Source organism: Pseudomonas oryzae (genome assembly GCF_900104805.1).
Classification (GTDB): Bacteria; Pseudomonadota; Gammaproteobacteria; order Pseudomonadales; family Pseudomonadaceae; genus Geopseudomonas; species Geopseudomonas oryzae.
On record NZ_LT629751.1, the window covers coordinates 733,532 to 789,609 of the forward strand.

50 protein-coding genes and 2 pseudogenes (2 of these 52 running past the window's edge) are annotated in these 56,078 nt (G+C 67.3%); 19 read left to right on the forward strand and 33 right to left on the reverse strand.

Annotation, left to right across the window (positions count from 1 at the left end; genetic code table 11):
- The 5 genes from BLT78_RS03400 to BLT78_RS03420 all read left to right on the forward strand — a co-directional run.
- Positions 1-94: the final stretch of an ABC transporter substrate-binding protein gene (locus tag BLT78_RS03400; protein WP_090347625.1), read on the forward strand. 1,160 nt of this gene lie to the left of the window's left edge; 94 of the gene's 1,254 nt are visible here — the last part of the coding sequence; the start codon falls outside the window, past its left edge; its stop codon occupies positions 92-94.
- A 199-nt stretch (positions 95-293) separates the two neighbouring features.
- Complete coding sequence (locus BLT78_RS03405; RefSeq protein WP_090347626.1) at positions 294-1,202, forward strand: carbohydrate ABC transporter permease; 909 nt, start codon at positions 294-296, stop codon at positions 1,200-1,202.
- A complete protein-coding gene (locus BLT78_RS03410) occupies positions 1,195-2,031 on the forward strand; it encodes a carbohydrate ABC transporter permease (protein ID WP_090347627.1) in 837 nt (278 codons plus the stop codon). Before BLT78_RS03405 ends, BLT78_RS03410 begins: the two co-directional genes overlap by 8 nt.
- A gap of 12 nt (positions 2,032-2,043) precedes the next feature.
- Positions 2,044-3,201: an ABC transporter ATP-binding protein gene (locus BLT78_RS03415; protein WP_090347628.1), complete on the forward strand. Its 1,158-nt coding sequence runs from the start codon at positions 2,044-2,046 to the stop codon at positions 3,199-3,201.
- Positions 3,202-3,285: 84 nt separating this feature from the next.
- Complete coding sequence (locus tag BLT78_RS03420; protein ID WP_090347629.1) at positions 3,286-4,509, forward strand: maltoporin; 1,224 nt, start codon at positions 3,286-3,288, stop codon at positions 4,507-4,509.
- Between the two features lie 191 nt (positions 4,510-4,700).
- Here BLT78_RS03420 and BLT78_RS03425 read toward each other — a convergent pair whose 3' ends face one another.
- On the reverse strand, positions 4,701-5,561 hold the full coding sequence (locus tag BLT78_RS03425) for a MurR/RpiR family transcriptional regulator (protein ID WP_172830817.1): 861 nt from the start codon (positions 5,559-5,561) through the stop codon (positions 4,701-4,703).
- Between the two features lie 181 nt (positions 5,562-5,742).
- Between BLT78_RS03425 and zwf the strand changes: the two genes are divergently transcribed.
- The 5 genes from zwf to BLT78_RS03450 all read left to right on the forward strand — a co-directional run bounded on the left by zwf (position 5,743) and on the right by BLT78_RS03450 (position 12,061).
- Entirely contained in the window at positions 5,743-7,212 is a 1,470-nt protein-coding gene (gene zwf, locus BLT78_RS03430) for a glucose-6-phosphate dehydrogenase (RefSeq protein ID WP_090347631.1), read from the forward strand.
- On the forward strand, positions 7,199-7,915 hold the full coding sequence (gene pgl / locus BLT78_RS03435) for a 6-phosphogluconolactonase (protein ID WP_090347632.1): 717 nt from the start codon (positions 7,199-7,201) through the stop codon (positions 7,913-7,915). The genes zwf and pgl overlap by 14 nt, the downstream gene beginning before the upstream one ends.
- A gap of 17 nt (positions 7,916-7,932) precedes the next feature.
- Positions 7,933-8,622, forward strand: coding sequence for a bifunctional 4-hydroxy-2-oxoglutarate aldolase/2-dehydro-3-deoxy-phosphogluconate aldolase (locus tag BLT78_RS03440; RefSeq protein ID WP_172830760.1), 690 nt, complete (start codon positions 7,933-7,935; stop codon positions 8,620-8,622).
- Positions 8,623-8,819: 197 nt separating this feature from the next.
- On the forward strand, positions 8,820-10,439 hold the full coding sequence (gene pyk, locus BLT78_RS03445; protein WP_090347633.1) for a pyruvate kinase: 1,620 nt from the start codon (positions 8,820-8,822) through the stop codon (positions 10,437-10,439).
- On the forward strand, positions 10,436-12,061 hold the full coding sequence (locus BLT78_RS03450; RefSeq protein WP_090347634.1) for an NADP-dependent glyceraldehyde-3-phosphate dehydrogenase: 1,626 nt from the start codon (positions 10,436-10,438) through the stop codon (positions 12,059-12,061). Before pyk ends, BLT78_RS03450 begins: the two co-directional genes overlap by 4 nt.
- Here the strand turns inward: BLT78_RS03450 and BLT78_RS03455 are convergent.
- The 29 genes and pseudogenes from BLT78_RS03455 to BLT78_RS03595 form a co-directional block, all read right to left on the reverse strand.
- Positions 12,049-13,029: a serine/threonine-protein kinase gene (locus BLT78_RS03455; RefSeq protein ID WP_090347635.1), complete on the reverse strand. Its 981-nt coding sequence runs from the start codon at positions 13,027-13,029 to the stop codon at positions 12,049-12,051. The genes BLT78_RS03450 and BLT78_RS03455 overlap by 13 nt on opposite strands.
- Positions 13,026-13,757, reverse strand: coding sequence for a PP2C family protein-serine/threonine phosphatase (locus BLT78_RS03460; protein WP_090347636.1), 732 nt, complete (start codon positions 13,755-13,757; stop codon positions 13,026-13,028). The genes BLT78_RS03455 and BLT78_RS03460 overlap by 4 nt, the downstream gene beginning before the upstream one ends.
- Positions 13,757-17,287: a type VI secretion system membrane subunit TssM gene (tssM, locus tag BLT78_RS03465; RefSeq protein WP_090347637.1), complete on the reverse strand. Its 3,531-nt coding sequence runs from the start codon at positions 17,285-17,287 to the stop codon at positions 13,757-13,759. The genes BLT78_RS03460 and tssM overlap by 1 nt, the downstream gene beginning before the upstream one ends.
- An 18-nt stretch (positions 17,288-17,305) precedes the next feature.
- A complete protein-coding gene (gene icmH, locus BLT78_RS03470) occupies positions 17,306-18,172 on the reverse strand; it encodes a type IVB secretion system protein IcmH/DotU (RefSeq protein WP_090347638.1) in 867 nt (288 codons plus the stop codon).
- Positions 18,173-18,177: 5 nt separating this feature from the next.
- Complete coding sequence (gene tssK / locus BLT78_RS03475) at positions 18,178-19,509, reverse strand: type VI secretion system baseplate subunit TssK (RefSeq protein ID WP_090347639.1); 1,332 nt, start codon at positions 19,507-19,509, stop codon at positions 18,178-18,180.
- Positions 19,510-19,512: 3 nt separating this feature from the next.
- Positions 19,513-19,998, reverse strand: coding sequence for a type VI secretion system lipoprotein TssJ (tssJ, locus tag BLT78_RS03480; RefSeq protein ID WP_090352112.1), 486 nt, complete (start codon positions 19,996-19,998; stop codon positions 19,513-19,515).
- Between the two features lie 8 nt (positions 19,999-20,006).
- A complete protein-coding gene (gene tagH / locus BLT78_RS03485; protein WP_090347640.1) occupies positions 20,007-21,206 on the reverse strand; it encodes a type VI secretion system-associated FHA domain protein TagH in 1,200 nt (399 codons plus the stop codon).
- 22 nt (positions 21,207-21,228) lie between these two features.
- Positions 21,229-21,363 carry a type VI secretion protein gene (locus BLT78_RS03490; RefSeq protein WP_090347641.1) on the reverse strand — a complete coding sequence of 45 codons (135 nt, stop codon included), beginning with the start codon at positions 21,361-21,363 and terminating at the stop codon, positions 21,229-21,231.
- Positions 21,364-21,407: 44 nt separating this feature from the next.
- Positions 21,408-22,370, reverse strand: a complete 963-nt coding sequence (locus tag BLT78_RS03495; protein ID WP_090347642.1) for a PoNe immunity protein domain-containing protein — start codon at positions 22,368-22,370, stop codon at positions 21,408-21,410.
- A gap of 1 nt (position 22,371) precedes the next feature.
- Positions 22,372-23,919 (reverse strand): hypothetical protein, encoded by a 1,548-nt coding sequence (locus BLT78_RS03500; RefSeq protein ID WP_090347643.1) that lies wholly within the window; start codon positions 23,917-23,919, stop codon positions 22,372-22,374.
- A 419-nt stretch (positions 23,920-24,338) separates the two neighbouring features.
- Positions 24,339-24,608 (reverse strand): annotated as a pseudogene (locus BLT78_RS03505) (FHA domain-containing protein); the annotation flags it as partial.
- A gap of 23 nt (positions 24,609-24,631) precedes the next feature.
- Complete coding sequence (locus BLT78_RS03510) at positions 24,632-24,766, reverse strand: type VI secretion protein (RefSeq protein WP_090347644.1); 135 nt, start codon at positions 24,764-24,766, stop codon at positions 24,632-24,634.
- A gap of 44 nt (positions 24,767-24,810) precedes the next feature.
- Positions 24,811-25,776: a PoNe immunity protein domain-containing protein gene (locus BLT78_RS03515; protein ID WP_331715141.1), complete on the reverse strand. Its 966-nt coding sequence runs from the start codon at positions 25,774-25,776 to the stop codon at positions 24,811-24,813.
- Positions 25,773-27,257, reverse strand: coding sequence for a hypothetical protein (locus tag BLT78_RS03520; protein ID WP_231975688.1), 1,485 nt, complete (start codon positions 27,255-27,257; stop codon positions 25,773-25,775). The genes BLT78_RS03515 and BLT78_RS03520 overlap by 4 nt, the downstream gene beginning before the upstream one ends.
- Positions 27,254-29,548, reverse strand: coding sequence for a type VI secretion system Vgr family protein (locus tag BLT78_RS03525; RefSeq protein ID WP_090347646.1), 2,295 nt, complete (start codon positions 29,546-29,548; stop codon positions 27,254-27,256). The genes BLT78_RS03520 and BLT78_RS03525 overlap by 4 nt, the downstream gene beginning before the upstream one ends.
- 17 nt (positions 29,549-29,565) lie before the next feature.
- Positions 29,566-31,086, reverse strand: a complete 1,521-nt coding sequence (locus tag BLT78_RS03530; protein WP_090352116.1) for a sigma-54 interaction domain-containing protein — start codon at positions 31,084-31,086, stop codon at positions 29,566-29,568.
- Between the two features lie 10 nt (positions 31,087-31,096).
- Complete coding sequence (gene tssH, locus BLT78_RS03535; RefSeq protein WP_090347647.1) at positions 31,097-33,682, reverse strand: type VI secretion system ATPase TssH; 2,586 nt, start codon at positions 33,680-33,682, stop codon at positions 31,097-31,099.
- Positions 33,679-34,701, reverse strand: coding sequence for a type VI secretion system baseplate subunit TssG (gene tssG / locus BLT78_RS03540; protein ID WP_090347648.1), 1,023 nt, complete (start codon positions 34,699-34,701; stop codon positions 33,679-33,681). Before tssG ends, tssH begins: the two co-directional genes overlap by 4 nt.
- On the reverse strand, positions 34,665-36,455 hold the full coding sequence (gene tssF / locus BLT78_RS03545) for a type VI secretion system baseplate subunit TssF (protein ID WP_090347649.1): 1,791 nt from the start codon (positions 36,453-36,455) through the stop codon (positions 34,665-34,667). The genes tssG and tssF overlap by 37 nt, the downstream gene beginning before the upstream one ends.
- A 171-nt stretch (positions 36,456-36,626) precedes the next feature.
- Positions 36,627-36,989, reverse strand: coding sequence for a hypothetical protein (locus tag BLT78_RS03550; RefSeq protein ID WP_090347650.1), 363 nt, complete (start codon positions 36,987-36,989; stop codon positions 36,627-36,629).
- A gap of 743 nt (positions 36,990-37,732) precedes the next feature.
- On the reverse strand, positions 37,733-38,644 hold the full coding sequence (locus BLT78_RS03560) for a hypothetical protein (protein WP_090347652.1): 912 nt from the start codon (positions 38,642-38,644) through the stop codon (positions 37,733-37,735).
- A gap of 203 nt (positions 38,645-38,847) precedes the next feature.
- Positions 38,848-39,155: pseudogene (locus BLT78_RS21915) on the reverse strand (PAAR domain-containing protein); the annotation flags it as partial.
- 11 nt (positions 39,156-39,166) lie between these two features.
- Complete coding sequence (gene tssE, locus BLT78_RS03570; protein WP_090347653.1) at positions 39,167-39,571, reverse strand: type VI secretion system baseplate subunit TssE; 405 nt, start codon at positions 39,569-39,571, stop codon at positions 39,167-39,169.
- Positions 39,572-39,577: 6 nt separating this feature from the next.
- The gene (tssC, locus tag BLT78_RS03575; RefSeq protein ID WP_090347654.1) at positions 39,578-41,053 is read right to left on the reverse strand and encodes a type VI secretion system contractile sheath large subunit; all 1,476 of its coding nucleotides are present in this window, start codon (positions 41,051-41,053) and stop codon (positions 39,578-39,580) included.
- 25 nt (positions 41,054-41,078) lie between these two features.
- Positions 41,079-41,585: a type VI secretion system contractile sheath small subunit gene (tssB, locus tag BLT78_RS03580; protein WP_090347655.1), complete on the reverse strand. Its 507-nt coding sequence runs from the start codon at positions 41,583-41,585 to the stop codon at positions 41,079-41,081.
- Positions 41,586-41,617: 32 nt separating this feature from the next.
- The gene (tssA, locus tag BLT78_RS03585) at positions 41,618-43,180 is read right to left on the reverse strand and encodes a type VI secretion system protein TssA (RefSeq protein ID WP_090347656.1); all 1,563 of its coding nucleotides are present in this window, start codon (positions 43,178-43,180) and stop codon (positions 41,618-41,620) included.
- Between the two features lie 81 nt (positions 43,181-43,261).
- Positions 43,262-43,693 carry a hypothetical protein gene (locus BLT78_RS21520; protein ID WP_172830761.1) on the reverse strand — a complete coding sequence of 144 codons (432 nt, stop codon included), beginning with the start codon at positions 43,691-43,693 and terminating at the stop codon, positions 43,262-43,264.
- A gap of 11 nt (positions 43,694-43,704) precedes the next feature.
- Positions 43,705-44,997 (reverse strand): translesion error-prone DNA polymerase V subunit UmuC, encoded by a 1,293-nt coding sequence (gene umuC / locus BLT78_RS03590; RefSeq protein WP_090347657.1) that lies wholly within the window; start codon positions 44,995-44,997, stop codon positions 43,705-43,707.
- Positions 44,998-44,999: 2 nt separating this feature from the next.
- Entirely contained in the window at positions 45,000-45,428 is a 429-nt protein-coding gene (locus BLT78_RS03595) for a LexA family protein (protein WP_090347658.1), read from the reverse strand.
- Positions 45,429-45,609: 181 nt separating this feature from the next.
- Between BLT78_RS03595 and mdcA the strand changes: the two genes are divergently transcribed.
- From mdcA to madM, 9 genes are read left to right on the forward strand one after another with little or no spacing between them, the layout of a single operon-like run.
- A complete protein-coding gene (gene mdcA, locus BLT78_RS03600) occupies positions 45,610-47,271 on the forward strand; it encodes a malonate decarboxylase subunit alpha (RefSeq protein WP_090347659.1) in 1,662 nt (553 codons plus the stop codon).
- The gene (locus tag BLT78_RS03605) at positions 47,271-48,146 is read left to right on the forward strand and encodes a triphosphoribosyl-dephospho-CoA synthase (RefSeq protein WP_090347660.1); all 876 of its coding nucleotides are present in this window, start codon (positions 47,271-47,273) and stop codon (positions 48,144-48,146) included. The genes mdcA and BLT78_RS03605 overlap by 1 nt, the downstream gene beginning before the upstream one ends.
- Positions 48,147-48,148: 2 nt before the next feature.
- Positions 48,149-48,448 carry a malonate decarboxylase subunit delta gene (locus tag BLT78_RS03610; RefSeq protein WP_090347661.1) on the forward strand — a complete coding sequence of 100 codons (300 nt, stop codon included), beginning with the start codon at positions 48,149-48,151 and terminating at the stop codon, positions 48,446-48,448.
- Positions 48,441-49,292, forward strand: a complete 852-nt coding sequence (locus BLT78_RS03615; RefSeq protein WP_090347662.1) for a biotin-independent malonate decarboxylase subunit beta — start codon at positions 48,441-48,443, stop codon at positions 49,290-49,292. The genes BLT78_RS03610 and BLT78_RS03615 overlap by 8 nt, the downstream gene beginning before the upstream one ends.
- Entirely contained in the window at positions 49,289-50,095 is an 807-nt protein-coding gene (mdcE, locus tag BLT78_RS03620) for a biotin-independent malonate decarboxylase subunit gamma (protein WP_090347663.1), read from the forward strand. The genes BLT78_RS03615 and mdcE overlap by 4 nt, the downstream gene beginning before the upstream one ends.
- Positions 50,096-50,111: 16 nt before the next feature.
- Positions 50,112-50,738, forward strand: coding sequence for a malonate decarboxylase holo-ACP synthase (locus BLT78_RS03625; RefSeq protein ID WP_090347664.1), 627 nt, complete (start codon positions 50,112-50,114; stop codon positions 50,736-50,738).
- The gene (gene mdcH / locus BLT78_RS03630; RefSeq protein ID WP_090347665.1) at positions 50,735-51,670 is read left to right on the forward strand and encodes a malonate decarboxylase subunit epsilon; all 936 of its coding nucleotides are present in this window, start codon (positions 50,735-50,737) and stop codon (positions 51,668-51,670) included. Before BLT78_RS03625 ends, mdcH begins: the two co-directional genes overlap by 4 nt.
- A gap of 56 nt (positions 51,671-51,726) precedes the next feature.
- The gene (gene madL / locus BLT78_RS03635; protein WP_090347666.1) at positions 51,727-52,167 is read left to right on the forward strand and encodes a malonate transporter subunit MadL; all 441 of its coding nucleotides are present in this window, start codon (positions 51,727-51,729) and stop codon (positions 52,165-52,167) included.
- A gap of 8 nt (positions 52,168-52,175) precedes the next feature.
- Positions 52,176-52,940, forward strand: coding sequence for a malonate transporter subunit MadM (gene madM, locus BLT78_RS03640; RefSeq protein WP_172830818.1), 765 nt, complete (start codon positions 52,176-52,178; stop codon positions 52,938-52,940).
- A 63-nt stretch (positions 52,941-53,003) separates the two neighbouring features.
- On the opposite strand, the gene BLT78_RS03645 is transcribed toward madM, so the two are convergent.
- From BLT78_RS03645 to mapR, 3 genes are all read right to left on the reverse strand, one after another.
- Positions 53,004-53,237, reverse strand: coding sequence for a cbb3-type cytochrome oxidase subunit 3 (locus BLT78_RS03645; protein ID WP_090347668.1), 234 nt, complete (start codon positions 53,235-53,237; stop codon positions 53,004-53,006).
- Positions 53,238-53,290: 53 nt separating this feature from the next.
- Positions 53,291-54,718 (reverse strand): cytochrome-c oxidase, cbb3-type subunit I, encoded by a 1,428-nt coding sequence (ccoN, locus tag BLT78_RS03650; protein WP_090347669.1) that lies wholly within the window; start codon positions 54,716-54,718, stop codon positions 53,291-53,293.
- A gap of 118 nt (positions 54,719-54,836) precedes the next feature.
- Positions 54,837-56,078: the 3' portion of a GntR family transcriptional regulator MpaR gene (gene mapR, locus BLT78_RS03655; protein WP_090352118.1), read on the reverse strand. It continues 168 nt past the right edge of the window; only the last 1,242 of its 1,410 coding nucleotides appear in the window; its start codon lies beyond the right edge, outside the window — the gene reads right to left on this strand; the stop codon is at positions 54,837-54,839.

Here is a 56,078-nt window from a genome sequence, read left to right on the forward strand (position 1 = left end):
GTTCGACGTGGTGACCAACTTCTTCAACGACCCGGCTGCCGACCCGCAGAAGGCGGCGCAGCAACTGGCCGCCGCGATCCAGGCGGTGCAGTAAGCGGTCGGGCCGCCGCCTGAGCGGCGGCCCCCAATCCCCGGCTCTCCCCATTGGCACAGGCCTCCCGGCCCGCGCCCCGGGATCGGCCGTGCCCGAAAACCGTAGGAGCCAGCTCGCTGGCGATCAGAACTTGGCTATCGCCAGCACGCTGGCTCCTACAGGGTTCATGCCGCGACGCATGCGTCGCAAGGAGTGATCGATGTCCTCAATCGCAGTCTTCGCCAGGCCCTCGCCGCTGGACGCATTGCAGCGCTGGCTGCCCAAGCTGGTGCTGGCGCCGAGCATGCTGATCGTGCTGGTCGGCTTCTACGGCTACATCCTGTGGACCTTCGTGCTGTCCTTCACCAACTCGCGCTTCATGCCCAGCTACAAGTGGGTGGGCCTGCAGCAGTACCAGCGCCTGCTGGACAACGACCGCTGGTGGGTGGCCAGCCAGAACCTGCTGGTCTACGGCGGGCTGTTCATCGCCATCAGCCTGGTGCTCGGCGTGCTGCTCGCCGTGCTGCTCGACCAGCGCGTGCGTCGCGAGGGCTTCATCCGCACCGTCTACCTGTACCCGATGGCGCTGTCGATGATCGTCACCGGCACCGCCTGGAAGTGGCTGCTCAACCCCGGTCTCGGCCTCGACAAGCTGCTGCGCGACTGGGGCTGGGAAGGTTTCCGCTTCGACTGGCTGGTCGACCCCGACCGCGTCGTCTACTGCCTGGTGATCGCCGCGGTGTGGCAGTCCTCGGGCTTCGTCATGGCGCTGTTCCTCGCCGGCCTGCGCGGCGTCGACCAGTCGATCATCCGCGCCGCCCAGGTCGACGGCGCCAGCCTGCCGACCATCTACCTGCGCATCGTGCTGCCCAGTCTGGGGCCGGTGTTCTTCAGTGCGCTGATGATCCTCGCCCACATCGCCATCAAGAGCTTCGACCTGGTGGCGGCGATGACCGCCGGCGGCCCCGGCTACGCCTCCGACCTGCCGGCGATGTTCATGTACGCCCACACCTTCACCCGCGGCCAGATGGGCCTCGGCGCCGCCAGCGCGATGCTGATGCTCGGCGCGGTGCTGGCGATCCTGGTGCCCTACCTGTACTCCGAGCTGAGGAACAAGCGCCATGCCTAAGCAACCCACTTTCAGCCTCAGCCGCCTGGCGATCTACGCCACGCTGATCCTGGCCTGCGCCGTCTACCTGGTGCCGCTGGTGGTGATGCTGCTGACCAGCTTCAAGACCCCGGACGACATCCGCAGCGGCAACCTGCTGTCGATCCCGGACGTGTTCACCCTGATCGGCTGGGTCAAGGCCTGGGACAGCGTCGGCGGCTTCTTCTGGAACTCGGTGAAGATCACCGTGCCGGCGGTGATCATCTCCACCCTGCTCGGCGCGCTGAACGGCTATGTGCTGTCGATGTGGCGCTTCCGCGGCTCGCAGCTGTTCTTCGGCCTGCTGCTGTTCGGCTGCTTCCTGCCGTTCCAGGTGGTGCTGCTGCCGGCGTCCTTCACCCTCGGCCAGTTCGGCCTGGCCAACACCACCGGTGGCCTGGTGTTGGTCCATGTGGTCTACGGCCTGGCGTTCACCACGCTGTTCTTCCGCAACTTCTACGTGAGCATCCCGGAAGCCCTGGTGCGTGCCGCGCGGCTCGACGGCGCGGGGTTCTTCACCATCTTCGGGCGCATCCTGCTGCCGATGTCGATCCCCACCATCATGGTCTGCCTGATCTGGCAGTTCACCCAGATCTGGAACGACTTCCTGTTCGGCGTGGTGTTCGCCAGCGGCGACAGCCAGCCGATCACCGTGGCCCTGAACAACCTGGTGAACACCAGCACCGGGGCCAAGGAATACAACGTCGACATGGCCGCCGCGCTGATCGCCGGCCTGCCCACCCTGCTGGTCTACGTATTCGCCGGCAAATACTTCCTGCGCGGCCTCACCGCCGGCGCCGTCAAAGGCTGAGGAGCACTTTTCATGGCAACCCTCGAACTGCGCAACGTCAACAAGACCTACGGCAACGGCCAGGCCGACACGCTGAAGAACATCGAGCTGGCGATCGATTCCGGCGAGTTCCTGATCCTGGTCGGTCCCTCGGGCTGCGGCAAGTCGACCCTGATGAACTGCATCGCCGGCCTGGAGGACATCAGCGGCGGCGCCATCCTGGTCGACGGCCAGGACATCAGCGGCATGAGCCCCAAGGATCGCGACATCGCCATGGTGTTCCAGTCCTACGCGCTGTACCCGACCATGAGCGTGCGCGAGAACATCGCCTTCGGCCTGAAGATCCGCAAGCTGCCGCAGGCCGAGATCGACGCCGAGGTCGCAAGGGTGGCGAAACTGCTGCAGATCGAGCACCTGCTCGAGCGCAAGCCGGCGCAGATGTCCGGCGGCCAGCAGCAGCGCGTGGCGATGGGCCGGGCGCTGGCGCGGCGGCCGAAGATCTACCTGTTCGACGAGCCGCTGTCCAACCTCGACGCCAAGCTGCGCGTGGAGATGCGCACCGAGATCAAGCTGATGCACCAGCGCCTGAAGACCACCACGGTGTACGTCACCCACGACCAGATCGAGGCGATGACCCTGGGTGACAAGGTGGCGGTGATGAAGGACGGCATCATCCAGCAGTTCGGCACCCCGCAGCAGATCTACAACGATCCGGCCAACCTGTTCGTCGCCGGCTTCATGGGCTCGCCGCCGATGAACTTCATCCCCCTGCGCCTGCAGCGCCAGGGCGGCCGCTGGGTCGGCCTGCTCGACAGCGCCGACGGTCACTGCGAGCTGGCGCTGGGCGAGGTGGAGGAGGGCCTGGAGGGGCGCGAGGTGATCCTCGGCGTGCGGCCGGAGCAGATCCTGGTCGGCGCTGCCGGCGACGCGCTGCCGGGCCTGCGCGCCCGGGTGCAGGTGCTCGAGCCGACCGGCCCGGACACCCTGGTCTTCGTCGAGATCAACCAGACCAAGGTGTGCGTGCGCCTGGCGCCGGACGCCGCGCCGCGCGCCGGCGACACCCTGGAGCTGCAGTTCGCGCCGGACAAGGTGCTGCTGTTCGACGCGCAGAGCGGCGAGCGCCTGGGCGTGCTGGGCAAGGCGCGCAGCCCCGAGCGGCAGGCCAAGGTCGCCCAGCTGGAGGGCCGCTGAGCACGCAGCTCCTACCGAAAAGACCACGCCGGCTGGTTCAGCCGGCAATCCATGGCAACACAACAATAAAAATCTGGAGTGGCTATGAGCACGACTTTCAAAGGTTTGTGGGTTCTGCCCTGCGCGCTGTTCGCGGTGTCCGGGCTGGCGCAGGCGGTGGAGTTCACCGGCTACGTGCGCGCCGGCGCCGGCGGCACGGACGAGGGCGGCACGCAATCCTGCTTCCAGCTGCCGGGCGCGCCGTCCAAGTACCGCCTCGGCAACGAGTGCGAGCAGTACATGGAGCTAGACCTGCGCCAGGACCTGGTCAAGCTCGCCGACGGCTCGACCATCAGCGTCGAGGGCATGGCGCAGCTGTACAACGAGTACGGCCACACCCCGGAGTTCACCGGCGGCCACGGCTTCGCGCGGATGAACCAGATGTACGCCGAGTGGAGCGACATGCCGCTGCTCAACGGCGGCTCGCTGTGGGCCGGGCGCCGCTTCTACAAGCGCAACGACATCCACATCTCCGACTTCTACTACTGGAACCAGAGCGCCACCGGCTTCGGCCTCGACGAGGTGAAGATCGGCGACCTCAAGTACAGCTACGTGTTCTCGCGCAAGGACAGCGTGTTCCAGGATCCCTACATCAACCGTCACGACTTCAACGTCGGCGGCTTCCGTAGCAACCCCGGCGGCGAGGTCGAGGTCGGCGTCAGCTACATCGACAAGCCGGACAGTCGCGACGCGCACAGCGGCTGGGCGGTCAGCGCCCAGCACAAGCAGGACGGCTTCCTCGGCGGCGCCAACACCTTCGCCGTGCAGTACGGCGAAGGCCCGGGCACCGGCCTCGGCTACACCGGCGACCCGACCCTGGACAGCAGCGACAAGAGCTGGCGCGTGGTGGAGTTCTTTGACTGGCAGCTGACCCCGCGCTTCGGCGGCCAGTTCGAGGTGGTCTACCAGAAGGACACCCGTGCGGACGGTGACGACCAGGACTGGCTGTCGCTCGGCGTGCGTCCGGTGTACGCGCTCAGCGAGCAGTTCAAGCTGGTCGCCGAGCTGGGCCACGACCAGATCGACGCTCCCGACGGCACCCGCAAGCTGAGCAAGTTCACCGTCGCGCCGATCTGGTCGCCGGCCGGCCCCGGCTTCTGGCAGCGCCCGGAAGTGCGCCTGTATTACACCTACGCCAGCTGGAACGAGGCGGCGCAGCGCGCGGCCAACCAGATGGCGGCGGGCTCGGCGCTGTCCGACAGCGGCGCCTTCGGCGATGCCCTGCACGGCTCCAACTTCGGCGTGCAGCTCGAGTACTGGTGGAAGTGATGAGCGCCGCGCTGACCGTCAGTGAGCCGTGGCGTAGCGGCCTGGGGCGAGGGGGGGGCCGTCTGGAGGGGCGGATTCATTCGCCAAGGGTCGTGCAACGACCCCGGGATGGGGCAGTCCTTCGGCCTGTCTGGCGAATGAATTCGCCCCTACGGAAGCACGAGGGCGGTCTCGGGGCTGTGCGGTGGCGCTCAGCCCAGCTCCTCGTCGCTCGGGTAGCGGGTGGCGTTGAGGCTTTCCTTGATCTTACGCAGGTGCGGCTGGAAGTCCACGCCGCGGCGCAGGGTCACCCCGGTGGCCAGCACGTCGAGCACGGCGAGCTGGATGATCCGCGAGGTCATCGGCATGTAGATGTCGGTGTCCTCCGGCAGCGGGATGTCCAGGCTGACCGTGCAGGTCCTGGCCAGCGGCGAGCCGGCGGCGGTCAGGCCGAGCACCGAGGCGCCGTTCTGCCGGGCGATGCGCGCCACCTCGACCAGCTCGCGGGTGCGCCCGGTGTAGGAAATGATCACGAACAGGTCGCCGGTGTACGCCACCGAGGCGAGCATGCGCTGCATCAGCACGTCGGAGTGGGCCGACACCGCGAGGTTGAAGCGGAAGAACTTGTGCTGCGCGTCGAGCGCCACCGAGGCCGAGGCGCCGAGGCCGAAGAAGTGGATCTGCCGGGCCTGGATCATCAGGTCCACCGCCTGGCTGATCAGCTGCGGGTCGAGGCTCTGGCAGGCGCTGTCCAGCGAGGCGATGGTGCTGCCGAAGATCTTGCGGATGTAGTCCGCCGGCGCGTCGTCCGGCTCCACCGCGCGGCTGACGTAGGCGGCGCCGCTGGCCAGGCTCTGCGCCAGCTGCATCTTCAGCTCGGGGTAGCCGTTGACGCCGAAGGAGCGGCAGAAACGGTTCACCGTCGGCTCGCTGACCTGCGCGGCCTGGGCCAGCGCGGCGATGCTGAAGCGGGTGGCCTGCTGCGGGTCGCGCAGGATCGTCTCGGCGACCTTGCGCTCGGCCTTGTTGAGCTCTTCGAGGCGGCTCTGGATCTGCTCCAGAAGGTTGTGCACGCGATCCATCGGGGTTCCTGGCATGGGGACTGCAATCGGTGGCCTATCGTACTGAGCGGCTCGGGGGGCGGCCACCGGAATATCGGCTCTGAAGAAATGTAGTTTTATTACTACATTTTTATTGATGAAACGATTCATCAGGTGTATTCATGAACGCATGTTTGATAGAAGAACAAATACCATGACCCCGCAAGCTATCGAACCCTGTACCCTCGCCCTGTTCGGCGGCCTTGGCGACCTGGCGCTGCGCAAGCTGTTCCCGGCGCTCTACCAGCTCGATCGCGCCGGCCTGCTGCCGGCGGCGACGCGCATCCTCGCCCTGGCCCGCGACGACGGCGACCCCGCCGCGCACCTGGCGACCATCACCGACGGTTTGCAGCGCCATGTGCCGGCGCGCGAGCTGGAGGAGGGCGCGCTGCAACGCTTCCTGGCGCGCCTCGACTACCTGGCGATGGACTTCCTCTGCGCCGACCACTACCCGGTGCTGGCCGACCGGCTCGGCCCGGTGGAGCGGCTGATCGCCTACTTCGCCACTCCCGCTGCGGTGTACGGCGCGATTTGCAACGGCCTGGCGCAGAGCGGCCTGGCCGGGCGCACGCGGGTGGTGCTGGAGAAGCCGATCGGCCACGACCTGGCCTCGTCGCGGGCGGTCAACGAGGCGGTCGCCGCGCACTTCCCGGAGAACCGCACCTACCGCATCGACCACTACCTGGGCAAGGAGACGGTGCAGAACCTGATCGCCCTGCGCTTCGCCAACAGCCTGTTCGAGACGCAGTGGAACCAGAACCACATCTCCCACGTGGAGATCAGCGTGGCCGAGCAGGTGGGCATCGAAGGCCGCTGGGGCTACTTTGACCAGGCCGGCCAGCTGCGCGACATGATCCAGAACCACCTGCTGCAGCTGCTCTGCCTGATCGCCATGGACCCGCCCAGCGACCTGTCGGCCGACAGCATCCGCGACGAGAAGGTCAAGGTGCTCAAGGCGCTGGCGCCGATCGCTCCCGAGCAGCTCGGCCAGCAGGTGGTGCGCGGTCAGTACGTGGCCGGCAGCATCCTCGGCAAGCCGGTGCCCGGCTACCTGGAGGAGGACAACGCCAACGCCCGCAGCGACACCGAGACCTTCGTCGCCCTGCGCGCCGAGATCCGCAACTGGCGCTGGGCCGGCGTGCCCTTCTACCTGCGTACCGGCAAGCGCATGCCGCAGAAGCTGTCGCAGATCGTCATCCACTTCAAGGAGCCGCCGCACTGCATCTTCGCCCCCGAACAGCGCCCGCTGATCAGCAACAAGCTGATCATCCGCCTGCAGCCGGACGAGGGCATCTCCCTGCAGGTGATGACCAAGGACCAGGGCCTCGACAAGGGCATGCAGCTGCGCAGTGGCCCGCTGCAGCTGAGCTTCTCCGACACCTACCGCAGCGCGCGGATTCCCGACGCCTACGAGCGCCTGCTGCTCGAGGTGATGAAGGGCCAGCAGAACCTGTTCGTGCGCAAGGACGAGATCGAGTACGCCTGGAAGTGGTGCGACCAGCTGATCGCCGGCTGGCGCCAGCAGGGCGATCCGCCCAAGCCCTATGCGGCCGGAACCTGGGGGCCGATGGCCTCCATCGCCCTGATCACCCGTGACGGCAGGAGCTGGTATGGCGATCTGTAATCTCGACCTGCCGGCGCAGGTCATCGGCTTCACCCTGAGCGACCCCTTGCAGCTCGCTGGCGAACTGGCGCTGGCCGTGGCCAATGCGCTGCGTGCGGCCATTGCCGAACGCGGCCGGGCGACCCTGGTGGTGTCCGGCGGGCGCAGCCCGGTGGAGTTCTTCAAGCGCCTGTCGGCGCAGCCGCTGGACTGGTCGAAGGTGGTGGTCAGCCTCGCCGACGAGCGCTGGGTGCCGGTCGGTCACCCCGACAGCAACGAGGGCCTGGTGCGCCGCCATCTGCTGCAGGGCGAGGCGGCCGCCGCGCGCTTCGTCGGCCTGTACCGGCCGGCGGCCAGCCTGGCCGAGGCCGCCGACCTCGCCGATCGGGCGCTGGCCGAGCTGCCGCAGCCGATCGACGTGCTGGTGCTGGGCATGGGCGAGGACGGCCACACCGCCTCGCTGTTCCCCGGCAGCCCGCAGCTGGCCGAAGCGCTCGACCCCGCCTGTGCGGCGCGCTGCCTGCCGATGCTGGCGCCCGGCGTGCCACACCAGCGCCTCAGCCTGACCCTGCCGCTGCTCGCCGGCGCCCGCCTGCGCCTCTTGGCGCTGCAGGGCCAGGGCAAGCTGGCGACCCTGCGCGACGCGCTGGCCGGCGGCGACGCGCAGCAGATGCCGATCCGCGCCTTCCTCAACCTTCCCCTCGAACTCTACTGGTGCCCCTGAGCCCGAAGGACAGTCCCATGAGCATTCTCTCCAGCCGTCGGGCCAGCCAGCGCGAAGCCGTGCCGAGCATGACCGACAAGATCGCCCTGATCGACCGCCTCTGCGAAGCCGCGCGCATCCTGCCGGTGATCACCATCGAGCGCGAGGCGGACATCCTGCCGCTGGCCGACGCCCTGGCCGCCGGCGGCCTGCGCACCCTCGAGGTCACCCTGCGCTCGGAATACGGCCTGGCCGCCATCCGCCTGCTGCGCGAGCAGCGCCCGGAGCTGTGCATCGGCGCCGGCACCGTGCTCGACGAGCTGATGCTGGCCGAGGCCGAGGCGGCCGGCGCGCAGTTCATCGTCACCCCCGGCAGCACGCCCGAGCTGCTGCGCGCCGGGGTGTACAGCCCGCTGCCGCTGATCCCCGGCATCGGCAGCGCCTCCGAGATCATGCTCGGCTACGCCCAGGGCTACCGGCGCTTCAAGCTGTTCCCCGCCGAGCTGTGCGGCGGCGTCGCCGCGCTCAAGGCCTTCGCCGGGCCGTTCGGCAACCTGCGTTTCTGCCCGACCGGTGGCGTGCACCCCGGCAACGCGCGCAGCTACCTGGCGCAGCCCAACGTGATGTGCGTGGGCGGCACCTGGATGCTCGACCGCGAGTGGATCCGCAACGGCGACTGGGAGCGCATCCAGACCGCCAGCGCCGAAGCCCTGCACATGCTGGGCTGAGTACAGGCAATTGCATGAAGCCAAGTTCCCGGTCCGTAGGGGCTAATTCATTCGCCTTGGCAGGGTGCCTGGGCGAATGAATTCGCCCCTTCAGCGGGTTGACTAGGCTCGGAAGCCATTCATGCAATTGCCCTGAAGCTGAGTACAGAGCGGGCGGCTGTGCCGCCCGCCGTTCGAGCAACTTTCCGGGAGACGCCATGCTGCGCAGAACGAAGATAGTCGCCACCCTCGGCCCGGCAACCGCCACGGCGGAGGCCATCGAGGGCCTGGTCCGCGCCGGGGTCGACGTGGTCCGGATGAACTTTTCCCACGGCCAGGCCGAGGAGCACCTCGCCCGCGCCGCGCTGGTCCGTGAACTGGCCGCGAGGCACGGCCGCTGCGTGGCCATCCTCGCCGACCTGCAGGGGCCGAAGATCCGCATCGCCCGCTTTGCGCAGGGCAAGGTGCAGCTGCACAAGGGCACGACCTTCGTGCTCGACGCCGGGCTGGACAAGCGCGCCGGCGACCAGCACGCGGTCGGCATCGACTACGAGGCGCTGGTCGAGGACAGCCGCCCCGGCGACATCCTGCTGCTCGACGACGGCCGCATCGAACTCGAGGTGCTGCGCGTCGACGGCCGCCGGGTGGTCTGCGAGGTGCTGGTCGGCGGCCCGCTGTCCAACAACAAGGGCATCAACCGCAAGGGCGGCGGCCTCTCGGCGGCGGCGCTGACCGCCAAGGACCACGCCGACATCCGCACCGCGGCGCAGATGCAGGCCGACTACCTGGCGGTGTCCTTCCCGCGCGATGCAGGCGACATGCGCCTGGCCCGCCGCCTGCTGGAGGAGGCCGGCGGTTCGGCCGGACTGATCGCCAAGATCGAGCGCGCCGAGACCGTCGCCGACCCGGCGGTGCTGGAGGAGATCATCGCGGTTTCCGACGGCGTGATGGTCGCCCGCGGCGATCTCGGCGTGGAGATCGGCGACGCCGAGCTGGTGGCGGCGCAGAAGCTGATCATCGACCGCGCGCGGGCGGCGAACCGGGTGGTGATCACCGCCACGCAGATGATGGAGTCGATGATCAGCCAGCCGCTGCCGACCCGTGCCGAGGTGTTCGACGTCGCCAACGCGGTGCTCGACGGCACCGACGCGGTGATGCTGTCGGCCGAGACCGCCGCCGGCGCCTATCCGGTGGAGACCGTGCAGGCCATGCAGCGGATCATCCTCGGCGCCGAGAAGCACCCGCACACCCACCGCTCGCGGCACCGCGTCGACCGGGTGTTCCAGCGCATCGACGAGTCGATCGCCATGTCGGCGATGTACGCCGCCAACCACCTGCAAGGCGTGCGGGCGATCATCTGCCTGACCGAGAGCGGCGACACGCCGCGGCTGATGTCACGCATCCGCTCGCCGCTGCCGATCTTCGCCTTCTCGCGCCATCCGCGCACGCAGAACCGCGTCGCCCTGTTCCGCGGCGTGCATCCGATCGCCTTCGACGCCGCGCGCTTTGCCGACGCCGAGGTGAACCGCCAGGCGGTGGCCGAGCTGGTGCGCCGCGGCCTGCTCGCCGACGCCGACCACGTGCTGATCACCGCCGGCGACCAGAACACCCCGGGCGGCACCGACACCCTGCGCATCGCCCGGGTCGGCGAGCTGCTGGCCGGCCTCGCCGAGCGGTCGGACGCTGACGGCGAGCCGGCGCTGCCGCGCGATTTCGACATCCGCGCCGAGTGCGCGGAGCAGCAGGAGCTGCTCGCTCCGGGCGCCGTGGAAGCCGGCGCCGTATCGACTTTCCCGCCGCGCTGCGGCGCGCAACCGCCTCTGGAGGCTCGTTCATGACCACCGCAAGCCAACTCGAAAGCCTGTTCCCCAGCATGGACGCGATCCCCGAGCGCTACCGCCTCGGCGCGCCCATCGAGCAGCGCGAATACCTGGTCAACGGCGCGCTGCGTCGCTGGGAGGGGCCGCTGGCCACGGTGCGCAGCCCGGTGTTCCTCGCCACCGAGCAGGGCGACGAGCAGGTGGTGCTGGGCAGCACGCCGCTGCTGGATGCCGAGGCCGCGCTGGAGGCGCTGGACGCCGCGGTGGCGGCCTACGACCACGGCCGTGGCCTGTGGCCGACCCTGCGCGTGGCCGAGCGCATCCAGTACGTCGAGGGGTTCCTCGCGCGCATGCGCGAGCAGCGCGACAGCGTGGTCCGGCTGCTGATGTGGGAGATCGGCAAGAACCTCAAGGATTCGGAGAGGGAGTTCGACCGCACCTGCGACTACATCGTCGACACCATCCAGGCGCTCAAGGAGCTGGACCGCCGCTCCAGCCGCTTCGAGCTGGAGCAGGGCACCCTCGGCCAGATCCGCCGCGTGCCGCTGGGCGTGGCGCTGTGCATGGGCCCCTACAACTATCCGCTGAACGAGACCTTCACCACCCTGATCCCGGCGCTGATCATGGGCAACACCGTGGTGTTCAAGCCGGCCAAGTTCGGCGTGCTGCTGATCCGCCCGCTGCTCGAGGCGTTCCGCGACAGCTTCCCGCCGGGCGTGATCAACATCATCTACGGCCGTGGCCGCCAGACGGTCAGCGCGCTGATGGCCAGCGGCAAGATCGACGTGTTCGCCTTCATCGGCACCCACAAGGGCGCCAGCGACCTGAAGAAGCTGCATCCGCGCCCGCACCGCCTGCGCGCCGCGCTCGGCCTGGACGCCAAGAACCCGGGCATCGTCCTGCCGCAGGTCGATCTGGACAACGCGGTGAGCGAGGCGATCACCGGCGCGCTGTCGTTCAACGGCCAGCGCTGCACGGCGCTGAAGATCCTCTTCGTCCACGAGGAAGTGCTCGAGCCGTTCCTCGAGAAGTTCAGCGCCAAACTGGCCGCGCTCAAGCCGGGCATGCCTTGGGACGACGGCGTGGCGCTAACCCCGCTGCCGGAGCCGGGCAAGGTGGAGTTCCTCAACGGCCTCTTGGCCGACGCGCTGGCCAAGGGCGCGCGGGTGGTCAACCCCGGCGGCGGCGCGCACCGGCAGAGCTTCTTCTACCCGGCGCTGCTCAGCCCGGTGACGCCGGCGATGCGCGTCTACCACGAGGAGCAGTTCGGCCCGCTGGTGCCGGTGGTGTCGTTCCGCGAACTGGAGGAGGTGATCGACTACGTGCTGCAGTCCGACTACGGCCAGCAGCTGTCGATCTTCGGCAACGACCCCGAGCAGGTCGGCCGGCTGGTCGACGCCTTCGTCAACCAGGTGGGACGCATCAACATCAACGCACAGTGCCAGCGCGGCCCGGACAGCTTCCCGTTCAACGGCCGCAAGAACTCGGCGGAAGGCACCCTGTCGGTGTACGACGCCCTGCGCGTGTTCTCCATCCGCACCCTGGTGGCGACCCGGTTCCAGCCGGACAACAAGGAGCTGATCAGCGACATCATCCGCAACCGCCAGTCGAGCTTCATCAGCACCGATTACATCTTCTGAGCCGGGGCCAGCCGCCGCCACCAGCGCTGCAGGCGTCCAGGCGTGCATTGCCGGAAACTGCCTAGCAGGCCGGCGGCATCGATACGGCGCTGGCCGGGATCCAGGGCCAGCGCGGTGCGCAGGGCCGGCCAGCACGGCGCCGGGAGATTGCCCGGACGCTGCAGCTGGCGGTCCAGGCGTTGCTGCCGGGCTTCGCGGGCGTCCAGCCGGCCGAAGGGATGGCTGCCGCCGGCCAGCTCGTGGAGCAGGCAGGCGAGGGAGTACAGATCGGCGGCGGCGGACAGCGGTTCGCCGTCGAGCAGTTCCGGGGCTGCATAGCCCGGTGTCCAGGCGACGAAGCGCTCGCGGCTCAGGCGCGGCAGGCCGTCCAGCGCCCCCTCCAGTGACTGGCCGAGTCCGAAGTCGAACAGGCGCAGGCCGTCCTCGGCAAGGATCACGTTGCCGGGCTTGAGATCGCCGTGCAGGACGCCGGCGCCGTGGGCATGGGCCAGCGCCTCCAGCAGCGGGATGGCGACGTCGCGCAGCGCGGGCCAGGGCAGTCCGTGGGGATGCTCGTCTTGCAACTGGTCGAGGGTCGGTCCCTTGAGCAGTTCGAGGGTCATGAAGGCGCGGCGGCTCGCGGCGTCGACCTCGAAGCCGTAGGGACGGATCACGTGGGGGTGGCGCAGGCGCAGGGTCAGGGCGTACTCGCCGTAGAGCAGCGCGTGGGCGTCCGGGTAGGCGCTGAACTCCTCGCTGAGGGTCTTCAGCGCCACCCAGGGTTCGGGGTCGCCGAACTGCTCGCGCAGCAGGTCGCGGGCGCGGTACACCGCACCCATGCCGCCGACGCCGAGCAGCCGTTCGATGCGGTAGCGTCCGCTGAGCAGATCCGGCAGCGGACCGGGGGGCGGCGCCACCTGCGGGTTGACCGCCGGCTGGGCGCCGGCGGCGAAGGCGAAGTAGGTCTGGTTGCAGGCAGCGGGGCTCATCGGCGGATCACCACGGCACTCAGGTTGTCGCGCGCCGGACCGTCCAGGGCCCGGTCGAACAGCTGGCGCACGGCCAGCGCGGCGGAAGGCAGGGCGAGCGCGCTGCCGAGCGCCTCGGGCGCCAGATCCTGGTAGAGGCCGTCGCTGCACAGCAGGAAGGTGTCGCCGGGCAGCACGTCCAGTTCGACGACCTCCAGGGCCAGCGCCTCGCCGACGCCCACCGCGCGGGTCAGCGCATGGGCCGCCGGATGGGTGGCGGCCTGCTCCGCGGGTATCCGCTGCTCGTCGATCAGTTGCTGCACCAGCGAGTGGTCGCGTGTCAGCTGGTAGAGGCGGCCGCTGCGCCACAGGTAGCAGCGACTGTCGCCCGCCCACACGCAGGCCGCGCGCTGCGCCTCGATCAGCAGGGCGACCACGGTACTGCCGATCACCGGATCGGGGCAGGCGGCGGTCACCGTCGGCGTCTGGCCGAGGTGACGGTTGAGACGATGCAGGCACTGGCGCACCTGCCCGAGGCGCGCGGCCAGACTGCCGGCCAGCCTCAACTCGGCGAGGCCGTCGACGATCAGCCGGCTGGCCAGGGCGCCGCCGCGATGACCGCCCATGCCGTCGGCGACCGCCCACAGTCCCTGCTGCGGGCGGTCGAGCACGGCGTCCTCGTTGCCGGCGCGCACCTTGCCGGTCTCGCTGCGCGCGGCGCTGCGCCAGCCCGGGATGGCCGCTGTCATCACAGCGCCGCCGGCAGCTGGAAGTCGCGCAGCCGGGCGAGGTCGAACGGATTCGGCGCGCGCTGGCTGTGCAGCAGGTAGCTGGTCTGCAGACCGTCGATGCTGGCCTTGACCATCAGCACGTCGCGGCCGCGGTGGTAGTCCACCTGCATTCGGTCGAGCAGGCGGAACAGCGACCAGGGGCCGCCGTCCTGGCGGATGCCGACCTTGCGTCCGCCGAGTTCCTCCAGCACCAGGCTGGTCTGGCCGCCGTCGGCCTCGGCCGGCCAGTGGAAGGCGGTCGGCACGATCGGACCGTGGCGGTACTCCAGCTGCTGGTCGCCGAAGCGGAAGTCGGCGCGTCCGAGGCTCGAGTCGAGCGAGTAGGGTTCGAGCTTGAAGCGGACCTGCGGCTCGGCGGGATCCTCGGCGAAGAAGCTGCGGCGGATGTTCTGCGCCAGGTTCATCTGCGCGAGGATCTCGCCGGATACCGGCAGGCCGTGGCCGTCGACGCGGCGCAGCTGATACTCGCCGGCACTGCCGGTGACGAACGGCTTGAGATAGCGCTCGAAGAAGCGGTCGGCCACTCCCTGCGCCTTGAAGAACTCGCGGAAGTCGGCGAGCGCGACGTCGCTCTGGCTGTCGGCGCTGAACGGATAGCGCTGGCGCAGCGAGCCCTGGTAGAAGGTGTACAGCTCGTGCTGGTAGCGCTGGTTGAGGTGGTCGTAGGCGCCGTCGAGCACCAGCAGCCAGCTGTCTTCGGCGAGCAGGGTCAGCCATTCGCCGAGCGGACGGGGCAGCCGGCTGGCGCTGGTGCGCAGCTGGTTGAAGGCGTCGCGCTGGCCACCCATGCGCGCCTTGGCCAGCTCGAAGGCGGCCTGGTCCGGAGCGCTGGCGTGGCTCAGCCCGGCGAGCTGCAGCTGCAGGGCATCCATGGCCTGGAAGGCGGCGGTCAGCCCAGGGGCAGGGCCGCCGTTGTCGTCGAGCAGCTGGTGCAGCGGTGCGAAGCGGCGTTCCAGGGCCCTGCGCGCGGTATCCGGCAGGTCCTGCGCCACGGCTGCTTCGGTCTTCTGGGCTGCGGCGGCGGCCAGTTGTGCGGCCTTGGCGGATTTGCCGCCCTTGTCGGCGAGCGCTTCGGCAGCATCGGCGGCCTCGTCGGCGGCGCTGGCCAGGCCGGCGAAGCGGGTGTTGTCGCGCACTTCCACCAGCAGGGCCAGCAGCGGCGAGCTGGCCGCGGTCAGCCCGGCCAGTTGCTCGGCGCCCTGCCGGGTGTCGGCGATCTGGTCGAGGGACAGCAGATTCAGCGCTTCGCTCCAGTGGCTGGCGTAATCGCGGAAGTACAGCTGCTCCATTTCCACCATCAGGCGGCCGAGGTCGTTGGCGCTGAGGCTTTCGCCTTCGCCGAGTACCCAGTTGTCGCGCAGGATGTCGCGCACCAGGCTGCTGCCCTGGGCGATGAAGTACTGCTGGTAGCCGCGCTGGGTGTAGAAGCCGGGGATCGGGTAGTCGGTTCCGCCGAGCAGGACGCCCTGCGCTCCCAGCTTCTGCTCCAGGCGGTAGTCCGGCAGGCTGCGCGCCTGCTCCTGGAGCATGCGGTACACCACGCTGGCCAGCGACTCGCGACGCAGCACTTCGCGTGCCTGGCTCACCAGTCGGGCATTCGGCGTCCAAGGGCTGAAGGTTCCTTCCAGCAGGCGGGCGAAGTGGCCGTTCAGGCCGGCCTGCAGGGCGGCGTCGCCGGCATGCCGCTGCGACCAGTCGGCAGCCAGCCAGTCCTTCAGATAGGCGCCGTCGCGGCGCTCCTCGATACCGAGCATCAGGTAGGCGCGCAGGCTGCCCAGCAGGCGTTCGCGGTCGCCTAGGTTGGCGCGGATCTGCGCCTCGAGCTGGTTTGCCACGCGGGGCAGCAGCAGGTTTTCCAGGCTGCGGCGGTAGGCGGCCTGCAGCAGCGGATCGACTGCCTCGCCCTGGTAGAGACCGGCGCGCTCTCGCCAGGCGGCGTCGGCGCTCGCCGGGAATACCCGGGTGGCGGCATGGCGACTGTCCAGAATCCCGAGCATCTGGCGGACGTCGTCTGCGCTGCGGGATGTCCGGCTGGCTTCTGCGGCGATCTCGCGCAGCTGTTCCAGGCGTCCGTGGTTGGCGGAGAAACTGCCGGCCCAGACCAGGCCGAACAGCGCCAGGCAGGCGAAGGCGCCGGCGTACAGGGCGCGCTGGCCCCAGTCGATGCGCCGCACTTCCTGCTGGTCGAGGGTGGCCAGATCGGCCTCGGGGAAGATCACCCGGCTGAGCAGGTGATGGATGAAGCGCGCCCGCCCGCTGCGCAGGGTGGGCAGGCTGCTGCCGCGCAGGCCGAGGTTGCGGCCGATGCCGGCGGTCAGCGGGTCGAGCTGGGCTTCCAGCTGCGGCGCGCTGGTCAGGTAGAAGCCGCGCAGCTGGCTGGCGCGCTGGTAGCGGTTGCCGGCGAAGGCCAGCTCGACGAACAGGCACAGGCGTTCGCCGATCTGTCCCAGCTGGTGCGGGAAGTCGAGGATGCGGCCGCGGCGCTGGGTGTCGCGCTCCTGGTGCATGCGCTGGATCACCTGGCTGTTCAGGCGGCGCAGCAGCTCCTCGAACTCCTGGCGCACCACGCCGGCATCGGTACCGTCCTGCTCGCGGCGGAAGCTGGCGCCGAGCACCTGGTCGCTTTCCTCGCGCGACAGCTGGTCGAAGAATTCGTCGAAGCCGAGCACCTGGTCGGCCTTGCTCAGGACCAGATAGACCGGCACCTCGACACCCAGGCGCCGGTGGATCTCCTGCAGGCGCTGGCGGACCTGTCGCGCCAGTGTCTCGAGCTCCGGTTCGTTGCCGTCCTGCAGGCGCTCGACCGGGATGTTGACCAGCACGCCGTTGAGCGGGCGGGCGCGGCGCTTGCGCAGCAGGCCGAGCAGGGTGTCCCAGGCCCTGCCGTCGACTGTGGTGTCGGGCTGCGTCAGGTAGCGGCCGGCGGTGTCGATCAGCACGGCGTGCTCGGCGAAGTACCAGTCGGCATGGCGGGTGCCGGTGACGTCGCGGGTCAGGCGCTGCGCCTCGTCACGGTTGAGCGGGAAGTCCAGGCCGGAGAAGTCGAGCAGCGAGGTCTTGCCGCTGCCCTGCGGGCCGATCAGCAGGTACCAGGGCAGTTCGCTGCGCCATTTGTCGCTATGTCCGCCATACAGGCTGGAGCTCTTCAAGGTGCGCAGGGCTTCGCGAAAACGCTGCTGCAGGATGCTCTGCTCCTCGCTGATCAGGCCATCGCGGCGCAGACGTTCCTGGGCAACCTCGTCCTCTTCCTCGGCCTTTTGCCGGCGGGTGGCGCGCCAGTTGCTGAATACCAGGAACAGTCCCCACAGCAGGCACAGCGCGGCGATGCTCAGCAGCCGGCTGCCGGCAGAGGCCCAGAACTTGTGTTCGGCGACCGCCAGCAGCGGACCGGCGAACCAGATCAGCAGGGCCAGCACCAGCAACAGGCACAGGCTCCATACCCAGGTCTTGCGGAAAAAGGCGCCCAGGCGGGCGAAGAAATCTTTCATGCTGCATTCATCCCTGAATCACTGCTGTTCGCCGGCGTTGCCGGAGAGGGTCTGATACGTCTGCAATACGCTGTCGCGCTGTTCGCCCAGCACCCAGGCGAAGCCGCCATACATCACCGTCAGGCAGGCCAGGGTGAACAGCGCCACCAGCCACCACGGCACGATGCGCACCAGGTGGCGGCGGGTGTCCCGGAGGCCCTGCCAGTGCGGCGACACCTCGCGCGGCACGTCGCCGCGCAACTGGCGGATCTGCCGGTACAGGCTGTCGCGGATCGCCTCCAGCTCGAGCATGCCGCGCGGCAGCACGCGGTACTTGCCCTCGAAGCCGAGCGCCAGGCACAGGTACATCAGCTCGAGCATCGGCAGGTGCTTGACCGGGTTGCGGGTCAGCCGCTCGAGCAGCTGGAAGAACTTCTCGCCGCCGAAGGTCTCGTTGTGGAAGGAGGACAGCAGGCTCATCTGTGTCCACTCGCTCTCGTTGCCCCAGGGCGTGGTGACCACCGCCTCGTCGAGCACCGTGCACAGCACGTAGCGGGCGGCCATCACCTGGCTGCTCTCGGCGCCGTCGTGCAGGGTGCGGTGCTCGAACAACTTGAGTTCATCGCCGAGGTGCTGGTTGAGCTCGTGCAGATCCTCGGCCGTGAGGCTGTGCTTGAGGCGCACCACCTCGGAGAGCAGCGCGGAGGCGGCGGCGACCAGTGGATTGAGACTGAGGTTGAAGCTCTCCGCCGGGCGCAGGCGGGCGGCGTAGATCATCCGCTCCTCGAGCTGCTCGTATTTCGGCGGGCTGGCGAAGTCGGTCAGCGGGCTGTGGGCCGCGGCCTCGCCGCCGCGGTTGAGGATGACAGTGCGGTCGTCCCTGGCATGGTCCATTGCGCGGTTCATATAGGTCAGTTCCTGATCGCCCAGAATTTCAGTTCAAGCTCGGCGAATTCGCCGGAGACGTGGAAAGCGAAGCCGCCGGAGCGCTCCAGCTGGGCCAGCTCCTCGGAATTGAGCTCCAGGGCGAAGTAGGTCTTGCCGGCATGGAAGGGGATCTGCCGCGGCGCCACCGGCAGCGGCTTCACCTTGATCCCCGGCAGGTGCAGGTTGACCAGCTGGCGGATGCGTTCCACCGGGCCGACCTTGAGGTGCGCCGGCAGACGCGTACGCAGCTCCTCCGAGTCGCACTGGGCGCTGGCGGCGAGCACGAAGGAGGCCGAGCCGAGCAACTGGTGGTCGTGCAGCGGCGACACCTGGATGCCGTACTGGCGTTGCTGCAGGACCAGCTCGATGGCGTGCTGCTCAAGCACCATCGACAGCACCTGGCGGATGGCGTCCATCAGCTTGCGAAAGCTCAGCCCCTGGTCGCTGTGCTGATAGCGGCCGTCCAGGCGCGGGCGCTTGCTTTCGCTGGAGAAGGTCGCCAGCTCGCCGAGCAGACCGAGCAGCTCGCGGTAGATCTGTTCGGGATGGGCGCGCTCGAGGCCCAGGTAGTGGCGCAGCACCGGCTCGTGGCGGTTGATCAGCTGCAGCATCAGGAAGTCGCCGACCTCGGCGCCGCCGACCTTGCCGGTGGCGCGGATGCGCTCAGCGAGGATGTCGCCGCGATGGCCGAGCATGCTGATCACTTCCTTGAGGCAGGACAGCAGGTAGCCGGAGGCCTGGAAGTCGATGAAGGTCGGGATGAACTCGGCATCCAGAGTGATCACCCCGTCCGGGGTGGTGTCGAGGATGTCGCACAGCTTGAGCCGGACGTAGGCCTGGTCGCTGCGCTGCTCGCCGAGCAGCAGGCGGAAGTCCGGGCGCGCGGTGCTCACCTGGCTGCTGCTGCCGTCGCCGGCGTTGGAGTCGGCGACCTCCTCGTCGCAGGCGGTGTAGCGGGCCAGCACGTCCTTCTGCTCGGGGCGGCGGCTCTCGATGTGGTTGCCGGTGACCAAGGCCAGGGCCAGGTATACCGGGGTGTTGCCGGTGTTCGGCGGCACGTCGACGGCGAGCGGCTCGCGGCTGCCGTCGATCTCGAACAAGCTGCCGTCGGGAAGGATGCCGCTGGCCTGGCTGACCACCAGCTTGCCCATGTTGAGGAACTGGCGGTCGATCTCCAGGGCGAAGAAGCCCCAGGCGTAGTGGCCCAGTTTCTGCGTGCGGGTCTTCAGCTGGTGCTCGTAGTAACGGTCGTTCTGCTGGAAGTGCTGTGGGCGCAGCAGCATGCCTTCCTGCCAGACCACCTTGTGCTGGTTCATGGCTCAGTCCTCGTCCTTGGCGTTCTTCTCGTCGGCGGCATCGCGCGGGTGGATGCCGCGCGCGTCGAAGTCCAGCTCGATGCGGTTGTGTTGCTGCTCCTGTAGCGGGACGACCAGCCGCCAGCGGCTGTCCGGCAGGTCGCGATAGGCGGCCAGTACGCCGAGGTAGCGGCTACCCGGCTGCACCGACAGCTTCAGCGTGCGGGTTTCGCCAGGGCGCAGCTCCAGCTCCTCGCTGGTCACCAGATCCGGCTGCAGGGTTTCCTTCGAGCGCTGGTAGAGGGTGAAGAAGTCGGCGTTCTCGAAGGCCGCCGGGTGCTTGAGTTCGAGCAGACGCAGCACGATCGGCGAGGGGCGGCCGCTGAGGTCGGGGTTCAGGCGGTCGTTGCCGGCCAGGGTGAGGTCCAGCTTGGTCGTCTCGGACCAGGGCGACAGCGCCGAGCAGCCGCCGAGGGCGAGCAGCAGGGCCAGGGGCAGGAGGCGGGGCATGTGCATCATCATCCTTGCAGGTCGGTGTCGAGGGTAGCGATCAGGCGCACCTGTTCTTCGTAGGTTCGCGCGAAGTCGCGGGCCAGCAGGCGTTCGCTCCACTCCTTGTCGCGGGTCATAGCCGCGTGCAGGCGGCGGTAGGCGCGCCAGCGGTTGCCGGCGGTGGCCAGCAGCGGCTTGTGCTCGCGCTCGAAGCGCAGGGTCAGCTGTTCCGGTGCGAACTGCTCGAGCACGCCCTTGACCGCCGCGCGGCTGGCGGCCAGCAGGGCCACCTGATGGGCCTGCAGGTCGCGGAAGGCGCGGCCGAGTGCCTGGCTGGCGGGCAGCTGGCCGGGCTTACCGCCGCGCAGCAGGGCGGCGAGGGCTTCCTCGGCGTCGGCACAATGCTTGAGCGGGTTGTTGCCGACGTTCTGCACCGTGGTCAGCGCCAGGCGCAGCTCGTTCTTCAGCTCGCTGCGGGTGCGCAGGGTCTGTTGCAGGTGACCGACGCTCTGCCGTAGCAGCCGTGCAGCCTGCAGGGCCACGGCCTCGCGTTGCTCCTCGTCGAGACCGCCGAGATCGATGCCCAGCGCCTCGCCGTAGCGCTGCCAGAACTGTTCCGGCAGCGGCACCGTCCGGGCTGTGGGGGCCGGCTCGGCGGCGTTGGTCGGTGGCACCAGCTCCGGCAGCGGCAGGCTTTCCATGTCGATGCGCGCGTAGTCGCGCTGTGGCGCCTGCGCCATCGACTGGCGCGGCCGGGTGAGCAGGGCCAGCTCGTCGACCTCGGCGTAGAGCTGTTCCTGCTGCTCCAACGCGGTCAGCGGGTCGAGGTCGAGAAAGGCATCGTCGGGGATGATGCTGCCGGCCGGCACAGGCCGGCCGATATCGCCTTCGAACAGCGCCGGATCGCGCACCAGCCGGGCGCGGATCTCGAAGTCGCCGAGGCAGTAGACGTTGCCGTGCTCGATGCGTTGCGGCTGGCCGCGGCTCAGGCTGGCGCCGCTGTCCTTGAGCTGGATGCCGTTGCTGCTGATATCGGTGAGGTAGAAGGCGCCGTCGCGATAGCTCACCTCGGCGTGGTGGCCAGAGAGGATGCGCTTGCGATCGGGGATCACCCAGTCGCAGTCCTCGGCGCGGCCGATGACACCGCCGGCCTGCTTGAAGGTCTTGCTGGTCAACATGCCGGCGGTGAACTGCTGGGCGCTGACCATCTCGAAAACCAGTTCCATGGTTGCGGTACTCCTTGGGCGGTCAGTGGCCGCGCTTCTCCATTGGCGGTTCGCCCAGCGGGCGGTAGTCGTCATCGCTGAACTTGTAATTGCCGCTGCAGCCGGCCAGACACAGGGCCAGGGCGAGCAGGGCGGCGGGGTAGAGGCGGTCCAGCATGGCGGGCGCTCTTTCGGTTGAGAGGGGTAAATGGGCTGTTGGCATCAGGCGGACTCCTCGCCGGACCAGTACCAGAGCGTGTCGCCCCAGCTGGAACCGGTGAAGCAGGGCATGAGTTCGCCTTGCTGGAAGTGACGGCGTGAATTGGCCTGTGCCGGGGTGAACCAGTAGCCGGCACGCGGGCAGGGTTGACCGGCCTCGACGCGGCCGATCTGCGTCGAGCCAGCCGGTGGGATGAAGTTGCGCGCGTAGGCGACCAAGTCCTTGGGGTAGACCATGTGGTCGATCTGGCTGTCGTCGATGCCGTAGAGGAAGGCGATGGCGCCGGCTTCGAAGGCCCAGTAGCCGACGTAGGAGCCCTCTTCGCCATCCAGATGCGAGTCATGCCAGGGTGCCTGCGCGAAGGCGGGATACCACTGGTTGCAATACTCCTTGAGCAAGCGAGCGGCGTCGGCCTTGTTCTCCACGTAGGTCGCGCGAATCAGGGGGGTATAGACATCGTGGTACCACTCGTCTACGTCATGGCGATCGGGAAGAACCTTCGCGAGTAAGTCTTCGTATAGGGTGTCTTCGCCCGCATAGCCGGCGTTGTCGATCAGAGCGACGAAACGCTTAAGCAGGTCGATGCGGTGCAGCAGGATGCACAGACTGATTACCTGAACGCATTCCTCGTATTGATATGCCCAGTCGTCAATCGCCAGAGGGCTGATGTTGGGGGTTGCTTCGTAAAGTGCAGATTTTTTTTGATATTCTTCGTACTTTTGAATCAGATGCTCCAGTCTAGGAGAGATCTCTTCAATAGTCTCTCCTGCGGTATACGTCAGGATGATTCTTGAGAGTGAGCCGGCCTGGATGTGCCGAGATTTGAGTGCGGCCTCCTGCTCGGGGGAGTCGGACTCCATATCGTTGGTTAGCCAGTAGGCCTCTTGCTGATCATAGAAGGCTGAGATGGCCATGTAGTGCGCTTTGCTAAGAAAGCGCTGTCGTCTTTTTTGGGGGAAATCCATCTCAATTCTCCTCTTTCAGTGAGGGATGGTCGCCATACTGTTTGCTCAAGGCGCGCTTGCGTTTGTTTGCAGCGGATTTGACCTCTTGCTCCCGGTAATGGATGGCCGCATGTTCGGCATGGTCTTGCGCGCTGCCGCTGCTCAGTCTGGCGGTGATGTGCGCTTCGACAGTGGTGTAATAGCGCGGTGAATAAAATAGATGTCGGCTGTATGAGCTGAGAACTTGTTCGGCCAAAGAGTAATGGACGGAGGATTGGATGTTTTCCCTGATCCACTCCTTGCTCATTTGTACAAGAATGGTTTTCCCTTTTTTTGCGGGTTGGTTTTTCTTCTTGGTAAATTCTGTGCCGGAGTTTCCGTTCGCTCTCTTTCCACTCACTTTCTTGCCTGGCCTTGCGGATATATCGGTCTCTTCCTCAATCGGCTCAAGCAGCTCGCTTGGATCGGGAAGTCCGGAAACCCCCAGCTTTGAAGCGACATTCGGCTTGCGGGTATTCTGGGTTTTGCGCATGAACTTCGGCGCATCTTCCTCCTTGCTGGCCTTGGCTTCGACAATCGCGAACAGCTTGCCGTTGTTGGTGCTTGGGTCGGCACGCCAGACCGCGTCGATTCCCGTGCCATTGGCGCCATCGGTGAGCTTGTAGAGCACATGCGGGGTCTTCGGATTGCCGCCCTTTGACAGCTTGCCCATTTTGCTCGCGCTCGGCTTACCCGCCTGCCATTGCCCGTCTGCCCCGCAGTCGTGGCCAGCCCAGTCCTTGCCCCAACCAAGCTCATAAGCGCAGATGTAGTCGGCGATATGTTCGCCGCTAACGCCAAGCCCCTCGTTGGTGAGCTTGGCCAGGCTTTGCTGGCCGAGTCTGGAGTGGTCTGCACTGTTGTTGCGGGCGCGGCTGGCGCCATCGACTGTCTGGCTATCTCGACTGGCGGGTTTTCGTCCCACGGCCGGCTTGCTGCTGCCGATGCTGCTTGCCGCACTGTTGCGCTGCAGGTGTTTCCACTTGTTCAGGCGAGTTTCGACGATGCCGAGCATGGTCGGCATGCTGTCGCGGGCACCGGCAAGAACGGTCAACACGGCCGATTGCACCAGTGGCGGCAATTTTTGGAAGGCAGACGACTCCTTTACGCCCGCGATGACCTCATCCAGTTCGGCCCGCAGTGCAGCGGAATCGAAGATCTGCGCGAGGAGGGCTTCCGGGCTGGTCTTGATCCTGCACTCCTGAAGCACGAAGCGCAGCAGATCGAACAGCACCGGGGCATAGCGCTGAGGGTCGCGATTGACGATCCGCAGGCTTTTCTTGACGCCGTCACCGGGGCCGGGCACCCAGCCGATGATCGCCAGCAGCAAGTCGAACTGGGCGTCCTCCTTGCCGGCTGCGGAGTCTTCCCAGTGGAGGCGTATGGCAGACGCGACCGTGTCCCAGGCGTCGACGGCTTGGCCGAGGAAGGGAACGGCGCCAAGTGCAATCCCCTTGGCAAGGTCGATTGCGGCTTCTTCGTAGGCCGCCCGGCGATCCGCGTGTTCGTAGTGGTCGTTGCTCTGCTTCACATCATCCTCCCGGCGGCCTGTTCAATAAGGGCCTGCAGATCGATTGCATCCGGCTCAAGGCCGAGTTTGCGCAGATCTTCTTCAATCTTCTCTCCGGTGGCTCGTACGCTCTTGATCGCGTGGCGTGAATAGGGGCGCGGGTCTTCGCCGTAATAGACCTTGACCGGCCCGATAGGCACATCCTCCAAGCGGGCATGCCCCTGGGCATCGAGTTGGCCTTCGCGTCGCGAGCCGTCGCTGAACTCGACGCGGTACGCTGCATGAGGCACGGGCTCCAGATTCGGGTAGTGCAGGTTCAGCTCCAGCCAGGTGGTATTGGCCTTGGCGCTATCGACTAGATTGCCGGCCTTGTCCGTATCCGCCACTCCCGGAATCAGCGGGCCGAGTATCTGAATGCCCGAACCGCTCCCCGGGGCCCCGCCCGAGTTGAGGCGGATGGTCGCGCCGCTCAGGCTGGCGCCGCTGTCCTTGAGCTGGATGCCGTTGCTGCTGGTATTGGTGAGGTAGAAGGCGCCTTCGCGATAGCTCACCTCGGCGTGGTGGCCGGAGAGGATGCGCTTGCGATCGGGGATCACCCAGTCGCAGTCCTCGGCGCGACCGATCACGCCACCGGCCTGCTTGAAGGTCTTGCTGGTCAACATGCCAGCGGTGAACTGCTGGGCGCTGACCATCTCGAAAACCAGTTCCATGGTTGCGGTACTCCTTGGCGCGGTCAGTGGCCGCGCTTCTCTATTGGCGCTTCGCCCAGCGGGCGGTAATCGTCGTCGCTGAACTTGTAGTCGCCGCTGCAGCCGGCCAGACACAGGGCCAGGGCGAGCAGGGCGGCGGGGTAGAGGCGGTGCAGCATGGCGGGCGCTCTTCCGGTTGAGAGGAGTAAATGGGCTGTTGGCATCAGGCGGACTCCTCGCCGGACCAGTACCAGAGCGTGTCGCCCCAGCTGGAAACGGTGAAGCTGGGCATGAGTTCGCCTTGCTGGAAGTGACGGCGGGAATTGGCCTGCGCCGGGGTGAACCAGTAGCCGGCACGCGGGCAGGGCTGGCCGGCCTCGACGCGGCCGATCTGCGTCGAGCCAGCCGGTGGGATGAAGTTGCGCGTGTAGGCGACCATGTCCTTGGGGTAGACCATGTGGTCGATCTGGCTGTCGTCGATGTTGAATAGGAAGGCGATGGCACCGGCCTCGAAGGCCCAGTAGCCGCTGTAGCTGCCATCGTCGCCGTCGATACTGAGGTGCGAGTCGTACCAGGGAGCCTTCTTGAAGGCGGGGTACCAGTCCTTGCAGTACTTATCCAGCAGCTTGCTGGCTTCCTCGGGCGTGGAGGCGCGAATGACCTTGAGCAGGCCGGCGTAGGGGCGCTTGAACAGCAGGTCATCGGTCCTGATGCGGCTGTCGTCGTAGAAGGAGAGCAGGGTTTCGTAGATCGCATCCTGGCCCTTGTTGTCGCGGTCGAAGATGGCGGAGAGACGCGGAATCAGCTCACCACGGCCGAGCAGGATGCACAGGCTGAGGGTTTGCAGAAACTGCTCGTAGTCGTCGTTCTCGCCGAAGCCGGCGCAGACTTCATCACTGCCGTAGGCGAGAATGTCAAACTCGCGCTTTCTCTCATAAGCAGCAATTAATGGCTCTAAGTTGGATGTGAGGTTTTCAATGGCATACCCTGCCGTATAAAGCATCAGCAGCATGTCGCAGTAATTTGTAATGAGACTAGACGCTTTTATGGCTTTGTTGTTAACGTGGATTGCAGGGTTGGGGAAGTACCCATATATTTTTTGACAGCTCTCTTCAGTCAATCTAATCATTGCTTTAGCGTACGTTTCGGTCGCAAATGGCTGGCGGCGATTATTTATTATTTCCATCATGCTTCCCTGTTCAGTCCGGGTGCCCCAGCGTACTCGGCGGTTTTCTTTTCTCGATCCTTGGCGCGGTTAACAAGTTTCTTTACTTCGCTGTCGGAGTAATGCAGGGCTCTATGTTCGTCGTGTAAGTCAGGTGATCCGTTTTTAAAAGTTGCTCCCAGGTGCGTCAGTAATGAATGTGAATAGGCTGGGGTGTGTAATATTTGTCGCGAGTAGTTGAAATCCCCGCTTTGTAATATTTCGGTGATGGCTTCTGCTGTTCTTTTAGGAGCGGATCTCTTGATGTTTTTTTCAATCCACTCATGACTCATCTGCACTATCCGGCTGCGCCCACTGCCACTGCCCTCCAGCAGGCCGGAAATGCGCGGCTTGCGGGTATTACCCGGATTGCTCATATATTTGGGCTTCTTGCCACTGACGCTGGCCTTGGCGTCGACGATGGCGAAGGGCTTGCCGTCGTTGTGAGCGCAGCCGTTGGCGCACCAGACCGCATCGATGCCGGTGCCGAACGAGGGATCGGTCAGCTTGAACAGCTTATGGTGGTCTTTCGGGCTGCCGCCGCGGGACAGCTTGCCGGCCACCAGCGCGCTGGGCTTGGCGCCTGTCCATTGGCCCGCGCCGCCCAAATCATGGGCTTCCCAGCCGCTACCCCAGCCGAGCTTCTCGTAGCAGTAGTAATCTGCGATATGTTCGCCGGCGACGCTGAGGATGGCGTTGTCGATCCCCTCGATCGGGAATTGGCGCGTCTTCTGGGCATCTATCTTGTCGGGGCCGGCCTGGCTTGGGCTGTCCTTGCCGTCGGCGTTGTCCCGCGCCTCGCCCCTGGGCTTGATACCGACGGCGGGCTGGCCATTGTCGGAGACTGTCGCAGAGCTGTTGCGTTGCTTGCTGTGCCACTTGAGCAGGCGCCGCTCGACGATGCCCAGCATGCTCGGCAAGTTGTCGCGGGCAATCACAAGCACATCGATGACACTGCGTTGCAGTGAGCTCGGTAGCGCCTCGAAGGCACCGGAGTCCCTGACACCCTCGATGATCTCGTCGAGCTGGGTGCGCAGGGCACCGGCATCGAAGATCTTGGCCAACAGCTCCTCCGGACTGGTTCGGATACCGCACTCTTCCAGCACGAAGCGCAGGAAGTCGAACAGCACCTGCGCGAAGCGCTCTGGGTCGCTGTTGACCAGACGCAGGCTCTTCTTCACGCCATCCCCGGGGCCCGGAATCCAGCCGATGATCGCCAGCACCAGATCGAACTGGGCCTCCTCCTTGGTGGACGCCGTTTTCGATTGATAGACCCGGATCGCCGACTCGACGGTGTCATAGGCGTCGATGGCCTGGCCCAGGAAGGGCACGGCTCCGAGGGCGATGCCCTTGGCCAGCTCGGTTACGGCTTCCGCATAGGCGGCCTGGCGTTGTGCCTGCGGATCGAGTTCCTGTTCGTCCTCGTTCAGTTCGAGGTCTTCGTCGTAGTGGTCCATGTCGCTCATACCAGTCGTCCTGAGGCGCGGGCGATCAGCTCGTCAATGTCGAGGGTTGCGGGGTCGAGGCCGATGCGACGCAGGTCTTCCTCCAGGTCGCGCCGGCTGGTTTTCACTGCCTTGATGGGCTCCAGCTCGAAGCTGCGCGGATCTTCGCCGTAGTAGATCTTCGAGGGGCCGGGCGGTATATCTTCGAGCCGGGCGAAGCCTTTCTCATCCAGCGTGCCTTCCCTGACCGAGCCATCGCTGAACTCCACGCGATAGGGGGCGTGAGGAACGGGTTCGAGGTTGTCGTGATGCAGGTTCAGCTCCAGCCAGGTGGTATTGGCCTTGGCGCTATCGATTAGGTTGCCGGCCTTGTCCGTATCCGCCGCTCCCGGAATCAGCGGGCCGAGTATCTGAATGCCCGAACCGCTCCCCGGGGCCCCGCCCGAGTTGATGCGGATGGTCGCGCCGCTCAGGCTGACGCCGCTCGGATCGAGCTTGAGCCAGCTGCCGCCGCCCTTGGCGGTCAGCTCCAGGCCGGCGTCGATCACCACCTTGCTGCCGGCGTAGTAATGGATCTCGTTGCCGGCCTCGACGAACTGGCCGCTGCCGATCTTCACGTGCTGCTGGTTGCCGACCGTCAGGTGGTCGCTGGCGTGCACCTCGCTCCTGCGGTCGAGGTGGGTGGTGCGGTGTTCCTCGGCCTTGAACTCGCTGTAGCTGTTGGCCTCGACGGTGTCGTGGCGCTCGTGGCCGACACGGATCTTCTGGTCGTGCTCGATGTTCTGGTCCCAGTCGCGCTGGGCGTGGATGTAGATCTGCTCCTGGCCCTGGCGGTCCTCGATGCGCAGTTCGTTGTAGCCGCCACCGCCTGGGCTGCTGAGGGTCTTGAACACGCTGCGAGTCTTGTGGGCCGGCAGGTCGTAGGGGACGACGTGTTCCTTGTGGTACAGGCAGCCGGTGACCAGCGGCTGGTCGGGGTCGCCTTCGAGGAAGCTGACCAGCACTTCCATGCCGACCCGCGGGATAGCTATGCCGCCGTAGCGGTCGCCGGCCCAACTGCTCGATACCCGCAGCCAGCAGCTGGTGGTGTCGTCGGCCTGCCCTTCGCGATCCCAGTGGAACTGCACCTTGACGCGGCCGTACTGGTCGCAGTGGATTTCCTCGCCGGGCGGCCCGGTGACCACGGCGCTCTGGCTGCCGAACAGGCGCGGTTTGGGATGGGCCAGCGGCGGGCGGTAGGGCGCGTCCCAGGGCGTAGCGACGAAGCGGTTGCGGTAGCCCTGCTGGAAGCCGTCGCTGCTGGTCGTAGCGCTGGTCACCGATTCCTCCAGCACCTGCGGCTGCTTGCCCTCGTGGTGGATTTCGCCGAGCAGCCACAGCTGGTTCCACTCGCCGCGCGGATGCTCGCCGAGGTCGAGGAAGTGGCCGCTGCGCAGCAGCGGCTGGTCGCCGGTGCCCTCGGCCAACTGGTAGTCGGCGCGGTGACGCTCCAGGGCGCGGCGGGAGAGGTGCTTGCCGCGGCTGCGCTCGGTGAAACGACCGGGGTAGGCGTAGTCCTCCAGGTCCGGGGCGAACTCGCTGGCGAACGCGCTTTCCAGTGTGAGGCGCGGCTGCGCGAAGTCGTAGTCGCGGCGGGTGACCTGGCTGGTGCGCGGCTCCAGGCGCACGGCAAAGCGCTTGACCACCGGAGTGTCGGCGACCAGGCCGGAGTCCTGCTGGTAGCTCACCGGCGCCAGCCGGGGGAACACGCTCTGATCGTCGCCGAATACCAGCACATGAGCGTCCGGGCTGTGACGGAAGTGGTAGTGAATACCCTCCTCCTCGCACAGGCGCTGCACGAAGTGCAGGTCGGACTCGGCGTACTGCACGCAGTAGTCGCGTGGGGGATAGACGGTCGGGCCGAGCTGGAAGCGGTAGCCGTCGCCCTCGAGGATGCCGTGCTCCTCCAGTACCCGGCCGACGATCTGCGGCACAGTCAGGTGCTGGAAGATGCGCTGGTTGCTGCGCTGGGCCAGGTAGGCGAGGCGCGGCACCAGGCTCAGGCGATAGCGGGTCAGGCGCTGGCCGGAATTGCCCTGGGCGATGCGCTGGACCAGGCCGTGCACCCCGCTACCGTCCGCGGCGAAGGCGAGGAAGGCCGGCCGGTTGAGCAGGGCCTCAAGATCGAGGTCGGGGCGCTCGCTGACCAGTTCGAGATCGAAGCGCCAGGGCTGGCTGATGGCCTCGCGGCCGTGGAATTCGAGGACCTGCAGATCGTGCTCGACGCTGTCGATGTGCAGGCGGAAGTGGGCTTGGTTGGCTGGATTGAACATGCTCTTCTCCCTGAGCCTCAGATATCGCTCGCGCTGATGTTCAGCTTGTCCATGCGGTACAGCAGGGTGCGCCGTGGCAGGCCCAGTTCGCGGGCGGCGTGGGTCTGGTTGCCGCGGTTCCTGCGTAGGCAGTCGAGCAGCAGGTTGCGCTCCACCCGTTCGAGGCGCTCGCGCAGGCACAGGGTGCTGTCGCCGGCGTCGTCGTCGTGGCGCAGGTTGAGGTGTTCGGGCAGCAGTTCGCCGCCCTCGCAGAGCAGCACGGCGCGCTCGACGATGCTCTTCAGCTCGCGCACGTTGCCGGGGAAGGCGTAGCTGGCCAGACGCTCCAGGGCGGCGTCGGACCAGCGGCACGGGTCGCGCTGCAGGAAGGCGCAGGCTTGTTCGGCAAAGTGACGGGCCAGGCGCAGGATGTCCTCGTCGCGCTCGCGCAGCGGCGGCAGCTCGATGGGGAAGTGCGACAGACGGTAGAACAGGTCTTCGCGGAAGCGGCCCTCGCCGACCAGGGCGTGCAGGTCGCGGTGGGTGGCGGCGATGATGCGCACGTCGACCTTGTGGGTGGAGGTCGAGCCCAGCGGGCGCACCTCGCCTTCCTGCAGCACGCGCAGCAGCTTGGCCTGCAGGGGCAGGGGCATGTCGCCGATCTCGTCGAGGAACAGGGTGCCGCCGTCGGCGGCGTCGAAAAGGCCGGCACGGTCGCGCTCGGCGCCGGTGAAGGCGCCCTTGCGGTAGCCGAACAGCTCGCTCTCCAGCAGGTGTTCCGGCAGCGAGGCGCAGTTCTGCACGAGGAACGGCTTGGCGCGCCGCAGGCCGCAATCGTGGATGGCACGGGCGACCAGCTCCTTGCCGGTGCCGGTTTCGCCGCGGACCAGCACGTTCACCGGGTTGTGCAGCACCTTGCCGATCAGCCGGTACAGGCCGCGCATGCGCGGGCTGTCGCCGATCAGGCCGTAGCTGCCGGCGGCCGGGGCCGAGGCGGTCGCTGGGGCGTCGCTCTCCTCGCCGGGCTGGCGGGTGCGCAGGCGCTGCAGCAGCTGGCGCTGGGCGAGGGCGAAGGCGCCCAGCTGACCGAGCGAGGCGGCGTAGCCCTGCAGCTCGAGCGGGCGCTGGCTGGCGACCAGCAGCAGGCCGCGGCAGTGTCGCTGTTCGTCGCGCAGCGGCAGGCACAGCAGGCTGCCCCAGGACTGCGAGGCGGGGGGCAGGAAGCTGCTGTCGAGCATGCCGCCGTCGAGTCGGCTCAGGCTGAGTTCGCGGTTCTGGCACAGGCAGTACTGCAGCAACTGCTCGTCGCGATAGTCGCTCGGCAGGCTGGCCATCTCGCGCGGCTGCCTCAGGCCGTCGAGCCATTCGGCCGCCAGATGCAGGTGGGTATGGCTGTCGTCGAGCAGGTACAGCTGACTGAGCTCGCCGCCGGACAGCTGTGCCGCCGCCTGGACCAGAGCGCCGAGCAGCGCCTCGCTGCTGGCGGCATGGGCGAGACTGGCATAGCGGCCGAGCAGAGCCTCGGCGTAGCGCAGGGGCTGCGGGACGCTGGCGAGCAGCGCCGTGGCTTCAGGCGAACTCACAGACCACGGCTCCTTCGCCATCGAGGGTGGCGTGCACCTGTTGCAGGGTTTCCCCGCAGGCCATGGCGTCGAGTAGGCGGTCGACTACCTGCGGTTGCAGGTGACGCTCGATCAGGTGATCGATGAGCCGTGCGCCGCTGTCGCCGTGGCTGCAGCGCGCGGCCAGGTGCTCGACCAGCCCGTTGCAGTGGCTGAAGCGCAGCTGGCGCTTGGCCAGGCGTTCGCCGAAGCGCGCGAGCTTGAGCGCGACCAGCTCGTGCAGCACCTCGCCATCCACCGGGTAGTAGGGCACCACGCGCATGCGCGCCAGCAACGCCGGCTTGAAGTGCTGGCTGAGCTGCGGGCGGATGGCCTGCTCCAGTTCGTCGGCATCCGGGCGGCGTCCGCCGGCGCAGAGCGCGGCGATGCGCTCGCTGGCAAGGTTGGAAGTGAGCAGGATCAGGCAGTTGCGGAAGTCGATCTCGCGGCCCTCGCCGTCGTTGGCCACGCCCTTGTCGAAGATCTGGTAGAAGAGGTTGAGCACGTCCGGATCGGCCTTCTCCACCTCGTCGAGCAGGATCACCGACCAGGGTTTCTGGCGCACTGCTTCGGTGAGCATGCCGCCCTCGCCGTAGCCGACGTAGCCGGGCGGCGCGCCGATCAGCCGCGAAACGGTGTGCTTTTCCTGGAACTCGGACATGTTGATGGTGGTGAGGAAGCGTTCGCCGCCGTACAGCAGGTCGGCCAGCGCCAGGGCGGTCTCGGTCTTGCCTACTCCGCTGGGGCCGACCAGCAGGAACACCCCGGCTGGGGCGTCGTGCCGGGCGAGGCCGGCGGCGCTGGCGCGCATGGCGCGGTCGAGGGCCTGCACCGCCTGTTGCTGGCCGCGCAGGCGCTGACCGAGGTCGGCGGCGAAGCTGGCGATGCGCGCGTTGTGCTCGCGGGCCAGCTGGGACAGCGGCACGCCGGTCCACTGGCTGATCACCTCGGCGACCAGGCGCGGGCAGACCTCATGGCTGACCAGGCGCTCGCCGTGCTGTGCTTCGCTCAGCAGGGCCTGCACCTCGTGCAGTTGCCTTGCCAGCTCGCCGAGCTGCTCGGCATCCGTTGCCTGATCCTCGCGCGCGGCGGCGAACTGGCGGCGCAGCTCCAGCAGCTGCTCGGCCATGTCGCGCTGGGTCAGCCACAGGGTTTCCAGCAGGGTGGCCTCGTTGTCGATCTCGGCCAAGCGTTCTTCCAGCAGCTGGAGCAGTTCGTCGCTCACCGGCAGGCCGGCCTGGCGATCCCGTTGCAGGGCCAGCAGCTGGCGTGCCCGTTCGGCGGCCTCGCCGCGCAGGCGCTCCAGCGCCTCGGGAGCGGCGGCGAGGCTGATGCGCACGCGGGCGCAGGCGGTATCCAGCACGTCCACGGCCTTGTCCGGCAGCTGGCGACCGGCTAGGTAGCGGGCGGACAGCTCGGCGGCAGCCACCACCGCGTCGTCGCGCAGGTAGACGCCGTGGCTCTTCTCGTAGACCGGCGCCAGGCCGCGCAGGATGGTCACCGCCTCGCCGACGCTCGGCTCGTGCAGCTGTACCGGCTGGAAGCGCCGGGTCAGCGCCGGGTCCTTTTCGAAGTACTTCTTGAATTCGCTCCAGGTGGTGGCGGCGATGGTGCGCAGCTCGCCGCGGGCCAGCGCCGGTTTGAGCAGGTTGGCGGCGTCCGAGCCACCGGCCTGGCCGCCGGCGCCGATCAGGGTGTGTGCCTCGTCGATGAACAGAATGATTGGTTGCGGGGAGGCCTTCACCTCGTCGATCACCCCCTGCAGGCGGCGCTCGAACTCACCCTTGACGCTGGCGCCGGCCTGCAGCAGGCCGAGATCCAGGCCGCGCAGCTCGACACCGCGCAGCGCCTCCGGTACCTCGCCGGCGACGATGCGCAGGGCCAGGCCCTCGACCAGCGCGGTCTTGCCGACCCCGGCCTCGCCGACCACGATTGGGTTGTTCTTCCGCCGGCGGGCGAGGATGTCGATCATCTGGCGCAGCGCGGCGTCGCGGCACAGCACCGGGTCGAGCTTGCCGGCGCGGGCCTGCGCGGTGAAGTCATGGGTGAAGCGCACCAGCGCCGATTCGCCGCTCGTCGCCGGCTTGCCGGCTGCGCTGGGGGGCTGCTGGCTGAGGGCGTAGTCACGCAGGCGTTCGGCGTCGAGCCTGGCCAGCAGCGGCTGGTAGCGGGTGCCGGCGTGGCGCAGCGGGTTGCGCAGTAGGGCGAGGAGCAGGGCGGCCTGGTCGATCTGGCTCTGTCCCAGTTCCAGGCTGGCGGTGAGCAGGGCATCCTGCAGCCATTGCACCAGCTCGGCACAGAACACCGGGTTGCGCGATTCGCTGGCCTCGCCGCGTGGTTGCAGCACGCCGGCCAGCTCGTCGCTGGCCACGCCGGCATCCTGCAGGGCGCGCAGCAGCAGGCTGTCGGGGCGTTCCAGCAGGCCGAGCAGCAGGTCTTCCACCAGGATCTTGCTGCCGGCGCGGGCGACACAGCGCCCGGCGGCGCCTTCGAGATCGCGGCGGGTTTGCGCGTCGAGCGCCTGTACCAGTTGTTGCAAATCGACATTGATCATTGCATCGGTCCTTGATGGTTGCGGCTGCCCAGGGTGACCACGCCGTCGGCCCGTGCATGGCCGAGCCAGCTGGTCCAGCCCAGGCGGCAGGGGTTGTCGGCGGCGAGGCGCAGTTCGCGCAGCTCGTCGTGGCGCAGCTCCAGGCGGATGTCGTAGTCGAGCGGGTCACGCAGGGTGAAACGCACCAGGGCGCAGAGCGGCTGGTAGCCGTCGCCGAGGGGCAGGAATTCGTGGAAGCGCTGCCAGCCAAGCTGGCGTATATGGATGCGGAACTTGCCGCTGCGGTCGCGCACCTGCTCGCCGAGCACCAGATCCTCGCCCAGCCGGCTGTTGGCGCGGCCCAGGCGGTTGCGTTGCTCGGCGAGGATGGTCACCTGGCGCTCCAGGCACTGCTCGATGTACAGCTCGGCATGCTTGAAGTAGTAGCGCAGCACCGATTCGATCAGCGCCGCGGAGTGGGCGCGCAGGCTGAGCAGGCCGAGGTAGGGCAGCAGGCGCTTCCAGTTCAGCTCTGAGGCGTTACGAATCGGCTCGCCGCCCAGGCCGATCAGGGCGAACAGCTGGGCGGAGAAGGGATCGCGGGCGCCGCTGGCGAAGCGCGCGTGATAGCGGTACTTCTGCCAGATCGGCAGCAACAGGCGTTGCAGGTGGTTGTTGAACAGGTCGAGGAACTGCCGGGTCGGGTTGCCGTCCTCGCCATCGCCCAGCGCCTGTTCGCCATAGAAGGCCGGCAGCGGCGAACCGGCGCCGAACAGGCCGACCAGGTTGACGCACAGGCGCGCGCGCAGCTCGCCATGTTCTTCGAAGAACTGCACGCGCTCGATGTCGCTGCCGGGAAAACCCAGGCTCGGGTTGGCCTGGAACTCCAGACGTTCGTAGAGCGCCTGTTCGTCCAGCTGCGGATGGGCCGCGCGCAGGCGCTCCAGCACCAGCAGCACGCCCTGGAACAGACTGTACTCGCGGATGCTGCGGCCGAGCCGGCTCAGAGCAGGGGCTGCTGCCCCATGCGCGGTGTCCATTGGTACACCTCTCCCTGTGTGCTCTGCACGCGCAGCTCGTGGTACGAGTTGAGGCTGGCGTACAGGGCGAAGAATTCGTTGAGCACCGAGGCGAAGAGGAACAGGTCGCCCTCGCCCAGGTAACAGTCGGCGTCCATGAGCAGCTCGGTGCGCACCCCGCGCACCGGCAGGCCGCGGTGCAGGCGGTCGACGTGCTGGTGGGCGATCCCCTTGAGGCCGCCGAGCAGACGCTGGCTGACCTTCTCCGCATGCTGGTCGTAGTGACGCGGCAGGTCGTAGGTCTCGAGGATCACCTTGAGCGCCTCGATGTTGGCCAGCGATAGGTAGTTGAGCGACATGTTGGAAACCAGCTTCCACAGGTAGTCGCGGTGTAGCGGCGGCGCGTAGCTGGGGGTCACCGCGCCGATGTTGCGGAACACCAGGAACTCCGGAGTGCCCTCGCAGGGCCGGCAGATGTCGCCGGGGCCCAGCTGGCGCGGCAGGTTCTGGTTGGTGCAGGTCAGCTCGATGGACAGGGTTTCCTGCCGGTCGAGCTGGCGTGCGCCGAAGCTCAACCAGGTCTCCAGGCCGTCGCCGAGCAAGGAGGGCTGCTGGCGCACGCTGTAGTGCGGGCGCGCGCGCGGCACGTCGAAGCTGGCGTCGTGCTCGAACGACTCGAACGGCACGTACTCCTCGTAGCCCATGCCGCCAGGCTTCCAGCCGGTGACCCGGTCCACCGAGAACACCCCGCAGTGCTGCGGGTCGTGCTCGGCCGGGCGCAGCAGGTACTGGTCCTGGCGACCGTCGAGGCGGATCGGCGTGGCGTCGTGGGCGAACAGGTTGACCACCGGGGTGCAGTACAGGCGCAGGTTATCGAGGGTCGGACGGATGCGCTGCACGCCGGCCTGGCGGATGTCGAAGCGCAGCTCGAGGCCGCGCGCCCGCTTGAGCTGCTCCTCCGGCAGGCGGCGCAGGGCGTCCAGGCCGAGCAGGTCGACGAACAGGAACTTGTCCTGGAAGGCGAAGTACTCCTGCAGGTAGCGATAGCCGCGGAAGGTGTTGAGCGGGTAGGGGATCAGCGCCTCGTCCTCGGCGAAGCCGACCGGCTGCACCTGCCCGGCATCCAGGCGCAGGGCGGGCAGCGCCTCGCCACTGGCATCGCGCAGCGGCTGACCGTCGGCGTCGAGGGCGACCAGCCGGATGCCCTCGAGGTGGCGCAGCAGGCCGAGGTAGAGCAGCTGGCTGATGTAGCGCTCACCACTCAGGTGCAGGCGCAGGCGGCGCAGCTCGAGTTCGCCGAGATGGCCGTCGGCGCACATGGTCAGGCGCAGGCTGAGCAGCGCGCCATCGCCCTGCGCGGCGTAGTCGAGTCCGCTCAGCGCCAGCGGCAGCACCTCGGTGGCGTAGCAGGTGCGAAAGCGACAGCTCACCCCCTGGATCGGTGTCGATTCCACCGGCGTGTGGCGCGGCACCGCCAATGCCGGGCCGGGGCGCTGGAGCGGCTCGAACTGCAGCATGCTGAACGCTGGCAGCGGGCGCATGTAGTTCGGCCACAAGAGGTGCATCAGCGAGTGGGTCAGCTCCGGCAGCTCGTCGTCGAGCTTCTGGCGCAGGCGCCCGGTGAGAAAGGCGAAGCCCTCGAGCAGCCGCTCGACATCCGGATCACGCCCGCTCTGGCCGAGGAACGGCGCCAGCGCCGGGCTGCGCTCGGCGAAGCGCTTGCCGAGCTGGCGCAGTGCGTTGAGTTCGCTCTGGTAGTAGTGGTTGAAAGACACGGGTCAATCCTTGACGTTATAGCGCCTGAGGGGAATCCAGACTTCACAGCGTTCGCGAATACGCATCGCCGGTAGGGCGGCAGAGCTGCCTGCACCAGGACGCGCGTAAAGGCTCTAATAGAGTTCCGATGGCTGGCGGTAGAAGCCTTTTTACATGCATGCTTCGATCGCCTAGCCTTCTTCATACCCACTGTCAGTGGGGTAGATAGCTCGTCCGTGTATCCAGATCGCCTTTTCGGACTCGGCAAACTCGCGTTGCCAGAGCAGCCACTCCGAGCTCTTCAGCAAGATGCCGTCTTTGCTGTAAACACGGAAGAATGAGCCGCTGCTGAAGAGCCTTACGATCCATCCAAGTGCCCCAAGTGAGGAAAATTTTGGGGTGTACGTATTGATGTAGCAGGAGCGCGATTCATTCCAGTAGGTCATGTAATGCTGAGTATCTGTGGCCAAACTGAGCTTTACGTAAAGCCATCCTGCACCTAGTGCAATCAGCAACGCTGCGAAAGCACCGCAAGATATGGCCAGTCTGGTCATCACCTTACTCCAGCTACAGTCAGTAAAATGGCTATGAGAATCAGCGTTGCTGAAACGAAAGCTACCCATCCGCGTGCGATCAATAACCATGCCAGTGCGCCGCCAAGGAGAAAGCTGCAAGGTGCGATGACAGTGAAAACATAACGATTGTACATAGATGCACGAGTTTCGCCCTGGTATGCCTGTCCAAACTGGAATAGTTCGGAGTACGGGATATACAGCGGCTTGGCAAAAAATAGTAAATTCAAAATAAATAGAATTAAGCCTGATGCAGAAGTAGTGGCTGCATGTCGGAGAGCTCGGTGCGTGGCCATATGCAAACCTCTTGAAAACTTTCGCTGGAACGTAAGTGGCGAAGGGGCGCGATTTGTGCCATAGCAGCCCGCCGAAAATCGCGCACTGCCTCTGCAAACAGGTTGTGCACTAAAAGATCTCATTCATTACCCAGTTGTTGAATCTGTACAGAGCCAGCACGTTTATTGCTGAAAAAAATAATAGATTAAAAATATTTCTCTTCGTTTTGTTCTTGGCTAGTGTGACGAGGTCAATGCTAAACAGGATCGCGCTGGCAATCGTGAGTGGGATGTAAGCGGCTGCGCTGAAGGAGAATAGCCAGTACAAGAAGTTTCCTTGGAGACGATGGTCAAAAATTCGAATATCAATAGGCCAATTGCTGCCGGGCTCGTTTAGTGTCACGATCAGCATAAGTAGTGAGGTAATGGCTATTGGGTAGCGGCACATGACTATCGAAGTCCCAAGGTGTAAAGGGATTTGGCTAGTTGGCGTCGTCGATTTCGTGCCTCTGCGTTGTCGGCAGAGTAATAGAAATGTCCGTCCTTGCCCCCGTCGAACATTTGTTTCCTGAGTATGGGAATGCAGTCGACAATTTTCTTGTCTGTCATGCCTGCATAGATGGGGTCGCCGTGGCTCACCAGATCGACGATGTGGGTGTTGAGGATGTTGGGGTGGTTGATGACAGCATTTTTCAAACTGACGTTTATTGGCGCGCCAATCAGGATCAGGTGATCGACGATGATCCCCTTGCGTGCATGGAATATCGCGGTGCGTGCTGCAATAACCGCGCCCCATGAGTAACCGATGATGTTGAACTGCCCCGCGGTGGGAATAGGGTGACTGATCCCGATCGTTGTCAGCGAAAAATCGGAGGCCTTGATTTCTTTAATGTCCCGACTGAGCTTGATCGCGAACAGGTCGCTGGTTGGGGTGCATTCGATCTGCTCGTGTTCTCGAATCGTGACCAGGCCGAACAGGTATTTCTTCTCGATGTACTCGTTGCCGTAGGTGCATTTCTGCAGTTCACCGTACTCGAATACAACTGGATCGTTTTCGTCTTGATTGTAGAGAACCACCGCAGAGGCATCGCCAAGCATGTCGATGAACGAGGGTACATATTTGTCCAGCCCTGCGATGAGGGCGGAGTAGTTAGCGAAGACAGGATTCGCAATGCCGGCTTCTTTCAGGGCGGCAACCATGTCGCCGTTGTAAGAACCGACCATGCCTGCCCCGCCAAGAAACACAGTTAGCCCCTGATCGAGTACCACAGCCTTCGGTGCCCTATCTGCAGTAGGCGTGCTCTGTTTGGTCGCCACCTTTTTGTAGGTGCCTGATGGAGTGTTGATCACATCCTGTGCCATGTTCTTCAACCTCCAGCGGCTATGTATATATCGATTTTCTCGGCGCTTACGTGTTCTGCCAGCCGGTGTGTCAGACCCTGGGCATCGGTGACTCCGGCTTCCTGCTGGCCGTTCTCTCGCACAAGCAAGTACTGTCGGTTGGCAATGGGGTTTCCTTGCGCATCCTTGAGCACGAACTGTTCATCGAATCCTGGAATAATTACCGGAGCCGGTGCGGTAAACGGCGCTGGCGTATAGCTATTGCCGATAATCACCGTCCCCGATCCCCCCACCACCACATTTCCATGGCTCCCGACACTCCCCAGCACCGCCGCCGGCTGGCCATTGATCAGCACGTTGGCAATCACGTTGCCGCTCATGGCCCCCCGCAGGCGGAGACATCGCCCAGGCGCGCGGCGGGCAGTCCGTCGAACAGCACGTCGGGCGAGCCGGCGGCGATCGGGTTGCTGCCGTGGCCGGGGAGCGGGCAGGCGGTGGGATCGCCCAGGCGGGCGGCGGGTTTGCCGGACATCGTCGTTCTCCTTAACTGATCCTGACCTGGCCGCTGCCGTCCAGGCGGGCGGCGAAGCTGACCTGACGGCGCAAGCCGTCCACTTCCAGCAGCCCTTCGATGGCGAAGTTGAGGCTGAGCGGATCGTGGTCGCGCGGCAGGGAAACCACCCGCACCTGGCGCAGGCGCGGTTCGTAGGCCTCGATGAAGCGTTCGATGGCGCTGCGCGCCTGCTGCAGCGAGTCGTGCAGCGACAGGCGCATGTCGTTGAGATCGGGCAACCCGTAGTCGGGCAGCGTCTGTACACTGCCCGCCCGGGTGCTGAGCATCTTGGCCAGGTGGGCAGCCACCGAAGCCATCACGGCGACTTCGTGACTCCAGCCAGCACGCTGGCCGGCTGCACCGCCGAGACGTTCGAACAGGCTGCCGTAAGCCATGGCCGCTTACTCCTTGTCCAGCTTGCCGACCAGCGACAGGGTGAAGTCCGCCCCCATGTACTTGAAGTGCGGACGCACACTGAGGCTGACGCGGTACCAGCCCGGTTCGCCTTCCACCTCGCTGACGGCGATCTGCGCGGCGCGCAGCGGACGGCGGCCGCGAACTTCGGCGCTGGGGTTGTCCTGGTCGGCGACGTACTGGCGGATCCACTTGTTCAGCTCGCGCTCGAGGTCGCTGCGCTCCTTCCAGGAGCCCAGTTGCTCGCGCTGCAGCACTTTCAGGTAGTGGGCCAATCGGTTGACGATGAACAAGTAGGGCAGCTGGGTGCCGAGCTTGTAGTTCAGCTCGGCGAGCTTGCCTTCCTCGCTGTTGCCGAAGAACTTGGGCTTCTGCACCGAGTTGGCGGAGAAGAACGCGGCGTTGTCGCTGCCCTTGCGCATGGTCAGGGCGATGAAGCCTTCTTCCGCGAGTTCATATTCGCGGCGGTCGGACACCAGCACCTCGGTGGGGATCTTGGTCTCGATCTCGCCCATGCTCTCGAACTGGTGCAGCGGCAGGTCCTCGACCGCGCCGCCGCTCTGCGGGCCTATGATGTTCGGGCACCAGCGGAACTTGGCGAAGCTGTCGGTCAGGCGGGTGGCGAAGGTATAGGCGGTGTTGCCCCACAGGTAGTGCTCGTGGCTGGCGCTGACGCTTTCTTTGTAGACGAAGGACTTCACCGGGTTCTCTTGCGGATCGTAGGGGGTGCGCAGCAGGAAGCGCGGCACGGTCAGGCCGACGTAGCGGGCGTCTTCCTGCTCGCGGAAGCTCTGCCACTTGGCGAACTGCGGGCCCTCGAAGTGGTCCTTGAGGTCCTTGAGATCCGGCAGGCCGGTGAAGCTTTCCAGACCGAAGAACTTCGGCCCGGCGGCGGCGATGAACGGCGCATGGGCCATGCTGGCGACGCTGGCGACGTACTGCAGGGTCTTCACGTCCGGGGCGCTGGGGTCGAAGAAGTAGTTGGCGATCAGTGCGCCGACCGGCTGGCCGCCGAACTGGCCGTACTCGGCGGTGTAGACGTGCTTGTACAGGCCGGACTGGACCACTTCCGGGCTGTCCTCGAAGTCGTCCAGCAGGTCCTGCTTGGACGCGTTGAGGATCTCCAGCTTGATGTTCTCGCGGAAGTTGGTGCGCTCGACCAACAGCTCGAGGCCGCGCCAGGCGGACTCCAGGGACTGGAACTGCGGGTGGTGGAGGATCTCGTCCATCTGCCGGCTGAGCTTGGCGTCGATCTCCGCGATCATGCGGTCGACCATGGCTTTCTTCACCGGCTCGTTTTCGTTCTGCGGCTTGAGCAGCTCCTCGATGAAGGCGGACACGCCGCGCTTGGCGATGGTGTAGGCCTCGTCGTCGGGTGTCAGGCGGGTTTCGGCGATGATGCGGTCGAGAATGCCGAGTTCGCTGGCGCTGCGGCTGCTTTGTACTGCTGCTTGGGTACTCATGGGGTGGCGTCCTTGTCGGTCGGGCTCAGGCGTCCAGTTTGTCCTGGGCGGCAAGGCCCAGTTCGGTGAGCACGCGCTCGCGCGAATCGTCGTCGGCGAGCACGCTTTCGATGGCCTTGCGGAAGGCCGGGGCGTTGCCCAGCGGCCCCTTCAGGGCGACCAGGGCGTCGCGCAGTTCCATCAGCTTCTGCAGCTCCGGCACCTGCTCGACCAGGCTGGCCGGGTTGAAGTCCTTCATCGACTCGAGGCGCAGCTGCAGCGCCAGCTCCTCGTCGCCCGGCTCGTCCTGCAGGCGGTTGGGCACGGCGAGGGTCAGGCTCAGCTCCTGCTTGGCCATCACTTCGTCGAAGTTGTGCTTGTCGATGGCGATCGGCTTGCGGTCCTCGAGCTTGCGCTCGTCGGCGCGCTGGGTGAAGTCGCCGAGCACCATCAGCTTCAATGGCAGTTCGAGCTCTTCCTGGGCGCCGCCGGTGGCGGGCTTGAAGGTGACGTTGATGCGTTCCTTGGGGGCTACCGAGCCTTCTTTGGCCATGGTGTTCTCCTTTGCGTGGGTGGCCCGGGGGCCTAGTCGAGCACCACCTCGAGATCGAGATGGCACAGCCTGCGGTAGATCTCGTCCTTGCGTTCGCGCACGGCGTGGTTCTGCGGCAGCAGCTCGCAACAGCTGTGCAGCAGGTGCAGTACCTCCAGGGCGAGGTCGGGCTCCCAACTGCCGAGCCCGGAGGTCTGCAGCAGCTGGTCGAGCGATTCGAGTTGGGTGCGGGCCAGTTCGTACTTCTTCGCCTGGAAGCACAGGCGGGCCATCGCCAGTTGCCAGAAGAAGCGTTCGCGACCGCCCTGGGCGCGGTTCAGGCCCTGCTTGAGGTGCTGCACGGCGACCTTCAGACCGTCCGTGCGCAGCTGTCCCTGGGCGTGCAGCAGGGCCTCCTCCCAGGGGGGGAGGGCGCCGGTTTCGCCGGGGACATGGGCGGGCGCGGGCGCCGGGTCCTGCAGGTGTGGGCGCACATGGGCGTCGATCCAGGCGCGGGTCTCGGCGTCGGCGAACGGGCTGCCATCATGGAAGCGCAGCTCCTCCAGCCCCGGCAGGCCCTGGAGGAACAGGGCCAGCTGGATTTCCACTTCCAGCATCGCCTGAGCGGCGTTCAGCTCCAGCAGGCACTCCCAGACCATGCGCTGGCCGTCCAGCCAGAAGGGCGCGCGGGCTATACTGGTTTCCAGGTCGAGCAGCAGGTCGGCGTACAGCCCCTGCTTGAAGCGCTCGCGATAGCTGGCCAGCTTGTCGGCCGGCAGGCCGCGCAGGGTGGTGATCTTCTCGGCGTTGCGTTCGGGCACGGCGTCGATGGGCAGCCACAGCAGAGTGCGCACCAGGCGCAGGGCACGCTGGTCGCCGGCCTTCTGCCTGAGCCACCAGCTGCACAGCGGCCGCGCCTGCTCCTGCAGGTTGCGCAGGTTGCGCTGGGCGTCCTTGCTGTTCTCCACCACGCCGGTGGGGTTGATGATCTGGGTAGCGGCCTGCTTGACCTGGGCGATGGCGGCGCCGACCGGGCCGGCTTCGGGATGGACCTGGCTGGCGCGCTCGACCAGCTCGTCGAGGCGGCGGCACAGCGGCAATAGCAGGGGGGCCTCTTCACCCAGATGGCTGGTCAGGCAGTCGTCCAGGCCGCGCAGGTGGCTGGCCATGGCGCGGAACAGCGGCAGCTGCTCGCCTACCGGCACCTGCACGGCCAGCGCCTGCTCCAGGCGCGGCAGCAGCCAGGTCAGTGCGGCGGCGCGGGTGCGTGGCTTGCGTGGATGCAGCTCGGCCCAGTGCCGGCTGCACAGCTGGTGCAGCATGGCCAGCCCGGCCTGCAGCCCGGCGAAGGATTCCCGCTGGTAGAGCGCCCAGCTCAGCCAGGCGGCGACGCGCAGGTCCTTGGATTGCTGGCCCAGCAGTGCTTCACTGCCTTCGAGCATCTTCTGCCAGTCGACGGCGGAGGTTTCATGCAGCGCTGCAGATTTGCCCAGCTCGCCTTCCAGCACTTCGAACTCGACCGAATAGCGTACGTCGGCACCAGCGAAGTCGCTGGTATCAATAGGCGTATTGGCTAGGTCGATATAGTGCTCGGCGAGCTTCTTGAAGTGCATCATCCCTGACTCGGTTGTTACGAGTGACGCCCCTGTCTCTCGTGGGTGAGTATTCGAAATTCGGCTGCGCAATTTTTTGCGCACTTAATCTTTGTGCAATAAGTTGCGCATATGATTTCGAATGCGCAGCATGCTAGTGGTCGAAAAACGGTCGATCAAGTTATTAGTGTGTGAACTGCTTGGCTTTGCTGGGAATGCGTTGCCTTGTTTGCAACGCCGGTGCGATCGGGTTTTTTCTTTGTCTGATGTTGATTTGATATCGATATAGTGCTGGTCTGATATCAATCGACTGGTCTGTCTTGATGCTCCCTGGTTGTTGTGGCTTTTTGACTGTGCAATTAATTGCGCAGTTGGTGATGGCTGGGTTGGTCTTGATTGTTTTCGAGTTGATGTATGGGTGCGCTTTTCAATAATGAAATGATGCAGATCAAGAGAATGGGCTCTTGCGGGATTTGGCGTGAGCACTTTCTGGCATTTCGGAACATTCGCGCGCTCTGTAAAACCGCGCCATTCCACTTCCCATCACGTTACCGGTTGGCCACTGCAGGTCCTGCCGCATGCTCGGCTCCTCCCACCTCCGCCAACTCCCCCCAGCGGCTCACATACCCCGGCGATTTCAGCTCCCGGCGCATCGCCCACTGCGGCTGCGCCGGGATGCGTGCCAGGCGCACGGTGCCGTGGCCGTGGCGGGCGTTGATGCGGTCGAGGGTGGCCATCAGCGCCTCGCTGCCGGGGCGCGGTGGCGGGGCGAACAGGTCGTCCTGCAGCTCGCCGGCGTGGGCCAGTTCCAGCAGTACCACGCCGATCTTCTGGTAGCGATAGCCGGGGCGGTACAGGCTGGCCAGGGCGCGCTGGGCGGCGGCGACCAGTTCGCGGCTGTCGCGGCTGGCGCGGGCCAGCGGCACGCTGGCGCTGCGCTGGTACTGGCGCTCGCCGGGGTTGTGCAGGCCGGTGCGCAGGTGCACCTGCAGCAGCCGGCACCAGGCGTCCTGCGCGCGCAGCTTCTCGGCGGCGCGCAGGGTGTGGCTGGCCAGCGCCTCGCGCAGCGGCGGCAGCTCGGTGATGCGCTCGGCGAAGCTGCGGCTGCAGGCGATGCTCTGCTTCGGCTCCGGGCCGTCGTGCAGGGCGAAGCAGCGCTCGCCGCGCAGCTCGCGCACCGTCTGCTCCATCGGCAGGCCGAACATGCGGCGCATCTGCGCCGGCTCCTGGCTTGCCAGCTCCCAGGCCGTGCGGATGCCCATCAGCTCCAGGCGCGGCGCCAGGCGGCGGCCGATGCCCCACACCTCGCCGACCGGCGCCAGGCGCAGCAGCTTCTCGTGGCGCACCGGCTCGGCGATCACCACCACGCCGCTGCGGCTGTGCTGCTTGGCGCACCAGTTGGCCAGCTTGGCCAGGGTCTTGCTGGCGGCGATGCCGACACCCACCGGAATGCCCACCAGGCGCTGCACCTCGCTCTTCAGGCGGCGGCCATAGAGTGGCAGCGGTTCGCCGAGGCCGGAGAGGTCGAGGAAGGCCTCGTCGATGGAGTACTGCTCGAGGCGCGGCGCCAGCTCGCCGAGTACGCGCATCACCCGCGCCGACAGGTTGCCGTACAGCGCGTAGTTGGAGCTGAACACCTCGACGCCGGCCAGGGCGCCGCGCTGCCTGAGCTTGAAGTACGGCTCGCCCATGCCGATGCCCAGCGCCTTGGCCTCGCTGCTGCGGCTGATCACGCAGCCGTCGTTGTTGCTCAGCACCACCACCGGGTGCTCGCGCAGGTCGGGGCGGAACAGCCGCTCGCAGGCGACGTAGAAGCTGTTGCAGTCGACCAGCGCGTACATGCTCAGGGCGCCAGGCGGTGGATGCAGGTGGTCACCACGCCGAACACCTCCAGCTCCTCGGCCGAAGCCAGGCGGAGGTCGGCGTAGCGCGGGTTGGCGGCGCGCAGCAGCGGTCGGCCGTCCTCGTACTCCAGGTGCTTGCAGGTGAAGGAGCCCTGGATGAGCGCCACCACCACCTGGCCGGCGCGTGGGCTCAGCGAGCGGTCGACCACCAGCACGTCGCCGTCGAAGATCCCGGCGCCCTCCATGCTGTCGCCACGGGCGCGCAGCAGGAAGGTCGCCGCCGGGTGGCGGATGCACAGCTCGTCGAGCGACAGCTCGGCCTCGATGTAGTCGTCGGCCGGCGAGGGGAAGCCGGCGGCGATGGGACTGAGGAACAGCGGCAGGCGTTGTGACGAGGCAGCCAGCGGGGCAGGGCGGTCGAGGGGCATGGCGGAATGCTCGAATACTGTATTTGTATACAGTATAGGGCGGCCGGCGCGCGGGTCAACGCAGCCGGTCGCCTCGCGCAATCGTTAACCTGATCGTAACGATCGACCGCCGGGCTTGATTGAACGCCCCCCCGCCGAACCCTACCGTGACTCCACGACAGCGGAACCTCGTGGAGTAGCCATGACAACAACAATTTCCCCCCCGCCGCAGTGGTCGCGCCGGCGCAGTGAGAAGCAGCGCCGCCTCGCCCAGGTGCGCCAGCTGGCCGACGGCGTGGTCCTGCCGACCGATCGGATCGTCGCCGCCCTGGAAGCACTGCTCGCCCCGGGCGATCGCGTGGTGCTGGAAGGCAACAACCAGAAGCAGGCGGACTTCCTGTCCCGCTCGCTGGCCAAGGTCGATCCCGGCCGCCTGCACGATCTGCACATGATCATGCCGAGCGTCAGTCGCAGCGAGCACCTCGACCTGTTCGAGCGCGGCATCGCCCGCAAGCTGGACTTCTCCTTCGCCGGCCCGCAGAGCCTGCGCATCGGCCAGCTGATGGAGGACGGCCTGCTCGAGGTCGGCGCCATCCATACCTACATCGAGCTGTACTCGCGCCTGCTGGTCGACCTGATTCCCAACGTCGCCCTGGTCGCCGGCTTCGTCGCCGACCGCGCAGGCAACATCTACACCGGGCCGAGCACCGAGGACACCCCGGCGCTGGTCGAGGCGGCGGCGTTCAGCGACGGCATCGTCATCGTCCAGGTCAACGAGATCGTCGACGACGTGCGCGACCTGCCGCGCGTGGACATCCCGGCCAGCTGGGTCGACTTCGTGGTGCAGGCCGACAAGCCGTTCTACATCGAGCCGCTGTTCACCCGCGATCCGCGCCACATCAAGCCGGTGCACGTGCTGATGGCGATGATGGCGATCCGCGGCATCTACGAGAAGCACAAGGTGCAGTCGCTCAACCACGGCATCGGCTTCAACACCGCGGCCATCGAGCTGATCCTGCCGACCTACGGCGAGCGCCTCGGCCTCAAGGGCAAGATCTGCCGCAACTGGACCCTCAACCCGCACCCGACCCTGATTCCGGCGATCGAGACCGGCTGGGTGGAGAGCGTGCACTGCTTCGGCACCGAACTGGGCATGGAGAACTACGTGGCGGCGCGCCCGGACGTGTTCTTCACCGGCCGCGACGGCTCGCTGCGCTCCAACCGCATGATGTGCCAGCTGGCCGGCCAGTACGCGGTCGACCTGTTCATCGGCGCGACCCTGCAGGTCGACGGCGACGGCCATTCCTCCACCGTCACCCGCGGCCGCCTGGCCGGCTTCGGCGGCGCGCCGAACATGGGCCACGACCCGCGCGGCCGCCGTCATGCCACCCCCGCCTGGTTGGACATGACCGAGCCGGTGACTCTGCTCGAGCGTGGCAAGAAGCTCGTCGTGCAGATGGTCGAGACCTACCAGGAAGGCGGCAAACCCACCTTCGTCGAGCAGCTCGACGCGGTGGAGGTGGCGCGCAAGGTCGGCATGCCGCTGGCGCCTGTGATGATCTACGGCGACGACGTCACCCACCTGCTCACCGAGGAAGGCATCGCCTACCTGTACAAGGCGCGCTCGCTGGAGGAGCGCCAGGCGATGATCGCCGCGGTGGCCGGGGTCACTGCCATCGGCCTGCGCCACGATCCGAAAGACACCGAGCGCATGCGCCGCGAGGGGCTGATCGCCCTGCCGGAGGATCTGGGCATCCGCCGCACCGACGCCAGTCGCGAGTTGCTCGCCGCCAAGAGCATCGCCGAGCTGGTCGACTGGTCCGGCGGCCTCTACAACCCGCCCGCCAAGTTCAGGAGCTGGTGATGAACGCCCGGATTGCGGCACGCCCGCAACTCAGTCTGGCCGAGGCGCTCGCCGACCTGGCCGTCGAGGCGCTGATCGACGAGGTCGAGCTGTCGCCCAAGCCGGCGCTGGTCGACCGCCGCGGCAGCGGCGCCCACCACGACCTCAGCCTGGAGCTGATGCACGCCTCGGCCTGGTCGCTGTGGCCGACCTTCCACGCCATGGCCGCCGCCGGCGAGAAAGCCGGGCAGGTCGATGTGGCCCTGCGCGAGACCCTCGGCCGCCTCGGCCGTGACGGCGAGGCGCAGATGCTCGAGGTCACCGGCGGGGTCAACACCCACCGCGGGGCGATCTGGGCGCTGGGCCTCTTGGTCACCGCCGCCGCCCAGGAGGCGCAGCCGAGCGCGGCAGGCGTGACCCTGCGCGCCGCACGGTTGGCGCGGCTGGAGGATCGCCACGTGCCGGTTCGCGCGCCGAGCAACGGCGAGCGTGTGCGCCAGCGCTACGGCGTCGGCGGCGCCCGCGCCGAGGCCCAGGCCGGCTTCCCCGGCGCGCTGCACCACGGCCTGCCGCAGCTCAAGCGCAGCCGCGCCGCCGGCGCCGGCGAGAGCCACGCCCGCCTGGACGCACTGCTGGCGATCATGGCCCAGCTCGACGACACCTGCGTGCTGCACCGCGCCGGCCCGGCTGGCCTTGCCTGCATGCAGGACGGCGCCCGCGCGGTGCTGGAATCTGGCGGCAGCGCCAGCCTGGCCGGCCGCCGCAGGCTCAGGGAATTGGACGTCTGTCTCTTGAGGTTGAATGCCTCGCCCGGCGGTGCAGCCGATCTGCTCGCCGCGACTTTATTCCTCGACCGCCTGGAGCCGACGCTCCGGGCGCAGATTGGGAGCCTGTGAACATGGAAACCCTGTCCTTTGCCTTCCCCGCCGGCCTGCCGGCAAGCCGGCGCGCTCAGGTGGGCTGCGTCGGCTCCGGCGACCTGGAAGTGCTGCTCGAGCCCGGCCAGGCCGGCACCCTGAGCATCCAGGTGGTCACCTCGGTGAACGGCAGCGCCGAGCGCTGGCGCCACCTGTTCGAGCGCATGTTCGCCGGTGGCAACCCGCCGGCCCTGAACGTCGATATCCACGATTTCGGCGCCACCCCCGGTGTGGTGCGGCTGCGTCTGGAGCAGGCGCTGGAGGAGGTGAGCGATGTCTGACCTGAATGCACTGCTGCACAGTCGCAGCTTCGTCGAACTCGGCGCCCGTCAGCGCGCCGCCGCGCTGCTCGATCAGGGCAGCCTGCGCGAACTGCTCGACCCCTTCGCCCGCGTCAAGTCGCCGTGGCTGGAGGCCCAGGGCATTGTCGCCCAGGCCGACGACGGCGTGGTGGTGGCCAAGGGCACCCTCGGCGGCCATCCGGCGGTGATCGCCGCCATCGAGGGCAACTTCCAGGGCGGCAGCCTCGGCGAGGTTGGCGGCGCCAAGCTGGCCGGCGCGCTGGAACTGGCCGCCGAGGACAACCGCAACGGCATCCCCACCTGCGCCGTGCTGCTGCTGGAGACCGGCGGCGTGCGCCTGCAGGAGGCCAACCTGGGCCTCGCCGCCATCGCCGAGGTGCAGGCCGCCATCGTCGAGCTGCGCCAGTACCAGCCGGTGATCGGCGTGGTCGCCGGCCCGGTGGGCTGCTTCGGCGGCATGTCGATCGCCGCCGCGCTGTGCAGCCACCTGCTGGTGACCCGCGAGGCGCGCCTGGGCCTCAACGGCCCGCAGGTGATCGAGCAGGAAGCCGGTCTCGACGAGTACGACTCGCGCGATCGCCCGTTCATCTGGAGCCTCACCGGCGGCGAGCAGCGCTTCGCCTGCGGCCTGGTCGACGCCTACGTCGCCGACGAGGTGGACGTGATCCGCGCGCGCCTGCTGCAAACCCTCGCCCAGCCCGGCGACGCCCTGCCGCGCAGCCGCCAGTACGCCCGCTTCCTCGACCTGCTGGCGCGCTACGACGCCGAACCGCAGGCCGACGCCGCCTCCGTGCGCGCCCTCTACCAAGGAGACCAGGCATGAGCACCGTCCTCTCGCAACGCGGCCTGAACTGGCTGCGCGCCCTGACCGCCGGCACCGGCGAGCAGCCGGGCTACCCGGCCTCGGTGCGCGTGGTCGACGCCAGCCTCGGCGGCCAGCCGGCCCGCTACATCGCGGTGGTGCCGGATGCGGAGAACCGCTTCCTGCGCGCCCGCAGCGGCGAGGTCGGCCTGCTGGAAGGCTGGAGCCTCGGCCGCGCGCTGGACGAGGTGATCGCTGCCGACCGTGATGCGCCGGTCAAGCGCGCGGTGGTCGCCGTGGTCGACGTGCCCAGCCAGGCCTACGGCCGCCGCGAGGAGGCCCTCGGCATCCACCAGGCGCTGGCCGGCGCGGTGGACGGCTACGCCCGCGCCCGTCTGGCCGGCCACCCGGTGATCGCCCTGCTGGTCGGGAAGGCCATGTCCGGCGCCTTCCTCGCCCACGGCTACCAGGCCAACCGCATCGTCGCCCTGCGCGATCCGGGGGTGATGGTCCACGCCATGGGCAAGGAGTCCGCCGCGCGGGTCACCTTGCGCACGGTCGACGAACTGGAAGCCTTCGCCGCCAAGGTGCCGCCGATGGCCTACGACCTTGACAGCTACGCCTCGCTCGGCCTGCTCTGGGAAACCCTGAGCGTGGAGGCCATCGAGGCGCCGCAGGGCGACGACCTGGCGCGGGTGCAGGCCTGCCTGGAGCAGGCGCAGGCCGACATCCGCGCTGGCGGCACCGACCTGCGCGGCCGCCTCGGCGCCGCCAACCGTGCCGCCTCGCAGCGCGTGCGCGAGCTGCTGCGCGCGCAGTGGTAACCGGGAGGAAACGCCCATGCCTGCCATCGACCAACTGCCGCAAGCCCACGACCTGCTGTGGGGCCTGAGCGCCGCGCAGCTCGACGCCGCCGCGCCGGACTGGGCGCGCGAGGTGCTCGCCGCCGGCCTGCCGGTGGTGGTGCGTCGCGGCCCGGCGCCGCAGGGCCAGGTCGCGGTGGGCGTGCGCGGGCGCGGCCGCGAGCAGCGCCATGCCTGCTGGATGCCGCTGGCGGCGATCAGCCGCCGGGTGGCGCCGGAGCAACTGACCGGCGGCGGGGCAGGGCAGGACGCCTGGCCGGCCCTGCGCGCCCTGGCATGGCTGGCGCCGCAGCTGGACGCCCTGGATCTGGTCTGGGGCGTCACCGGCGGCGTCGGCTACCAGCTGGCCAGCGGCGCGCCGGTGCTGCACGGCAACAGCGATCTCGACCTGCTGCTGCGCGCGCCGCAGCCGCTGGCGCGCGGCGCTGCCGCAGAATTGCTCGGCCTGCTCGACCGCGCCCTGTGCCGGGTCGACCTGCAGCTGGAGACCCCGCTTGGCGCCATCGCCCTGAGCGAGTGGGCGGGGCCGGCACCGCAGGTGCTGCTCAAGACCGAGCAGGGCCCGCGTCTGGTGCGCGACCCGTGGCAGGAGGTGGCGGCATGAGCAGTCTGTTCGCCTTCCCCGGCCAGGGCGCCCAGCAGCCGGGCATGCTTCATCAACTGCCGGATGCGCCCGAGGTCGCCGCCTGTCTGCGCGAGGCCGGTGCGGTGCTGGACGAGGACGTGCTGGCGCTGGATAGTGAGAAAGCCTTGCGTTCCACCCGCGCCGTGCAGCTGTGCCTGCTGCTCGCCGGGGTGTCCTGCGCCCGCCTGCTGATGGCGCGCGGCGCGCGGCCGGACTACGTGGCCGGGCTGTCGATCGGCGCCTGGGCGGCGGCGGTGAGCGCCGGGGCGCTGCAGTTCGCCGACGCGGTGCGCCTAGTCGCCCTGCGCGGCGAACTGATGGAACGCGCCTGGCCGAGCGGCTACGGGATGACCGCCATCCTCGGCCTCGAACGGGCGGTGGTGGAAGGCCTGCTGGCCGAGGTTCACGGTGCGGACAGCCCGGTGTACCTGGCCAACGTCAACTCCGCCAACCAGCTGGTGATCGCCGGCAGCGAGGCGGCCATGGCGGCGGTCGGCGCGCGGGCCCGTATCCTCGGCGCCGGCGCGGTCAAGCGCCTGGCGGTCAGCGTGCCGTCGCACTGCGCGCTGCTGGACGCACCCGCCGCGCAACTGGCCGCAGCCTTCGCCCAGGTGGAAGTGCGCCGCCCGGCGCTGCGCTACCTGAGTAGCAGCTCGGCACGCCTGGTCATGGAGCCGAGCGCCCTGCGCGACGACCTGGCCTTCAACATGTGCCGCCTGGTCGACTGGCAGGGCACCCTGCGCAACGCCTACGAACGTGGCGTGCGCCTGCACATCGAACTGCCTCCGGGCACGGTCCTCAGCGGACTGGCTCGCCGGGTGCTGAGACAGGGAACCGTGGCTGCCTTCCAGGGCGCCCGTCTCGACACGCTGGACGCGCTGCTGCGCGAGGAGGGCTGCGCCGACCGCTGACCGCCCTCTCGCGAAGTACAAGAACAACAACTTCGATCCACTAAAGGACAACAACAATGATCATCTACGGTGTAGCCCTGCTCGCAATCTGCACGCTGGCCGGCCTGTTCGTCGGCGACCTGCTCGGCGTGCTTATCGGTGTGCCCTCCAACGTCGGCGGTGTCGGCATCGCCATGCTCCTCTTGATCTTCGGCGGCAGCTACCTGCACAGGCGCGGCGCCCTGGGCGCCAAGACCGAACAGGGCATCGAGTTCTGGAGCGCCATCTACATTCCCATCGTGGTCGCCATGGCCGCCCAGCAGAACGTGGTCGGCGCGCTGTCCGGCGGCCCGGCGGCGATCCTCGCCGGCCTCGCCGCGGTCAGCCTGAGCTTCGCCCTGGTGCCGGTGCTCGACCGCCTCGGCCGCAAGGACGAGGTGGCCGCGGAGCCTGAAGCCAAGCCCGCTGCCCCTGTTGTCGCCACTGCCAAACCTGCCGCCTCCAGCGCCCAACGGTGATTGCCATGATCCTCGAATCCCTGACCAAGGTACTCAACGGCTACGGCATGATCAGCGGCTTCGCCGTGATCGGCGCGACCATGTGGCTGTCCTACTGGGCGTCCGCCAAGCTGACCAAGGGCCGCCTGCACGGCTCGGCCATCGCCATCCTGCTCGGCCTGGTGCTGTCCTACGTCGGCGGCCTGTATACCGGCGGGCAGAAAGGCCTGGTCGACATCCCGCTGCTGTCCGGCCTCGGCATCCTCGGTGGCGCCATGCTGCGCGACTTCGCCATCATCGCCACCGCCTTCGGCGTCAACGTGGCGGAGCTCAAGCGCGCCGGGGCCAGCGGGGTACTGGCGCTGTTCGTCGGCATCTTCGCCTCCTTCGTCGCCGGCGCCGGGGTGGCCCTGGCCTTCGGCTACACCGACGCGGTCAGCCTGACCACCATCGGCACCGGCGCGGTGACCTACATCGTCGGCCCGGTGACCGGCGCGGCCATCGGCGCCAGCTCCGAGGTGATGGCGCTGTCGATCGCCGCCGGCCTGATCAAGGCCATCGTGGTGATGGTCGCCACGCCCTTCGTCGCGCCCTTCATCGGCCTCAACAACCCGCGCGCCGCGGTGATCTTCGGCGGCCTGATGGGCACCTCCAGCGGCGTGGCCGGCGGCCTGGCGGCCACCGACCCGAAGCTGGTGCCCTACGGCTGCCTGACCGCGGCCTTCTACACCGCCCTCGGCTGCCTGCTCGGCCCGTCGCTGATCTACTTCGTGATGCGCGGCCTGTTCGGCTGATCGGCAATGCCTTCGCCAGCGGCCCGCCTTGTGCGGGCCGTTGGCGTTTGGGCGGGGTACGGATCAGGCGCGCAAGCTGATCCAGTCGTCGCAGTTGCCACGGCAGGTGCCCGGGCAGGCACAACCGGTACGGCTGCGCCCGGTGGCCTGTTCCATGCGCCGGGCCACCTCGGGATCGTCGGCGAACGGCAGCATGGCCGCCTCGTCCAGGCTGCGCCGGCTCCTGCCGGACAGGCAGAGCTGCACGGCGATGAAGAACAGGGTCACGCAGGTCAGCAGCCAGAGTTCGTTGGTCATGGTGATTCTCCGCAAATAAAAAAGCCCGGCGCAGGGGAACGCCGGGCGAAAGGTCATGCGCACTGCGCATGAGCCTGAGAGACGACAGGGTCGGCCAGGCGCACGGTGCGCCAGGTGTTCCAGGCCATCAGCAGCATGCCGGTGAGGAAGAACAGGCCGCCGATCAGGCGCACCAGGAAGCCGGCGTGGCTGGCCTCCAGCGCCTCGACGAACGAGTAGGTCAGCGTGCCGTCCTCGTTGGTGGCGCGCCACATCAGGCCCTGCATGATGCCGTTGACCCACATCGAGGCGATGTACAGCACGGTGCCGATGGTCGCCAGCCAGAAGTGCAGGTTGATCAGCGCGATGCTGTGCATCCGCGCGCGGCCGAACACCCTGGGGATCAGGTGGTACAGCGAGCCGAAGGTGATCATCGCCACCCAGCCCAGCGCGCCGGCGTGCACATGGCCGATGGTCCAGTCGGTGTAGTGGGACAGGGCGTTGACGGTCTTGATCGCCATCATCGGCCCCTCGAAGGTGGACATGCCGTAGAAGGCCAGCGACACCACCAGAAAGCGCAGGATCGGGTCGGTGCGCAACTTATGCCAGGAGCCGGACAGGGTCATCATGCCGTTGATCATGCCGCCCCAGCTCGGCGCGAGGAGGATGATCGACATCACCATGCCGAGGGTCTGCGCCCAGTCGGGCAGCGCGGTGTAGTGCAGGTGGTGCGGGCCGGCCCAGATGTACAGGGTGATCAGCGCCCAGAAGTGCACGATGGACAGCCGGTAGGAATACACCGGGCGCCCGGCCTGCTTGGGCACGAAGTAGTACATCATCCCCAGAAAGCCGGTGGTGAGGAAGAAACCCACCGCGTTGTGGCCGTACCACCACTGCACCATGGCGTCGGTGGCGCCGCTATACAGCGAGTAGGACTTGAACCAGCCGACCGGGATGGCCAGGTGGTTGACGATGTGCAGCATCGCCGTGGCGAGGATGAAGGCGCCGAAGAACCAGTTGCCGACGTAGATGTGCCTGGTCTGGCGCTTCATCACCGTGCCGAAGAACACCACCGCGTAGGCGACCCAGACGACGGCCATCACCACCGCGCCGGTGAACTCGAGCTCGGCGTACTCCTTGGTGGTGGTGTAGCCCAGCGGCAGGCTGACCAGCATGATGGCGATCACCGCCTGCCAGCCCCAGAAGGTGAAGGCGATCAGCGGACCACCGAACAGACGGGTCTGGCAGGTGCGCTGTACCGTGTAGTAGGAGGTGGCGAACAGCCCGCAGCCGCCGAAGGCGAAGATCACCAGGCTGGTGTGCAGCGGGCGCAGGCGGCCGAAACTGGTCCATTCGAGGTCGAAGTTGAGGGCCGGCCAGACCAGCTGCGAGGCGATCAACACCCCCATGGCCATGCCGACGACGCCCCAGACCACGGTCATCACGGCGAACTGGCGCACCGCCCGGTAGTCGTAGGCCTGTTCGGAAATCGTTGTGCTCATGTCGAAACCTTTCTGCTGACAGGGTGCTTGGCGGCCGCGGCGCAAGGCGCGGCACGTTGCACACTGTAGGAGGCGGTTTCGCTGCAAAACAGACTCAGATCGGCGCGATTCGACCGGATCAGAACGAGGCGAGGATGCGCCCGAGCACTTCCATGGCGCGCTCGCTCTGCGCGTCCCACGGATGGCCGTAGTTGAGCCGCGCGCAGTTGCCGAAACGCCGGGTGGCCGAGAAGATCGGCCCCGGCGCCAGGCTGATGCCCTGGGCCAGCGCCAGTTGAAACAGCTGCAACGAGTCGACCTGCTCGGGGAACTCGAACCACAGGAAGTAGCCGCCGCCCGGCCGGGTCACCCGCGTGCTGGCCGGGAAGTGCCGCGCCGCCGAGGCCAGCATCGACGCCTGCTGGCTCTCCAGCGCGTGGCGCAGGCGGCGCAGGTGACGGTCGTAGCCGCCGTGCTGCAGGTAGTCGGCGATGGCCGCCTGCGCCGGCACCGACGGCGAGATGGTGGTCATCAGCTTGAGCCGGCGGATCTGCTCGGCCCAGCGCCCGCCGGCCACCCAGCCGATGCGGTAGCCCGGCGCCAGGCACTTGGAGAACGAGCCGCAGTGCATCACCAGACCCTCGCGGTCGAAGCTCTTCACCGGCTTGGGCGGCTGGCTGCCGAAGTACAGCTCGGCGTACACGTCGTCCTCGATCAGCGGCACCTGATGACGCTGCAGCAGCGCGTAGAGCGCGCGCTTCTTGTCGTCGTCCATGCTCGCGCCGAGCGGGTTCTGCAGGCTGCTCATGAACCAGCAGGCCTTGATCGGCAACTGCTGGAGACTGGCCTCCAGGCTGGCCAGGTCGATGCCCTCGCGCGGGTGCACGGGGATCTCCACCGCCTTGAGCTCCAGGCGTTCGAGCACCTGCAGGGTGGCATAGAACGCCGGCGCCTCGATGGCCACCAGGTCGCCCGGACGGGTCACGCACTGCAGGCACAGGTTGAGCGCCTCCATGGCACCGCAGGTGATCACCAGTTCCTCCAGCGGCAGCAGCACCCCGCTGACCATGTAGCGCAGGGCGATCTGCCGGCGCAGGTCGGCGTTGCCCTCGGTCATGTCGGCGATCACCGCGCGCGGCGCCAGTTCGCGCACCGCGTGGCTCATCGAGCGCGCCAGGCGGGCGAGGGGGAACAGGTCGGGGCTGGGGAAGGCCGAGCCGAACGGCACGGTGTTCGGGTCCTTCAGCGAGCCGAGCACCGAGAACACCAGTTCGCTGACGTCGACCACGCTGGTCTGCGCCTCGCGGGCGCTGATCTCCGGCTCCGGCAGCGGACGCCGGGCCAGCTCGCGGACGAAGTAGCCCGAGCGCGCCCGCGCGAC

Coding starts and splice junctions, on each gene's coding strand:
- pgl (WP_090347632.1), top strand. CDS start 7,199: ATGGCGATCTGTAATCTCGACCTGCCGGCGCAGGTCATCGGCTTCACC.
- BLT78_RS03405 (WP_090347626.1), top strand. CDS start 294: ATGTCCTCAATCGCAGTCTTCGCCAGGCCCTCGCCGCTGGACGCATTG.
- BLT78_RS03460 (WP_090347636.1), bottom strand. CDS start 13,757: ATGACAGCGGCCATCCCGGGCTGGCGCAGCGCCGCGCGCAGCGAGACC.
- BLT78_RS03610 (WP_090347661.1), top strand. CDS start 48,149: ATGGAAACCCTGTCCTTTGCCTTCCCCGCCGGCCTGCCGGCAAGCCGG.
- zwf (WP_090347631.1), top strand. CDS start 5,743: ATGACCCCGCAAGCTATCGAACCCTGTACCCTCGCCCTGTTCGGCGGC.
- BLT78_RS03440 (WP_172830760.1), top strand. CDS start 7,933: ATGAGCATTCTCTCCAGCCGTCGGGCCAGCCAGCGCGAAGCCGTGCCG.
- tssB (WP_090347655.1), bottom strand. CDS start 41,585: ATGGCCAAAGAAGGCTCGGTAGCCCCCAAGGAACGCATCAACGTCACC.
- tssG (WP_090347648.1), bottom strand. CDS start 34,701: ATGGACACCGCGCATGGGGCAGCAGCCCCTGCTCTGAGCCGGCTCGGC.
- tssM (WP_090347637.1), bottom strand. CDS start 17,287: ATGAAAGATTTCTTCGCCCGCCTGGGCGCCTTTTTCCGCAAGACCTGG.
- umuC (WP_090347657.1), bottom strand. CDS start 44,997: ATGTACGCGCTGGTCGACTGCAACAGCTTCTACGTCGCCTGCGAGCGG.
- tssC (WP_090347654.1), bottom strand. CDS start 41,053: ATGAGTACCCAAGCAGCAGTACAAAGCAGCCGCAGCGCCAGCGAACTC.
- BLT78_RS03450 (WP_090347634.1), top strand. CDS start 10,436: ATGACCACCGCAAGCCAACTCGAAAGCCTGTTCCCCAGCATGGACGCG.
- BLT78_RS03490 (WP_090347641.1), bottom strand. CDS start 21,363: ATGCTGGACCGCCTCTACCCCGCCGCCCTGCTCGCCCTGGCCCTGTGT.
- BLT78_RS03605 (WP_090347660.1), top strand. CDS start 47,271: ATGAACGCCCGGATTGCGGCACGCCCGCAACTCAGTCTGGCCGAGGCG.
- BLT78_RS03595 (WP_090347658.1), bottom strand. CDS start 45,428: ATGCCCCTCGACCGCCCTGCCCCGCTGGCTGCCTCGTCACAACGCCTG.
- tssE (WP_090347653.1), bottom strand. CDS start 39,571: ATGGCTTACGGCAGCCTGTTCGAACGTCTCGGCGGTGCAGCCGGCCAG.
- mdcH (WP_090347665.1), top strand. CDS start 50,735: ATGAGCAGTCTGTTCGCCTTCCCCGGCCAGGGCGCCCAGCAGCCGGGC.
- BLT78_RS03550 (WP_090347650.1), bottom strand. CDS start 36,989: ATGACCAGACTGGCCATATCTTGCGGTGCTTTCGCAGCGTTGCTGATT.
- madL (WP_090347666.1), top strand. CDS start 51,727: ATGATCATCTACGGTGTAGCCCTGCTCGCAATCTGCACGCTGGCCGGC.
- BLT78_RS03510 (WP_090347644.1), bottom strand. CDS start 24,766: ATGCTGCACCGCCTCTACCCCGCCGCCCTGCTCGCCCTGGCCCTGTGT.
- BLT78_RS03410 (WP_090347627.1), top strand. CDS start 1,195: ATGCCTAAGCAACCCACTTTCAGCCTCAGCCGCCTGGCGATCTACGCC.
- tssA (WP_090347656.1), bottom strand. CDS start 43,180: ATGATGCACTTCAAGAAGCTCGCCGAGCACTATATCGACCTAGCCAAT.
- pyk (WP_090347633.1), top strand. CDS start 8,820: ATGCTGCGCAGAACGAAGATAGTCGCCACCCTCGGCCCGGCAACCGCC.
- mdcE (WP_090347663.1), top strand. CDS start 49,289: ATGAGCACCGTCCTCTCGCAACGCGGCCTGAACTGGCTGCGCGCCCTG.
- tagH (WP_090347640.1), bottom strand. CDS start 21,206: ATGGAACTGGTTTTCGAGATGGTCAGCGCCCAGCAGTTCACCGCCGGC.
- BLT78_RS03525 (WP_090347646.1), bottom strand. CDS start 29,548: ATGTTCAATCCAGCCAACCAAGCCCACTTCCGCCTGCACATCGACAGC.
- BLT78_RS03420 (WP_090347629.1), top strand. CDS start 3,286: ATGAGCACGACTTTCAAAGGTTTGTGGGTTCTGCCCTGCGCGCTGTTC.
- BLT78_RS03455 (WP_090347635.1), bottom strand. CDS start 13,029: ATGAGCCCCGCTGCCTGCAACCAGACCTACTTCGCCTTCGCCGCCGGC.
- tssK (WP_090347639.1), bottom strand. CDS start 19,509: ATGAACCAGCACAAGGTGGTCTGGCAGGAAGGCATGCTGCTGCGCCCA.
- ccoN (WP_090347669.1), bottom strand. CDS start 54,718: ATGAGCACAACGATTTCCGAACAGGCCTACGACTACCGGGCGGTGCGC.
- BLT78_RS03645 (WP_090347668.1), bottom strand. CDS start 53,237: ATGACCAACGAACTCTGGCTGCTGACCTGCGTGACCCTGTTCTTCATC.
- BLT78_RS03520 (WP_231975688.1), bottom strand. CDS start 27,257: ATGAGCGACATGGACCACTACGACGAAGACCTCGAACTGAACGAGGAC.
- tssH (WP_090347647.1), bottom strand. CDS start 33,682: ATGATCAATGTCGATTTGCAACAACTGGTACAGGCGCTCGACGCGCAA.
- BLT78_RS03515 (WP_331715141.1), bottom strand. CDS start 25,776: ATGATGGAAATAATAAATAATCGCCGCCAGCCATTTGCGACCGAAACG.
- BLT78_RS03615 (WP_090347662.1), top strand. CDS start 48,441: ATGTCTGACCTGAATGCACTGCTGCACAGTCGCAGCTTCGTCGAACTC.
- BLT78_RS03560 (WP_090347652.1), bottom strand. CDS start 38,644: ATGGCACAGGATGTGATCAACACTCCATCAGGCACCTACAAAAAGGTG.
- icmH (WP_090347638.1), bottom strand. CDS start 18,172: ATGAACCGCGCAATGGACCATGCCAGGGACGACCGCACTGTCATCCTC.
- mdcA (WP_090347659.1), top strand. CDS start 45,610: ATGACAACAACAATTTCCCCCCCGCCGCAGTGGTCGCGCCGGCGCAGT.
- BLT78_RS03625 (WP_090347664.1), top strand. CDS start 50,112: ATGCCTGCCATCGACCAACTGCCGCAAGCCCACGACCTGCTGTGGGGC.
- tssJ (WP_090352112.1), bottom strand. CDS start 19,998: ATGCCCCGCCTCCTGCCCCTGGCCCTGCTGCTCGCCCTCGGCGGCTGC.
- BLT78_RS03495 (WP_090347642.1), bottom strand. CDS start 22,370: ATGGATTTCCCCCAAAAAAGACGACAGCGCTTTCTTAGCAAAGCGCAC.
- BLT78_RS03415 (WP_090347628.1), top strand. CDS start 2,044: ATGGCAACCCTCGAACTGCGCAACGTCAACAAGACCTACGGCAACGGC.